This window comes from Halocynthiibacter styelae, assembly GCF_016123485.1.
Lineage (GTDB): Bacteria > Pseudomonadota > Alphaproteobacteria > Rhodobacterales > Rhodobacteraceae > Halocynthiibacter > Halocynthiibacter styelae.
The window spans coordinates 1-57424 of the sequence record NZ_JADCKQ010000013.1 but is presented as its reverse complement, the minus strand read 5'-3'; the positions used below and the strand labels follow the sequence as shown (position 1 = coordinate 57424).

Genomic DNA, 57424 nt, shown 5'->3' with positions numbered 1-57424 from the left:
GGTTCAGTAGGGGATAAATTTCGGCGATTTCTTCGGGCGTCACCAGTTTGCAGGGCACGCCCGCAGCCTCGGCAATCGAGATATAAGACTGGAATTCATCCCAGCGTTTTTCTGTGTTGGCGACGCGCAGCTGACCGACCTTGCGCAGACCAACGGATGCGCCCAGCTTTTCCTCAACCTCGCCGTAAATCCGGATGGTTTCCATCGTCATTTTGGAAATATTATGGGATCGCACGAACGTCACCAAAAGCCCCGCTGCGTGCCAGGTAGAACCGGATGTCAGCGTGGTGCGTTCCAGCATCACCGCATCCGAACAGCCGTTCTGCGTCAGCCCATACAGGATCGAAGCCCCAACACAGCCCCCGCCAACAACAACGGTTTTTGCATGTGATTTCATATTCCGGTTCCTTTTGCCTGGCCGCGCACAGCCTTAAAGTCAGATGAAGTTAATCCCGCGTCCCACAGGCGGGCGTGGTCTGACAATTGCAAAAAAAATCATCCAGAGTTAGAAAAACTAACCTGGACGGTGGTAACGGCTTCATTCAGGTTGGACCTAATCAAATCCGGGAACAGAACAACTTGCCCAAACGCCCTTATGATCTGCCACCCCTGAACGCGCTTGCCAGCTTTGAAGCGGCAGCACGTCATGTCAGTTTTAAAGCCGCCGCGCGGGAGCTGAACGTGACACCAGCGGCGGTCAGCCATCAGGTGAAAGCGCTTGAGGCAGAACTTAACTGTGTGTTGTTTTACCGGGCTCACAAAGGGGTGGAGCTGACAGAAACCGGGGCCTATCTGCTGGTGGCGCTTCAGAAAGGGTTTGAGGAAATCAGTGAAACAATTGGGCAATTGCGTGCGCGGCGTGCGCGATCTGCCGTAACGATCCGGTCATCCACCGCGGTCAGTTCCTTCTGGCTGACGCCGAAACTGGCGCAGTTCTGGCAGAAATACGGGCATATACAGGTGGCCCAGGTGGTGGATGATTTCGCGACGGCAGCGTCGGATGTGGATCTGAGCATTCATTACGGTGACCTCACGCAAGAACCCGGCCCCTGTCAGGCATTGTTTCATGACCGGATCACCGCCCTTGGCAGCCCGCATTTTGCAGAACGACATCAGATTACATCTGTTGAGGATCTGGCGCAGGTGCCGCTGATCCATCTGGATGCACCTGAAACCGGCTGGACGGACTGGACAGAATGGATGGCAGCGCTTGGGTGTTCTGCGGAACTGAACACAGCCCACCGTGTAAACAATTACGTCATCGCACTGCAGGCGGCGCAGGATGATATGGGTGCCGTTCTGGGTTGGGGTGGGCTGATCTCTGATCTGGTGGAACGTGGCAAACTGGTGGAATTGGTGTCTGATACCATGTCTTCACCCCAGGATTTCTATATCAAGCTACACAATCAATCCTCTGACCGGGCGCGACTGGTTTTCAACTGGCTTGCACGGGAAGGGGCAGATCGAGGTTGAGAAAGCCAGCCCCGAAAAATTGTATACAGCCTTGCGCACGATAATTCATACCGTATGATGCCGGGGAATTTCCGCAGCAACAAAGGGGAGGTTGCGATGCAGACTGAATATGGTGGCAAGACGGTTTACGGGGCAAATCTGGGCATTCTGATGCTGGAAACACAGTTTCCGCGTATTCCCGGCGATATTGGCAATGCCACGACCTGGCCCTTCCCGGTGCAATATCGTGTGGTTCGCGGCGCGAATCCTGAAAATGTGGTGCGCGGAGATGCGCGCCTGCTGGTGGATAAGTTCATTGAAGCTGCAAAAGATCTGGTTGCCAGCGGCTGTGACGGGATCACGACGAACTGCGGGTTTCTGGCGATTGTCCAGGATCAGCTGACCGAAGCCGTGCCCGTGCCGGTCGCCACATCTTCGCTGATGCAACAGCCCGTGGTGCAGGCCACTCTGCCACCGGGCAAACGTGCGGGCATTCTGACGATTTCGAAAGAAACCCTGACAGATCGCCATCTTGAGGCCGCTGGCGTGCCGCTTGATACGCCGGTCTGGGGCACCGAGGGTGGGAACGTCTTTACCCGCGATATCCTTGGTGATGCGCCGCAGATTGATTTCGCCGCCTGTCGCGAAGACATGATCAAAGCAGCCACAGATTTCGTGAAAGCCCACCCCGATCTGGGCGCGATCGTTCTGGAATGCACCAATATGACGCCATACGCGGCGGATGTACGACGGGTGACGGGCCTGCCGGTCTATTCCATCTACACCCTGCTGAAATGGTTCCACGAAAGCCTTGTGCCGGATCGGTTTGCACATGGTCTGGATGATCCAAAACCTGGTCTGGCCTGGAGATAAGTACATGAGTTTGCAAAAGGCGAATGAAGGCGGGCTGGTTCTGCTGGGTTGTGGTCGTATGGGGTCTGCCCTGTTGAAAGGCTGGCTTGAGGCCGGTGTTGACCCGAAAGCCGTGACCGTTCTGGATCCACATCCGGGCGACTGGCTGAAGATGCTGGAAGGCAAAGGGCTGCGCCTGAACACGCCCGTCGCAAAAGCTGCGGTTTGTGTGCTGGCGGTGAAGCCACAATTGATTGAAGCCGCTGGAGATCTGAAGGCGCTTGGTGGCGGTAATACGCTGTTTGTTTCCGTCGCGGCGGGCAGCACGCTGGCGGCGCTGGAAGCTATCCTTGGCGCGGGTACGCCTGTGGTGCGTTCCATGCCAAACACGCCCGCAGCGATTGGTCAGGGGATCACGGCGCTGGTGGGGAATGCCCATTGCGAGGCCTCTGATCTGGATCTTGCGGATCAGATGTTGCGGGCTGTCGGGCAGACAGTGCGGGTAGAATCCGAGGCACAGATGGACGCTGTTACAGGTGTGTCAGGGTCTGGTCCGGCCTATGTGTTTCACCTGATCGAAAGCCTTGCCGCAGCGGGCGAAGTCCAGGGATTGAAACCGGACGTGGCGATGAAACTGGCCGTAGCGACTGTTGCCGGAGCAGGGGCATTGGCACAGAGTTCCACGGAAAGCGCCGCGCAGTTGCGCCGCAATGTGACCTCACCCAATGGCACGACCGAAGCCGGGTTGCAGGTGTTGATGGATGACGACAAAGGACTGCCGGTTCTGATGCGCCAGACCGTGCGGGCAGCGACGGAACGCAGTAAGGAACTTGCGAAAGGCGCGGAAGGATAAGCTATTCGTCTGGTTCTGCGCGGGTATAACAAATGCGCCGTTCAGTCAGTGTAACTTCGCCGTTCGCACTTTGCATCTGAATGACGACCTCATGTTGCGGCGTCATAAAAACAACATCAATAGTATAGATGCGCGTTGCGCCCGATTGAAACGGAATGACCAACGTCTGAGGTTCGAACTCGTTGGTTTCAAGTTTCACCTGCCAGACGCGTTCCACCCAGGCTTCAAAGCCGCCGGTGAATGTTTCAAATTGGTTTTCGCAGGTGTCAGACAGGGCGTTTCCCGGGATCGCCAGGCAAAGAACGAAAAGAAGAGCGCGCATAGAGGAATAATCCTTCAAACAGCCGGCACGTACAGCTGGGAATAGGCGAGGCGGACCAGTTCAATCGTCTGTTCCCGGCGGCGCTCAATATGGGCGCGCAGGGCGGTGACGGCTTTGTCTGTGTCCCGGGCGCGTACGGCATCAGCCACCACGCGGTGTGCGGACAGATAGCTGTTCTCAGAGGCCTGTGCCCCGTTCTCACGCAGCTGGCGCAGGTTCACAAGGCGCACATAGCGGATACGTTCATTGACATTTTTAAGCGTCCGGCAGAGTTCACCATTGCCGCACAGCCCGGCCAGGCGCATGTGAAACTCTTCGTCCATGTTCAGAAGTTCGGACAGGTCTTCACAGGTGCCATAGGTTTTTTCTGTTTCGTCGAGATAGGCGCAGAAGGCGGCGATATCCTCATCACCAGCGGTGCTGATTCCGATGCGCAGGGCTTCCGTTTCAAGGGCACAGCGCAGCTGGTAAAGTTCAAGGATCTGTTCCGGGCTGAGGGCGCGACAGAAGAAACCCTGCCCCTTGGCGAGTGTCAGAAAACCTTCGGCCACCAGACGGTTCAGAGCTTCGCGCAGGGGGGTGCGGCTGACGTTCAGTTTTGAGGTCAGATGGGTTTCATTCAGGCGTTCACCCGGTTTGAAATCAAAGTTAATCGCCATATCCCGCAGGGTTTCATAGACGCGATCAACGCTGCTGCCCTTATCTGTCATATCATTCTGCCCCTTGGTTTTATGGCTTTTTACACGTCCTGACAGGGCGTGAAAAGGAAAATAAAAATATGTCTTCACAATTGACCACAGAATTGTATACAGTTTCGCACACGAAATAGATTTACCCCGGTTCCGCCGGGAAGAACGTTGGGGGATACGACCTTGAAGAACACGATGAATGGCGCAGAGGCGATGGTGCGTTCGCTTGAAGCACATGGGGTTGAACATATTTTTGGCCTTTGTGGTGACACGACCCTGCCGTTTTATGATGCGATGCATAATCTGGATCACAATATCACCCATATCCTGACCCGCGATGAACGCTCCGCCACCTATATGGCCGATGCTTATTCCCGCGTGACCGGTCGCCCTGGCGTGTGCGAAGGCCCGTCTGGTGGGGGTGCGACTTATATTCTGCCGGGTCTGATTGAGGCGAATGAAAGCTCTTACGCTGTGCTGGCGATCACCACGGATATTTCTGTCGGGTCTTACGGAAAATACCCGCTGACTGAGGTCAACCAGGAAGCGCTGATGGCGCCGTTGACCAAGTTCAACACAGTGATCAAACGCGCCGATCACATCCCACGTATGGTGCGTCAGGCGTTTCGTGCGATGACCACAGGCCGCTCTGGCTCCGCGCATCTGGGCCTGCCTTATGACATCCAATATGATGATGTGCCGACCAATGACATCTGGGGCGATGAAAAGCATAAATCTTACCCCGCGTATCGTGCAGCGCCTGAACCTGGTGCGGCTGAGGCCGCGGTTGAAGCGATTTTGACCGCGAAGAAGCCCCTGATTGTTTGTGGCGGCGGCGTTGTGATTGCAGGCGCAATGGATGAGTTGGCCAAGTTGGCAGAGCGTCTTGATATTGCCGTTGCGACTTCGATTTCTGGCAAAGGGTCTTTGGCGGATGCGCATCCACAGTCCCTGGGGGTTGTTGGATCAAACGGTGGCACGGATGAGACCTGGGAAATGATGGAAGCCGCTGATCTTGTGGTGTTTATGGGCGCGCGTGCGGGCTCTACCACCACATCGCGTTGGGAAGCCCCGAAGCCTGGCCAGCGGATCGTGCATTTCGACAATGACCCGATGGTGATTGGCGCAAACTACCCGACTGAGGTGGGTGTGGTTGCGGATTTGCAGCTGTCTCTGGCGGCGGTGAACGAATATCTGGACGCACGCGACGGCGCTGCACCGCAGTTTGGTGCAGCGGCGCAGATCGCGGATATCAAGGAACGTAAGTTCGCGAAATTCAACGCGCTTGCGGCGAGCGTTACCGATATGATCATTCCGGAACAGATCATCACGGCGCTGAACGCAAACCTGCCGGGTGACGGGATTGTGGTGTCTGACCCCGGCACAAGCTGCCCCTATTACAACGCCTATTCCCAGCAGAAATTCCCAGGCCGCCAATATATCACCAACCGGGCGCATGGTGCTTTGGGCTATTCCTTGTCTGCGGCAGCGGGTGCTTGGTTTGGCGCGCAGGACAAAAAAGTTGTCGCCATGATGGGGGACGGATCTTTTGCCTTTGCTTGTGGTGAATTGGAAACCATCGTGCGCCACAATGTGCCTGTGACCTACATCGTGTTCTCAAACGCAAGCTTTGGCTGGATCAAAGCCAGCCAACGTGATGATTGCGATAAGCGGTATTACAACGTGGATTTCAACCGCGCCAATCAGGCGGCTGTGGCCGAAGCCTTTGGGGTGAAATCCTGGCGTGTTGAGAAAGTGGAAGATCTGGACGGGGTGATGAAAGAAGCCTTCGCCCACGACGGACCAACCCTGATCGACGTGATCTGTCAGCCGCTGGAAGATGCCGCCGCCCCCGTGCGTCGCTGGATGGGTTGATTATATCCTGTATGCGGCCAATTCCGCCGACAGAATTTTACGAAACTCTTGCCCGATCGCGGAAAGCGGCCGGGCTTTTGATGTGATGATTGCCATTTCAATCGTCACAGCCGGGCGGAAGGGACGCGTGATAAAGCCACCTTCGCGGTCAAATTTCACGACAAACGGGTCAAGAATGGTGACGCCCATGCCTTCTTTCACAAAGCTCAGGTTGTTCTTAAACAGATGCGAATGCACCCGCGGGCGCCAGCGTTTGCCGGCATTGTGAAAGGCTTCGCGCGTGCGCCGATGGGTCATATGCTCCGGCCCCATCACGATGAAAGGTTCGTCTTCCAGAATCTCTGGCGTCAGCACGTCATATTGCGCAAGCGGGCTGTCTTCTGGCAGGGCACAAAGGGTTTCGAACTGAAACATCTCAGTTTCAAAGGAATCGTAAAGCAGGGGTAATTCGCAAATCCCAACCTCAAACAGGCCTGCCAGCACCCATTCCTGGACTTTGGTGGAATAGTTCGACTGGAAGGCAATCGACATATCGGGTTTGTCGGCGGAAAATTCGGCGATCAGTTTCGGCATCATCCCGAAGGACAGGGAATGCGGCGAGGCCACCTGCAACTGTCCGGCCTGTTTGTTCTGCAAATCGGTTACCGCCTGCGCCACGTGATCAAGACCGCGCACCACCGTATCAATTTCCTGATACAGCACGCCCGCTTCTGGTGTGGGAATCAGCCGGCCTTTGCTGCGTTCAAACAGCTTCAGGCGGGTATGACGTTCCAGCTGCGCCAGAAGATTTGAGATCCCAGGTTGCGAAATACCCAATTGGTTCGCTGCACCGGTGACGGTGCCGGTTTCAACAATGGCGTGAAAGGCCTGAAGTTGGCGGAAACGAAGTGACATAAGCAAATCATATAACATTAAGTGATGATGTTGCCAGAAATTAATATTTGAAATGATGATTGGGGATTGGCACCCTCAGGGTTCAGAAGATGAGATTTGCCAGCTTTTCAAGCGCAAAACGCAGGCTGACCGGGGGGATAGATAGAATGACGGAGCAACAATCAGTTGTTGTGATTGGCGCGGGCATTGTCGGCGTTTCTGCTGCGATCTGGCTGCGACGGGCCGGGGCGGATGTGACTGTGATTGATCGGGCAAAGCCAGGCGACCGCAGCGCAACTTCGTTTGGCAATGCCGGTGTGCTGGCTGCCTGTTCCGTGGCACCCGTGACCTATCCAGGCATGATCCCCAAAGCGCCGAAGCTGCTGCTTGACCGCGAATTCCCCCTGTTCTTGCGCTGGTCTTACCTGCCGAAACTGACGCCCTGGCTTTTGAAATATCTGTCACATGCCAATGACAAAGACACCCGTCGCATTGCCCAGGGGCTGACACGGATCACCCATGATACGGTCGATCAGCATGTGGCATTGACCAAAGGCACGGAGGCTGAAAGCTGGGTCAATAAATCGGACTACAGCTTTGTTTACAAAGACCGTGCGGCCTTTGAGGCGGACAGCTACACTTGGGAGCTGCGCAAAATCGCGGGGTTTGAACCCGAGATCATCGAAGGTGGTGCGGTGCATGAAATGGAACCGATGCTGGCGAAGAACCTGAACTGTCTCGCGCTGATGCGCGATCACGGGCACATGCGTGATCCGGGCGGTTATGTGGCGGCGCTGGCGAAGGTTGCCGAACAGGAAGGCGCGAAGTTTGTCCAGGGGGATGTAAAAGACGTTACCCTGACGGATGGCAAAGTGACTGCTGTGCAGGCAGGGCAGGGCGAGATTGCCTGCGACAAGGTTGTGCTGGCGACCGGTACCTGGTCCAAAGCGCTGACTGACAAGCTGGGCCTGAAGGTGCCGCTGGAAAGCGAACGCGGCTATCACATCATGTTCAAAGACCCCAGCCAGATGCCAAATATCCCGTTGATGATGACCATGGGGAAATTTGTAGCCACACCGATGGATGGTGGGTTACGCTGTGCGGGTACCGTCGAATTTGGCGGATTAAATGATGAGATTTCGCAAGGCCCTCTGAACTTCCTGCGTCGCAAGGTGAAGGAATATTTCCCGGACTTTGAATATAGTGAAGAAGTTCCCTGGCTGGGACATCGCCCGGCCACCAGCGACAGCCTGCCCGTGATTGGAGAAGTCGGAAACACCGGCGTCTTTGCGGGCTTTGGCCACCATCATATCGGTCTGACCGCAGGACCGAAAACCGGCAGAATAATCGCCGGTATGATCAGCGGGAAACGCGAGAATATCGATTTGTCGGTCTACGACCCGCAAAGATTCTGAAACGACCACGAAATGACCGGGAAACACCGGCACAGGACTGAAAACCTAAGGGAGGAAACCATGTCCAAAGTAACCAAAACCATCGCTGCAGGTCTTGCAGCAACAGCTCTGACGGCCATTGGCGCAACGGCTGAAACCTGGGATATGCCAATGGCCTATTCCGCAACCAACTTCCATTCCGCAACCGGCGCTGAATTTGCGGCCTGTGTGACTGCGGGCACCGGTGGTGCGCTGGAAATCCAGACACACCCGGGCGGATCGCTGTATGCGGGCGCTGAGATCAAACGTGCGATCCAGACCGGTCAGGTCAACATCGGTGAACGCCTGCTGTCTGGTCACCAGAATGAAAACGCCCTGTTTGGCTTTGATTCTGTGCCATTCCTTGCGACCTCTTTCGAGGCATCCGAGAAGCTGTTTGAAGCCGCAAAAGAGCCTCTGACAGCACTCCTCGAAGAGCAAAACCTGCACATGCTGTATTCCGTGCCATGGCCGGCGCAGGGTCTGTATTTTGACCGCGAAGTGAATTCACTTGCGGACATGGAAGGCCTGAAGTTCCGCGCTTATAACGCGGCATCTGCGCGTATGGCGGAACTGGCTGGCATGTTGCCGGTACAGATCGAAGCTGCTGAAATCTCACAGGCTTTTGCAACCGGCGTTGCGCAGGGTATGGTGTCATCCGGGTCCACTGGATATGATCGTAAAGTGTGGGAAAGCCTGTCACATTTCTATTCTGTCGATGCCTGGCTGCCGCGCAACTATGTGCTGGTGAACCTGGACGCGTGGAACGGCCTGGATGAAGCCACACAAAACGTGATCAATGGCTGTTCCATCGTTGCCGAATACGCAGGCGACTGGCGTTCCATTCAGTACACTGAATTCACTGTGGGTCAGCTGGCCGCAAACGGCATGACAACCGGTCCTGTGAATGACGAACTGGCAGGTGAATTGCGCGAAATCGGCGCGACCATGACCGCTGAATGGCTGGAAACAGCAGGCGATCAGGGCACGGCACTGGTTGATGCGTTCAAAGCTGAATAATCCGCTTTTGTAACAGAAACAGACCCGGCGGCTCTGGTCGCCGGGCATTCTATCGAAGGGGGGATTAGAATGACTTTGTTAAGATTTTTGCGCGTGCTTCTGGATGCGCTTTATCGTTATGCCGGCTATCTGGCTGCGGTGTTCCTGATCCTGATCCTGTGCTTTGTCTCTATGCAGATGATGGCGCGCTGGATCGGTGAAATTATGACGGGTGCGCCCGAATTTACAGGGTACTGCATGGCGGCAGCGTCATTCTTAGCCCTTCCTTATGCGTTGAACAGCGGCAGCCACATTCGGGTGAATCTGCTGTTGGGCGCACTTGGAAAGCTCCGCAAATTTGGCGAGATCTGGTGTTGGGCAATCGCCAGCTATTTCACCTATATCTTCGCGAAATACGCGGTGAAGTTGACCTATGAAAGCTACAAATTCAATGACATCAGCCAGGGCCAGGACGCATGGCCGATCTGGATACCGCAGGTGTCTATGGTGATCGGAACTGTGTTGTTGGCGATCTGCGCTTTTGACAACCTGTTTTGCACGCTCTTTACGGGCAAAGACAACATCCGGCACGACGTCGCCGACCTGCAGGGAGAGTAAATCATGGAAGAGTTTTATCTTGTTTCGATCTTCCTGTTCATCCTGTTCCTGTTTCTCGGAACCGGTGTCTGGGTAGGTCTGGCCCTGTTTGGCGTTGCCTATATCGGCCTTGAAATGTTCACCACGCGCCCGGCGGGCGATGCGATGCTGACGCGGATCTGGACGGGTTCTTCCAGCTGGACCTTAACCGCTTTGCCGCTGTTCATATGGATGGGCGAAATACTATTCCGAAGTCGATTATCACAAGACATGTTCCGCGGTCTTGCGCCCTGGATGCAGGGTTTGCCAGGCGGGCTTGTGCATGTGAATATCGTGGGCTGTACGATTTTTGCTGCTGTGTCCGGGTCATCTGCTGCGACGCTGACCACCGTTGGCAAAATGTCGATCCCTGAGCTGCGCAAACGCGGATATCCTGAATATATGATCATCGGCACGCTGACCGGGGCTGCGACCCTTGGCCTGATGATCCCGCCGTCCCTGACGTTGATTGTTTATGGTGTTGCGGTTGAACAAAGTATCTCAAAGCTGTTCATGGCAGGGATTATTCCGGGCATTGTTCTGGCAGGTCTGTTCATGATGTATGTCGCGGGCTGGTCTTTGTTCCGCCCGGCGGAAGTGCCCAAAATTGCGGATAAAATGAGCTTGGGCGCGAAGCTGTATGAAAGCCGCTTTCTGATCCCGATTATCCTGCTGATCCTGGTTGTGATCGGGTCAATGTATGGCGGTTGGGCGACGGCAACGGAAGCTGCATCCATTGGTGTGATCGGATCATTCCTGCTGGCGGTTGCACAGGGATCGATGAGCAAAGAAGCCTTCATTGAAAGCCTTTTGGGCGCAACCCGCACCTCTGCCATGATCGCGTTTATCCTGATGGGGGCGATTGCTTTGACCCTGGCGATGGGCTTCACCGGGCTGCCGCGCGCCCTGGCGGAATATATTGATGGCCTGCAATTGTCGAAATTCTCTCTGCTGATGGCGCTGATGTTCTTCTACATCCTACTGGGCATGTTCCTGGATGGTATTTCATCGGTGGTTTTGACCATGGCGATTGTGCAGCCGATGGTGATCAACGCCGGGATCGACCTGATCTGGTTCGGTATTTTCATCGTGATCGTGGTTGAAATGGCCCAGATCACACCGCCGATCGGGTTCAACCTGTTTGTGATGCAGGGCATTACCAAGCATGACATGGGTTACATTGCGAAAACGGCGATCCCACTGTTCCTGATCATGGTTGTGATGGTGTTCATCATGATCAGCTTCCCGGAACTGGCCACATGGTTACCGGAAAGCATGCGACCAGCGCGTTAGATATCAAAGCCCGCGCCTGATTGGTGCGGGCTTTTCTTTTACCTTCCTGTCAACAACCTCTGCGGAGCCTCGCCATGAGCGACCATAAAATCGAAACCATCCGGGTACACCGGATCCTTATTCCTGCCAAAGCGGTCCATTCCCACGGCAGCGGCGATGTTGCTGGCATCCATTCGGTGATTGTGGAAATCACAACGGATACCGGAATTACCGGTTGGGGGGAGGCATCGCCCTGGCCTGTGTTCACCGGCACCGCAGAAGGGGCGGCGGCGGCCCTGCATGTGCATCTGCGCCCGCATCTGATCGGGGAAGATCCGGTGCAGGTGGAAAAACATATGGCGATGGCCGACCGGATGCTGATTGCAAATTCAGAAGCCAAAGCTGCGCTTGAAATGGCATTGCTTGATATCACTGGCAAAATTTCCGGTCTTCAGGTCTGTGAACTTGTCGGCGGACGTCTGCGCGATGACATGGGCATGAGCTTTTCCGTCGCGAACCCTGATTTTGACGCGGATCTGGAAGACATCGCGAAGATGTGGGAAGACGGCGTGCGGATCTTTAAGTTCAAGACCGGCTTTGCAGATCACAGCTTTGACGTGATGCGGGCCGAAAAACTGCGTGAGATCTACGGCGATGAAATCGACATTCGCATTGATTACAACCAAGGTTTGCGGGCCTATGATGCGGTGCGGTGTATTCGCGATCTGGAACAATTCCGCCCGACGTTCATTGAGCAACCGGTGAAAATGCATGAACGTGAAGCGCTGGCGCATATCACCCATGTGATCGACACGCCGATTATGGCGGATGAAAGCGTGTTTGACCCCAAGGGCGCGCTTTATGGGGCCCAGATCCGCATTGCGGATATTTTCTCACTGAAGATCATGAAATCCGGAGGCATTCGCCGCGCACTGGAAGTCGCCGCCATTGCACGGGCCGCCGGCATTGAGGTATATGGCGGCTGCATGTTTGAAACTGGTCTGGCCCATGCCGCCGGTACCCATCTGATGGCAGCCGTGCCCGATCTGCACCTGCAGGCGGAATTCTACATGGCGACTTACTATGCCTCAGACGACATCCTGGTTGATCCATTCCCGGTGAAAAACGGCCGCATCCATGTGCCGACCGGCCCCGGCCTTGGCGTTGATGTGAACCCGGATAAGCTTGCGAAATACGCAGTGGCTGAGGTTCTGGAGTAATCTTCCAGACACAGAAACAACAAAAAAAAGGCGCCCCGGAAGGGCGCCTTTTCTTTTGGGGTTGTCCCGGATCACTTGCTGAGCAGCAGGTCTGGCAGGAAGAGTGCCAGTTCAGGGATGAATGTGGTCAACATCAGGGTTGGCAGCCATGCGAAGATGATGAAGACCAGAGTTGGCCAGAGCATCTTAGCAACGGACGTTTCACAAACCTGCGCACCAAGATAGAGCAGAGGTGCGGTTGGTGGTGTGATGTTTGCCATACCCAGGTTCACGCCGATAACAGCTGCGAAATGGATTGGGTCCATTCCGGTGCTTTGCGCGATAGGCAGCAAAATTGGCGTCGCCAGCAGCAGACCGGAAATGTCATCCATCAGCATACCGATCAGGATCATCACAACGTTGATCATCAGAAGAATGACGATCGGGTTGTCAGATACAGAATACACCATGTCTTTTGCCAGTTGCGGCGCGCCCTGGGCTGTCAGTTCTTTTGAAACGATCAGCACCATAAAGATCATGACCATCACCACACCAATTGTCACGCCGGAACGCTGAATTGTTTGGGCCAGGGTCTTCCACGTCAGACCTTTGTAGAAATAGATCGCAACAGGGATCGCATAGACCACAGCAATACCAGCGGCTTCGGTTGGCGTCATAACGCCACCATAGATGCCACCCAGAATGATCACAGGCATAAGCAGTGCAAGGCTTGCAAGCTTAGACTGTTGCCAGAGAACGGGCATAAACGGCGAAGGTTTGTCACTGACAATGATATCGTCATATTTACGCAGCATGAACCGGTTGGTGACGATCAGCAGGGTGATCAGGATCATCGCCGGGAAGACGGTCGACAGGAAGCATTTCAGCACGTGTTGCTGTGCAACCCAGCCATAAAGGATGTGCGACGAACTTGGCGGGATCAAAAGGCCAAGCGGACTGGCTGATACGATCAGTGCCGCGGATTGACCCGCAGGATAGTTCGCCTTTTTCAGATGCGGCATCATGATGCCACCGATACAGGTCAGGGTCGCGTTTGCAGAACCAGAGATGGATCCGAACACGCCACAAGCCAGAACAGCCGCCGCGGACAGACCACCTTTGATATGACCGATAAACATCTCGGCCATGGCCACAAGGGGGGCTGCGATCCGGCCTTTTTCCATGATGCCACCGGCAATCATAAACAGAGGAATCGCCAGCAGAACCAGCGAACGGATGCCCGTTTCACCAGTCCCGAGGTAACCGTCAATTGCGCGGTCCCCGACCATTGCGATGAACATCAGTACCGCACCAAAGGCGACATAGACGCTGACACCAAGCAGCAGCATCACACAGACGATAATCAGACTTCCGGTAATAATCATTCTGCGGCCTCCTCAAGGGTGTCAGCTTTCAGGGGCAAGCCAAGGCCCTTGCGGATATGAACGTAAAGATAGGCTGCGGAATAGGTCGCCATGAAGCAGAATGCTGCCATGATTGCGATCCGCCATGTGACGAACGGAATACGCAGAACCGGCGTGCCACGCAGGCGTGGGCGGCTCAGGTCATATTCAATTGCGAGGTAGGATGCGTAGATAATAAACAGGATCACAGCCAGTTCGATCACCAGGATGACCAGACTGCGCCACCAGATCAGGCGTGGATTGTGAATAATAATGCCCAGAATATCCGCATTGATGTGTAACTTGCGCTCGGACGCCAGAACGGCCCCTGCGAAAAAGCCCACGATGCTGATGCCCAAAAGCCATTCTTCATATGCAAAAAGATCGCCGCCAAATCCGTAGCGGATGATAACAACCGCCCCAAATGTGAAAGCCATCAGAAAGCCTGAAAATGTTGCGATGATCTTCATAACCACCAATGCCCAGTCCATGGGCTTGCCAATAAAGGCCGGCAGTTCATCTGTAATTTTATACGCCATGTCCCCCCCTCTTAACTTTGATTACGTGTCAGAACGTAGAAAAAGGGCCGGCGCTTTGGCCGGCCCTTCTGATCTATCTGATTAGTTAGCTGCTTTTGCAGCCAGCAGGCGGTCGATAACGTCCTGGCCAACGCTCTCAGCCATCAGGGGCCAGATGTTTTCCTGTACGTGTGCAGCCATTGCAGCCTGCTCTTCGTCGTTCAGGCTCAGGATGGTGTAACCAGCTTCAACCAGTTTCTCGCCGAAGACCGCATCGTTTTCACGGTTGTAAGCAAAGAAGTCGTCAGACGCTTTGGTCATAGCAGCCTGCAGAGCAGCTTTTTGCTCGTCGTTCAGCTTGTCCAGGGAACGCTGGGACGCGTAGAATGTTGTCAGCTCAGAGATTGAGTTATACTCAATGAAGTGAGATCCAACATCAGACTGTGCGAAGATAGAGTAAGTCGCAGTCTTGGTGCAGCAGATCGCGCCGTCAACGATACCAGACTGGATCGCTGGGAAGATGTCGCCCCAAGCCATTGTTGTCGCCTGGAAGCCCAGTGATTCAACCATGGATTTCACAACATTGGATGACCATACGCGGATGTTCATGCCTTTGTCGTCGAATGTGTTCCAGTTGGTTGGCTCTTGTGTTGCCACGATACCAACAAAACCTTCAGGGTTCTGTGCCAGAACCTGCACGCCGTAGTCGCCTACGATTTCCTGCAGAATGGTGTTATATTCGGAATCCAGGTTACGCATGATGTTATCCATGTCATCCCAGCCGCCAACGAGGAACGGCATAGACAGGAATTCAAGGCGTGAGTCGGTGTCAGCGTAGATGAACGCAGCTGCCAGATCGATGTTGCCACGGCCAACTTCTTCGAACAGTGCTTCGCCGGAACCCAGCTGGTTCGCAGGGAAAACTTCGATGGTCAGACCAACGCCAGCTGCAGCAACGTCAGCTGCAACCTGTTCCATCATCTTTGTGCCCTGGTGATCGATCGGGAACACGCCTGCGAAACGCAGTGAGATGTCTTCCGCGATTGCGGCTGTGGACATCAGTGCGCCAAGTGCGCCGGCGACAAGGCCTTTGGTCAGTTTAGTAAATGTCATAGTTATCTCCCTATAGACTGGTTTATTCGGTATGGGCGTGGCTTCTTTTGTGGCGACGTCCCGGTTGTTAGTCAGGCACATTATGCAAAAGTTTTAACATTCGCAATTTATTTTGTGCTTTTTTGTCATTTGAAACATTTTCCGGCATTCTGCCCAGACCCGCGGCACAATATCTGGCTGTTGCAGCAAGCATTTGGAAAGGTGTGCGCAAAGGGTCGCAGGTCACATGAAATGTGACAGACTGAATTGCAACTGATCCGGATTCTCTGATCATGCCCTCTTGATATACCGGAGTTGTGTGGGTGGCCAGAGTGCAGAGTTGAATAATATTAATCCGGACATTTTCCCGTATATTTCAGGTATTGTATCTCCTTTTCTGATCGCATTTCGTTTCATAACTGAAGTTCCAGAAGCGCATCACGCCAGTTCTGAGGAAAAGACACAGGTCGACGGCTGACTCTGTCCACATAAACATGTGTGAATCTGCCTTGAGCAGCGGCCGTTTCCCCTTGCCCGAACAAAGCGATCCGATAGGTGACAGAAGATTTCCCGATCTTTTCAACGGCGATCCCGGCGATGATTTCCTGTGGAAAGGCCAGTTCTGCGAAATAGCTGCACCCGGTTTCGACAACCAGCCCTACGATTTCACCCTGACGAAAATCCAGAAGACCTTGTTCCATCAGCCAGTGATTAATAACCGTGTCAAACAGCTGATAGTGCACAGTATTATTCATATGCCCATAGGCATCATTATCGGACCAGCGGGTCTGAAGCCTGCGGTGGACTGTGAAGTCACAGCGTGACATAGGTGTGGGGCGGGGCATCACCAGGCCTCCTGATAGATCGCCAGCGCATCTTTTTCCGCCAGCACCCGCGGATTGTTCACCAGCAGGCGGGTCTGGATCATGGCATCGCGCGCCATGCCGGGCAGGGCTTCTTCACCAATCCCCACATCTCGCAGGCGTTGCGGCAGGCCCAGCCTTGCAGAAAGCGCGCTGAGACGGTCAATGAAAGCCGTACAGATTTCCTGCGCACCGCAGTCCGTGCCGATGTCCGGAAACAGATGCGGCGCAAGGGCGGCATAGTGCCGGTAAGATCCGTTTTCCACCTCAGCCGCGTTAAAGCGCAGGACCTGAGACAGAATCAGCGCATTCGACAGCCCGTGCGGAATATGGAAGGTGCCACCAATCGGATAGGCCAGCGCATGCACAGCGGCGACGGGCGAATTGGCGAAGGCCATGCCCGCAAGACAGGATCCCAGCAACATTTTGCTGCGGGCTTTGGTGTTGGCCGGGTTTGTGACGGCGGTTTCAATGTTCGCGCCCAGCAGTTCCAGTGCCTGCACAGCCAGCATTCGCGACATGGGGTTGTTGTTGGCGTTGACCGATGTATAGGCCTCAATCGCGTGCACCATGGCGTCAATGCCGGTGGCGGCGGTGACAGGGCCGGGCAGGCTGAGGGTCAGGTTGGCATCCAAAACCGCGACATCCGGCAGAATGACCGGCGAAGACACGCCACGTTTTTCATTTTCGCCCACGGTGATGATCGACACCGGCGTAACCTCAGACCCGGTACCAGCGGTGGTCGGGATCAAAACCAGTGGCAGGCGCGGGCCTTTGGCGTTGCCGACGCCCCAGGCGCCGTCAATGTCTTCACCAGAGCCGGCCAGAAGCGCGACCAGTTTCGCCACATCCAACGAGGATCCCCCGCCAAGGGCAACCACAGCTGTTGCGTTGCAATCCTGCGCGGCGCGAGTCGCGGTCAGAACTGTATTCAGGCTGGGGTCAGCCTCAACCGCGTCAAACATGGTGACAGTCAGCCCGGCATTTTCCAGGCTTGTGACTGCTTCGCGTTCCAGGCCCAGATTGCGAATGCCTTTATCGGTGACAAAAAGGATCTTATCGCCGATCTTTCCACTAATCGTCGTCGCCAGATCCGCAGCAGCCCCCGGGCGACAGATAATCTGCGCGGTGGTGTTGAAGATAAAGCCAGTCATGTGCGCTTTAACCCAATGGGCCGCCCGATCTGTGGCGGGCGTTCAATTTCAGTATGGGCGGCTACCATGGCACTGATCCGGTCCTGAATGTCCTGCGGATAGGGGGCAGAGCGGCGACTTTCGTGATCTACGTTGATCAGAACCTGTTCCATCACACAGACAGGCGTATCATCGGATGCCCGATGCATAGACCCGGCGATATGCACACGTTTCGCATCTCCATCAAGCATCAGGAATTTGCAGTAAAACGCTTCGCCTTGCAAAAGTTCATCCAGATAGTGCACATGATTTTGCAGCGCAAATGGCCCTTGGTTGTGACTTTTGCTGAAGGATGGCCCAGCGCCGATTTCACGATCCAGAAGGTCATCCAGATCATGATCAAAGGCCATGACATAATAGGCCAGATTCATATGCCCGTTGTAATCAATCCAGTCCTCAGGAACGGATCGCACGGGTGATCTGACCCAGCCACTCATGCGCGCGCCTCTTCAAAGCCGGTCAGGAAGGAATGCAGGTTGTCGCCCAATTCATCACACAGATACCCACCTTCCTGCACAATCACCGTGGGCAAGCCCAGATCCGCCAACATCTTTGCCATCACAGCAAAACCAGGCGTTGAAACGGACAGACCGCCAAAAGGATCGTTCTCATAGGCATCAAGGCCAAGCGCGATGACAACCGCACCGGGGGCAAATGCTTTGATGTCCTCAAGACCACCCGCCAGACCTTTCATAAACCCGTCATCCGCAGTGCCACGGGGCAGGGGGATGTTCAGGTTATAGCCATGGCCCGCACCTTCACCGACTTCATGGGCGTGACCCCAGAAGAAGGGGTAAAACCGATCCGGATCGGCGTGGATGGACATCGTGTAAACGTCGGAACGTTCATAAAAGATGCCCTGGGTGCCGTTGCCGTGATGCAGATCGACGTCGATGATGGCCACACGGTCATGAGTTTTGCGCAGGTACTGCGCGGCGATGGCGCTGTTATTCAGGTAACAGAACCCGCCAGCCAGATCACTGAAACAATGGTGCCCCGGCGGACGGCACAGGGCGTAAGCCATCTGATCACCGGCCTCGACCGCCTGCGCGGCAGAGACGGCGCAATTGGCGGACCAGCGGGAGGATTCCCAGGTATGCTCCCCAATCGGGCAGGACATATCCGCAACGTGAAACCCGGTCTGCGCGATAGCGGAAGTCGGATAACTTGCAGTGCGGCGATCCGGGTGGATGTTGGGAAAAATCTCTGGCGCTGCAGCGGGGTTCCGCGACCAGCGTTTATGGATGGTGGACAGGAACTTGATATAGGCGGGCGAATGCACAGCGGCGTGCGGCGCCAGCCCGTGATCAGCGGGCGCGATCACCTCATGCCCACCGGCGGCAACACCCGCCAGAAGACGTTCCATCCGTTCCGGCTGTTCCGGGTTGGGCTGCATAACGCCATCTACCAGATATCCGCTGGGATCGTGCATGGCCTGATGTGCCTGATCTGCAAAAACTTTCATCGCTTAAAACCCCACCTTATCTGCGCCCTTCAACTGCAGCATCTCACGCGCCTCATCCGGCGTTGCAATTTCATAGCCAAGTTCTTCCAGCACGGTACGGATCTTGATCACCTGCTGGGCATTGCTGACAGCCAGTTCACCACGCCCGATCATCAGGCTGTCTTCCAGGCCAACACGCACATTGCCGCCCAGGATCACAGCCATTGTACCCAGGGTCATCTGTTGACGCCCCGCCGCAAGGACTGAAAACTTATACTGATCACCCAGCAGACGATCCGCAGTTTCCTTCATCATCATCAGGCTTTGCGGGCTGGCATCAATGCCTCCCAGAACACCCATGACAAACTGCAGGAACACAGGCGCTTTGATGCGATTTTGCTTCAGATAGAAGGCGACAGACTGAATGTGGCCAACGTCATAACATTCGAATTCAAACTTCGCGCCGCCGGCATCACCCAGCATGCTGAACACCGCTTCAATATCCCGAAACGTGTTCTTGAAAACCACGTCACGGGTGTTCTCAAGGAAGGGTTCTTCCCAGTCGTGTTTCCAGTCGGTGTAACGGTCTTTCATTGGGAACAGGCCAAAGTTGATCGAGCCCATGTTCAGTGAACACATTTCCGGCGCAAGTTCCGCAGGCGCGGACAGGCGTTGTTCTACGGTCATTTGGGATGACCCGCCAGTGGTCAAATTGATCACCGCATCGGTTTCGTCTTTGATGCGCGGCAGGAACTGACGGAAGACCTCGATATCAGAGCTTGGCTTGCCGTTTTCCGGATCGCGGGCGTGCAGGTGCAGAACGGATGCACCCGCCTCTGCGGCCTCAATCGCGGATGTGGCGATTTCATCGGGGGTGACGGGCAGATAGGGGCTCATGCTTGGGGTGTGGATGGAACCGGTCACCGCACAGGTCAGGATAATTTTACGTGGCATAATCAGGCCTCCAGCCCGCTTTCCCGGGCGAACACACCCAGGCTGTCATCAAGAATATTCAGAATGTCATTCACCTGGGTTTCCGTCACGATCATCGGCGGGCAGACAAGGAAATGATCGCCGTCGATGCCCCCATGGGTGCGGCGGGAATAGGTGATAAGCTTGCGTTCATAACAGATCTCAACAAAGCGATCATAAGCGTTCAGATCCTTTGGCAGCGGGGCCATGGTTTCGCAATCCGACACCATTTCAAACGCCGTCAGCAGACCTTTACCGCGCACGTCACCAATGAATGCATACCGATCTTTCAGATCGTTCAGGCCTGTCATCAATAGATCGCCCATCGCACGCGTGTTCGCCATCAGATCAAGACGGTCGATTTCGGCCAGAACCGCAAGCCCGGCAGAACAAGCCAGCGGGTTGCCCGCATAAGTGTGCCCATGGGCAAAGCCACCGGCGTCCAGCACGGTTTCGACCATGTTTTCGTCGGCAATCATCGCGCCAAGCGGCGCATAACCCGCAGCGAAACCTTTGGACACGGCCACAAGATCAGGACGCACATTCCAGTGTTCAGACGCCATGAATGTGCCGGTGCGGCCAACGCCGGACATGACTTCATCCATGATCAGCAGCACGCCGAATTCATCACAGATTTCGCGCACGCGGGTGTAATAGCTGTCTGGTGCCACAAGCGCCCCGGTAGATGCGCCGCCGACAGGTTCCATCGCAAAAGCCAGCACGGTTTCCGGCCCCTGCGCGATGATCTCATCACGCAGCATTTCCGCATATTTCAGCCCGCGCTGTTCATCACTCAGATTGTCCTGATCCTGATAACAGGTTGGTGCCGGGATCTTGGGCATGTCTTTGAACAGCGGCGCAAAAGCATCTTTCAGCGGGCCATAACCTGTCAGCGCCAGCGCGCCCAGGGTGGATCCGTGATAAGACGGGAAACGTGAAATCACCTTCCAGCGCTTGTCCTGCCCCGCAGCAACCGCCCATTGGCGCGCGAATTTCACACAGCTTTCAACCGCTTCAGATCCGCCAGAGACAAAGAACACTTTGTTCAGGCCCTCAGGCATCCGGTTGGCAATTTCCGTGGCCAGATTTTCCGCAGGGGCGTTTTCGAAATGCAGACGATAGGCGAATGTCGCGCTGTCCATCTGGGCTTTCATCGCCTTCAGCACATTCGGGTTGGAATGGCCAATGTTAGACACCATCGCGCCGGAAGAACCGTCAATATAACGTTCGCCGTTTTTCCCGTGGATATAGATGCCTTCCGCACGTTCCACTTCGGGGCGGCGGGCGCGGGACTGATAAAACAGGTTTGATTTCTTCACTGCCGTTCTCTCTGCAATGTCCGCCGGGGAGTGCCGGGGACTCATGTGATGTTTTCAGCAGGTTGCTTTTGTTTTCATCATAGCGCAAATAGATATGGTCAATGAATGACATAGGTGAAATCAATGTCTGAGCCGACTGACCCCGATAAACTGATCCGCGAACTCGACTGGAACCTTCTGCGCACCTTCATGTTTATTGTGCAGGAAGGCAGCATAACCCTGGCTGCACGACGCATGATGTTGCAGCAACCTTCTGTCAGCCAGGCACTGAAACGGCTTGAGGCGCGCCTTGAAACGCCTCTGATTGATCGCGGCCCCTCGCATTTCCGCGTCACCCCTGCAGGGCAGATGTTGTATCAGGAATGTCTGGATATTTTTGGATCTCTTTCCCGGACTATTCAGGCGACACAGGGAGCCGAAGATGTGGTGACAGGCAAGGTGCGGCTGGCGCTGCTCAGCCGGGTGGAAAGCCCGTTTTTCGATCAGCTGTTGTCTGGCTTTCACGCAGCGCACCCGGAAGTCAGCTTTGATCTGGAGGTCATGTCCAGCAAATCGGTGCAGCAGGCGGTGCTTGAAAAATCCGCAAGCCTTGGGGTCGGGCTTGTGCATGAACAGCATCCGTCACTGACATATCAGACCCTATACCGATCATATTTCGGGTTTTACTGCGGACCAAGCCACCCACTGTTCGGGTGCGAAGGCCTGCGCATGGAAGATCTGGCAGGCCATTCCTCGATCTCTTTCCGCACGGATCAGCTTTGGGATGCGTTGCGGCCCATTGCGCTTTTGCGTGCGCAACACCGGCTGGATGATCGCGTGATCGGCTATACCTCACATCTGGGTGAAGCCTTGCGGATGATCATCGCCGGCCTGGGATTTGGCCCGTTGCCAGTGCATGTGGCGCAGAGATTTGTGGAACGGGGCGAGCTTTGGCGTCTGCCGCCCTATGGCAATGCGCTGGAAATTGATGTGCATGTGCTGCGCCACAAATCCGCGCGCCTGAACCGGGCGGAACTGGCGTTTGCGGAAATGCTGGATGCGCGGCTTGCAACGGTGCCCCTGTCAGAACGTACCTATTCCGACGGATCCTGATCCTTCGCAGCCCAACTTTTGCGAAACGCACCGGGCGATTGCCCGTATCTTTTACGAAACCGCAGGGCCAGTTGTGTCGCGCTGTTAAACCCGGTGGCTGCGGCAATTTCCGTGACGGACAGGCTGGTTTCATTCAGCAAAGCATGGGCGCGGGCAACGCGCAGATCAATGTAATATTGCACCGGCGATGTGCCGACATAGGACTTAAACAGACGTTCCAGCTGTCGCCGCGAAATTCCCACATGATCGGCAATCCCGGCGATGTCTTCCGGTTCTTCCACGGTGGCCTGCATAAACTGCATGGCCTGGATCAGATGCGGGTTCCGGCTGCCAAGTGCCACGGCATAGGCCGATTTCTGAACACCCTGACGGCTGCCGGAACGGGAATGAATGCACATGTCAGACACAATCACCGCCAGATCCTGCCCATGGTCACGTTCGATCATTTCCAGCATCATATCAGTCGCTGCATGGCCCCCACCACAGGTCATCAGGCCCCGGTCAACTTCATAGAGGTTTGCTGTCGGCACAAGATCCGGGAAGATTTCGCAGAAAGCAGGCTGGTTTTCCCAATGCAGCGTGAATTTTTGTTTACGGATGATCCCCGCACGGGCCAGGGCAAAAGCGCCGGTGCAAACAGATCCGATTGTCACGCCAAACGCGTTGTGTTTGCGCAGCCATGCCAGGACTTTGTTGGAAAAGCTGTCCGCAGGTTCCGTGCCCGCACAGACAAAGGCCAGGGCGGAGGATGGCAATGCTTCAAGCCCGGAATCCGGCATCAGCATAATGCCGTTAGAACAGCGCACAGGTTCCCCGTCTTCTGTCATCAGAAACCAGCGGTACAATTCCCGCCCGGTGACCTGATTGGCAAGGCGCAAAGGTTCGACCGCTGCGCTGAACGCCAGCATGGTCATCTTTGGCAAAAGCAGAAAGTGGATATCCGTTACCGGCCCGTCGTAATCAATGCGAAAACTGGCGGCCCCTTTGGGTATGAAACTGTTTGAGGTCATAGGATTTCATATCATGGACGTCCCGGATTGACGATAGGGGCAGACGTGGGATCGGGATGGTTATAGCAAATGAGAAATTTCCCGGCGTTTATTGCACAAACGCTAATTTTTCGATAATCTGACTGACAAGTCTGGGGGGATGAAAGAACATGGGCGACTATCTGAAGGTGAATGAGCAACTCAGGGATATGTTCCCCGATCTGCCGCGCGCGCTTCGTGTGGTTGCGACCTATCTCATGGAGCATCCCGGCGATATTGCAACCCTTTCCATGCGTCAGGTTGCATCAAATGCCGGCGTTTCCCTGCCAAATTTTTCCCGACTGGCCAAATTGCTTGGCTATGAAACCTATGGCGAGCTGCGCGAAGTCTATCGTCGTCAGGTGCAACAGCATGACGTCAGCTATTATCAGTTGCGTGCAGAAAACCTGCAGAAATCCAATAAAGATAACGATAATACGCGGTTTTGGGGCGATCTTCAGAATGCAGTGACAGACAATGTCACAGCACTGTTTGAAACCATGGATGCGGATTATCTGGCTGATGTGGCGCGTGTGGTTGCCGATAGCGAACATGTCTATCTGATCGGGATGCAGGCGTCGCATAGTTTTGCGCAATATCTGAATTACCTGGGCGGCATGACCAGCGATAAATTTCGGCTGGTACGTTCTGAAGGTGGCATTTATGCGGATACCATCACCGATGTCAGCGAACGCGATGCGGTGATTGCTGTCAGCCAGCAACCCTGTGCAGGTGCAACTGTGCGTCTGGCAAAAGTCGCGCAGGACCGGAAGGCAAAGATCATCGCGATCAGTGACAGCCCGGCGTCGCCATTGGCGATGTGTGCGGACCACGTCTTGCTGACACCCAACCAAAGCCCGCTGTTTTTTGAATCTTATGTCTCTGCCACCATCATGATTGAGGCCCTGATCGGGTTCTATACATTGAACAACACCCCCGAAGTGATCAGCCGGATCGAAAAGATCGAATCCGACCGGATCCTTCTGGGCGAATACTGGAAAGATGAGGACTGAATATGTCATCCACTGATGCCCTGACGCTGCTGGCCTGCCAGATTGAAATTCCTGCCATGACCACAGCGTCCGAGCGCGATGCGCATCTGGCGACATCGGTTGCAAAAGTGCGCGCGCAACTGTCAGGCGCAAAGGCTGATCTGGTGGTTCTGCCGGAACTGTCCAGCATTGATTATTCCCGTGACGCCTTTGAATGCCTGGATGAAATCGCGGAAGATGTCGAAGGCGCGTCTTTCCAGGCCTGGCGCGTTCTGGCGCAGGAATTTAGTGTCTTTATTTCGTACAGTTTCGCGCGTCGTGACACGACGGGCACCTATATTTCAATCGCCGTTGCCGGGCCTGACGGGGAGTTGGTCGGGCATTATGATAAGCTGCATATGTGTCAGTATGGCGCGTCGATGGAGAAAGAATACTTTGATCGCGGTGATCACATTTTCACCTTTAAGGTCAAAGGTTTCACCCTGTCCCCAATCATCTGCTACGACATCCGCATTCCAGAGCTTTGCCGCACATTGACCCTGCAACATGGTGTGGATCTGATCCTGCATTGCGGCGCCTATTTCCGGGATGAATCCTTTGCCACCTGGCATCATTTTTCCACCACCCGGGCGCTGGAAAACCAGGTGTTTTTCCTGTCCCTGAACCGGGCCGGGGCCAATTGGGGCAATTCACGATTCTGCTGGCCCTGGATGGATGAAAACACCTATCCAATCCGCTTTAAAGGCACGGATGAAGACTTCCACTTTATCACAATCAGCCGGGATCAGCTGAGTAAAGTGCGCGAAGATTATACTTTCCTGAAGGATCGCCTGGAGGACTACAGCGGGCTTTAACGCCCGCGCACTGCTTATTTCTTCTTGTTCATCGCAGACAAAAGTGCGTCACCAAATCCACCGGTCTGTGGTTTGCCACCAGATTTACCGCGCGGGCTGCTCTGGTGCTTCTGACGTCCCTGATTGCGCGGCCCGCTGTTGCGTTCTTTCGGGCCGTCATTGCCACCGGGCTTTGCATCTTTGCGCATCGACAGGGCAATCCGTTTGCGGGGGACTTCGACCTCTGTCACCATCACACGCACCACATCGCCAGCTTTCACCACCTCATGCGGGTCTTTAACAAAGCGATCGGCCAGCTGGCTGATGTGCACAAGCCCATCCTGATGCACGCCGATATCCACAAAGGCCCCAAAGGCGGCCACATTGGTCACAGTCCCTTCCAGGCGCATCCCGGGCTTCAGGTCGGTGATGGTTTCGACCCCGTCGGTGAAAGTCGCTGTTTTAAACTCCGGGCGTGGATCGCGGCCGGGTTTTTCCAACTCGGTGAAGATATCGCGCACCGTGGGAAGGCCGAAATTATCGGTGACAAAGTTTTCCGGCTTCAGGGTTTTCAACGCGTGGCTCTGCCCCATGATATCCGCCATATTACGTCCGCTGGCAGTCACAATTTTCTGCGCAACATCATAGGCTTCCGGGTGAACGGACGATGCATCAAGCGGTTCTTCCCCGTCCCGGATACGCAGGAACCCTGCCGCCTGTTCAAAGGCTTTGGGGCCAAGACCGGATACTTTCAACAAGGATTTACGCGATGGGAAAGCCCCGTGCATGTCCCTGTGAAACACAATTGCGCCCGCCAGCGAACGACCAAGACCCGCGACCTGCGCAAGCAGTGGCGCAGATGCTGTGTTCAGATCCACACCAACCGCGTTCACCGCGTCTTCCACCACGGCCTCAAGCGCATTGCCAAGGCGGCGCTGATCGACGTCATGCTGATATTGCCCGACACCGATGCTTTCGGGGGTGATCTTTACCAGCTCGGCCAGGGGATCCTGTAGGCGCCGCGCAATCGACACGGCCCCGCGCAGGGATACATCCAGATCGGGGAATTCTTCAGACGCCAGTTCAGATGCAGAATAAACCGATGCGCCGGCTTCAGACACCACAACTTTCATCGGTGCTTTTACGGATTTTGGCAGCAGCTTCAGGGTTTCCGCTACCAGTTTTTCCGTCTCACGACTGCCAGTACCGTTGCCCACCGCGATCAGTTCGATCCCATGTTTTGTGATCAGTTCCAGCAGTTTCGCCTCGGACCCACGCACATCCATGCGGGGCTGAAACGGGTAGATCGTGGCTGTGTCCAGAACCTTACCCGTGTCATCAATCACCGCGACTTTCACCCCGGTGCGAATGCCCGGATCAAGCCCCAGTGTTGCGCGACGACCGGCAGGGGCCGCCAGAAGCAGGTCTTTGAGATTGCGGGAAAAAACCAGGATCGCTTCTTCATGGGCACGCTGGCGCAGATCGCTGAGCAGATCCACATAAAGCGACATGGAAAACTTGATACGCCAGGCCCAGCCCGCCACCGTGCGCAGCCATTTATCGCCCGGCGTGTCACCAGATGTATCCAGATGCGCTGCAACCATGCTGATCGCGCGCGGCACACCTTCTTCCGCATCCGGGGCGATTTCCATCACCACCACTTCTTCCTTGGCAGCCCGCAAAATGGCCAGGGCTCGGTGCGCGGCGATATCGGCCCATTTTTCACGATGTGCGAAGTAATCGGAAAACTTTGCACCGTCCTTTTCTTTACCCTCAATCACACGGGAGGAAATGAAGGCTTCACGCTGCATAAAATCGCGCAGGCGCCCCAGAAGGTCTGCGTTTTCAGACAGTTCCTCTGTCAGAATATCGCGTGCGCCGTTCAGGGCATCTTTCACCGTCGCAACGGTTTCCGTCACATATGACGCGGCCAGATCTTCCGGCTCCGCCGCACGGTTTTCCTGGATGGCACGCAGCAGTGGTTCCAACCCGTTTTCCCGCGCAATCATCGCCTTTGTGCGGCGCTTTGGCTTATAGGGCAGATAGATGTCTTCAAGAGTTGCCTTATTGTCTGCCCCGGCAATCGCGCGGGCCAGATCATCGGTCAGTTTACCCTGGTCTTTGATGGAATTCAGGATCGTATCGCGGCGTGCCTCCATATCGCGCAGATAGGTCAGGCGATCGGCAAGGGTCCGCAGCTGAATATCATCCAGCCCCCCGGTGACTTCCTTCCGGTAACGCGCAACAAAGGGTACAGTGGCGCCTTCGTCCAGCAACGCGACAGCAGATTTAACCTGTTGAGATGAGGCAGAAATATCCTCGGAAATTCTACGAAAGATCCGGTCTTCAACGGCTTGTGCGGCGGGTTTTGTCAAAGGAAGCTCCATCCTGAATGAACCGTCATTTCTAGCTATAATCTTCGGGCAGGCCAAGGCCGCTGTGATGGCATCCGGCGAAAAATCGCGGGCTTGCATTGATGCGGCGATCTATGTGTTATGTGCAGACATAATAATGCCCCGGAGGATATGATGATTGCCAGCCTGATGATGTATGCCCGCCCGCAACTTGATGCAGCCCACGTGCACTTCTGGCAGTTGATCCGGGAAAACCTGGCGCAGGCAGGCATTGATGCACCGGAAAACCTGTCCCAGAGCGCCGAGGAATTTTCTGTCTGGAAAGACCCTGATCTTGTGCTTAGCCAGACATGTGGCATGCCTTATCGCACCTGGTTGCATGCTCAGGTGAACCTTGTGGGCACCCCGGATTACGGCCTGGAAGGCTGTCCGCCAGGTTATTATCGCAGCGCGCTTGTCGTGCATAAAGACAACTACGCCTGGCGGAAGAAAATTGAGGAATATGATAAAACTGATGACGGTGGCGACATTATTTTCGCCTATAATCAGACGTTCTCACAGTCAGGGTTTGCGGCGCCTTACTGGCATCTGAAGCCCCGGAGTATCTGGTTTAATGAGATGTATAAATCCGAAGGCCACCTCAATTCGGCGCGTTCGGTTGCGGAAAGGCGCACTGACATTGCTTCGCTGGATGCGATGTCCTGGCGATTGATGCGGGAATATGAGGAATTTGCGCAGGACCTGCGTGTTCTGGACTGGACCGATTCCACGCCAGGTCTGCCGCTGATCACATCCGTAAAACATGACCCAGAGGTGGTGTTTGATGCTGTCAGCGCCGCAATCACGCAGCTGACCCCGGATGATCAGGCTGCACTTGGCATCAAAGGCCTTGTGCGTATTCCGAAGGAAGATTACCTCGCAATTCCCAATCCGCCCGGTTCTGTCTGAAAAATCGGGCTTGTGCCGGGGACGGTGAGAAATTATCTATAAATCATGAACGATACCCCCGGCGACACCATTTCAGAGATCATCCGCAAAAACCTGACGGATCAGATTATCCGGGGCGAATTGAAGCCGGATGAAAAGCTGCGTCAGGATCATATCGCGAAGGAATTCAACACAAGCCATGTGCCCGTGCGCGAAGCCCTGCTGCGGCTGGAAGCCCGGGGCCTGGCGATCAGTGAACCGCGCCGGGGCGTGCGGGTTGCGCCCTTTAGCCCGGAAGATATTTTCGAGATCCGCGCCATGCGGCTGGCCCTGGAACCGTTGGCCCTGCGTCAGGCTGTACCCAATGCCACACGGGCCGACCTGAAACGCATTCGGGAAGCTCAGGAAGCCTGCGACGCAGCCGAAGATCTGCTGACCTGGGAACAGGCAAACCGCGCCTTTCACCGTGAAATTCTGGCCCCTTCCGCCATGCCGCGCCTGCTGGCGACGATTGAAACGCTGGAAGTTCTCAGCGCCCGGCATTTCCTGCGCACCTGGCGGCTGCGTTTTGTGCAGCGCAAAGACCGCGATCACGCAGCGATCGTCACGGCCATGGTCCGGAAAGAGGCCGACACAGCGGTGCTGGTGCTACAACGCCACCTACAGCGCATGGGCTGATCACGCCTTCTGTGCAATCACATAAACAGGCGCCCAGGTCAGGGTTACATCGCCATTTTTCGTCCCGAATTGATGCTTATAATCCTGACTGAACCGCATCAGATCCCGGCGTGACCATTGTTGTTTCGCATTCCCGTTCACCCCGGTTTTACGCAGATGTTTTAGCAGATCCAACGGACGTTCAAACCAATCCGTTTGGTGATCCTGCGCGATGTGACAGACCTTCATGTCTTCGGGCAACATGGCGTGCCATTCTTCGGAGCCGAAATACGCCATATCGCAGGGCTGATCATGAAACGCCCTGAGTTCACGGAAATGATCAGGGCCAAAGCTGCTGATCGCCAGCCAGCCGCCGGGATTCAGATGATCACACAGACGCTGCAACAAAGCCGGCGTATCGCTGACCCACTGCAGGGCGGATGCTGAAGTGATCAGGTCGAATTGACCGGGCAAGGGGGTGGTCTCAACCGACCCTGGCAGAAAGTCCCAATACCCCAGATCTGGCAGACGATCCAGGTATTCCCGGCTTTCCGGGACAAGGTCATTCAGAACCCGATGATCGGCAGACAGGCGTTGCGCAAGTGCCCGTGTCAGAAAGCCGGTACCACAGCCAATTTCCAGCAGGCTTTCAACGGCAGTCACCCCGCTTTTTTGCAGAAAAAGTGCTGCTAGTTTTGACGCGATCTCTTTCTGGCAACTGGCGTGGCTGTCATAACTGGCAAAGCCACGACGGAAACTCTGTTCAATTCGGGAAGCGTGCAAAGGGATGGTCATGCCAGAACCTCCGCCCAGGTTTTCCAGGCGCTGAAAGCCACATGCGGTGCATCTGTTTCCACAACGTCTGTTGCATTGCCAACCCATGCGGCGCGCAGATTTTTCGCAGGAAAAATCTTGTCTGTGCGGCTGATCACGGCTTTGTCCCAGGTCAGTTCCACCCGGCTGTAATCCCGCGCCTGCACGGCCAGAAGTTCGTCTTTCAAAGCGGGAATATCCACAAGTTCAGGCGGAACAGCACGTCCGTAGCAGCGTTGCAGAAAGATCTGAAAACTGGTGACCGACAATGTGTCGATGGTTTTTTGCATGACAACGGGCGGAATTCCAAGATCACGATCCACAGGGATCACTCCGCCGCACAGTGCAACCTTGCGGTCAAACGGATCGACGCGGCTCTCTTGCCAGAGCGCGTAAGAAGCCACACCAAAAGACCAGGCAATAAGGTTGCGGGCTTCATATCCGGAAAGATCCGGCAGATCAGTGGTCAAATCGCGATAATTCGAGACGCAGAGAATATCGGCCTTTGTCTTCAGATGCACAAAAGCTTCTGGCCCGATGCCCCAGCCGGAGAAGATCACCAGGACCTCGCGCGCGCCCTCAGCTTTCTGAAGCCACTGCATCTGCATCTATAGAACCTCTGCCAGGTGACCCATGGCGGCACAAATCTGCGCGAGGTCTTCATCGGGGGTGACAAAAGGTGGCATGCAATAGATGTGACGGCCAAAGGGACGCAGCCAGACGCCAAGGTCTTTACAGATTGGATGGGCCTGATCGGCGCTGACGTTGTGATCCATCTCTACCACGCCAATCGCACCCAAAACCCGTACATCCGCGACACCGGGCAAATCCCTCAGGCGGGTGAGGTGGGACATCAGACCATCTTCGATCCGCGCAACATTTTCCTGCCATACCCCATCCGCCAGCAAATCAAGACTGGCGCAGGCCGCCGCACAGGCCAGCGGATTACCCATGAAAGTTGGCCCATGCATGAACAATCCGGGTGATCCATTGCCGATAACTTCCGCCACATGATCGGTCGTCATCGTCGCGGCAAAGGACAGGGTGCCGCCGGTTAAAGCTTTGCCCATACACAGAATATCCGGGGTGACATCGGTAAATTCCGTGGCAAACATTTTGCCTGTGCGGCCAAAGCCCGTGGCGATTTCGTCAAAGATCAGCAGAATGTTGAATTCATCACAAAGCGTGCGCAACTCGTTCAGATACTGCGGGTGATAGAAATACATCCCACCTGCGCCCTGAACGAGGGGTTCGATGATGAAAGCGGCAATGTCTTCATGGCTCTCCGCCAAAAGATCGCGCAACACACCCACACCATTTTCCTCAGGGTCCGGGTTCCAGGCTTCACCAAGGCGGATCGGCGGTTTCGGGGTGAAATACTGGGCGCTCAGCGCCTTGGCAAACAGATGATGCATACCTGTTACGGGGTCGCAGACACTCATCGCTTTCCAGGTGTCGCCGTGATAGCCGGACCGCACCGTGGCAAAGCCGGTTTTGCCAAGCCGACCGGCAGCATGTTGATATTGCACGGCCATTTTCAGGGCGACTTCGACGGAAACAGAGCCCGAGTCACAATAAAAAATCCGTTGCAGATCGGGCGGTGTAACAGCCAGCAGTTTTTTCCCAAGCTCAATCGCCGGGTCATGGGTCAGACCGCCGAACATCACATGCCCCATTTTGTCGGCCTGATCTTTGATGGCTTTTGTGATGTCAGGCTGGCAATAACCGTGGATCGTGCTCCACCAGGACGACATGGCATCAATCATCTCTGTGCCGTCGTCCAGTGTCAGACGTACGCCACTGGCAGAGGCGACTTTATGGGTCGGGCCGGGTTGCGTGACATTGGTGTAGGGGTGCCAGAGGTGGCGGGCGTCAAACACGTCAGACATGGAAGGCCTCCGCTGGGAAGGCGCGGGCAAAAGCAGCTTGCAGCGTATCAGGATTCAGCTCCGGCAGCATCGGAAGACGACCCAGACGGCGGGTCTGCCCGAAGTCGACAATCGTTTGCTCCACCTCGGGTTCTGGATCCCCAATGAAGGCGACGCCATGAACATCACAGCCAGCAGTACGCAAGGCCTGCAGCGACAACAGCGTGTGATTGATCGTGCCAAGTTGCGTGCGGGCGCAGAGGATCACGGGCTTTTGCCAGCGGGCGAAGATATCGATGTAAAGGGTCTGACGATTGACCGGTACCATCAATCCGCCCGCACCTTCCACCACCAGCGGGCCGGTAACATCGGGCAGGGTCAAGGCGTTGGGATCGATGATTGCGCCTTCGGCTTCTGCCGATAAGTGGGGCGAGGCAGGCATGCCCAGGCGATGGGCCTCTGGCAAAACTGTCTGGCCCGACAGCCGCCCGACAAATTCGCTGTCGGTTTCTTCCTCAAGCCCGGCCTGCACGGGTTTCCAATACGTCGCCTGCAACGCCTGTGTCAGCCCGGCGGAAAACACGGTTTTGCCGATGCCCGTGTCGGTGCCGGTCACGATGAATGTGGTCATGATGCGTGCCTTTCCAGTTCCTCGCTCAGGGCCGTGAACATGTCACGCAGGGCGGTGTCGGATGGGTTCAGGGTGATCGAGATCCGCAGGCGCGATGTGCCACGCGGCACGGTTGGCGGACGGATGCCGCGGATGTCAAATCCACAGGCCTGCAGATTGGCCGCGATCTGCATTGTGGCTTTGTCATCGCCAATGATCACCGGAATGATCTGGGACATAGGGCGGGGCAGGGCGCAGAGGGTTTCCACCAGATCTGCGACCTCTGCCATACGCTTCTGCAATCGTTCTGCCCGTGTCGGGAGTTCCTGCAAGGCCACCCGCAACAAAGCCGCATTCAGAGGCGTCGGTGCGGTGGAAAAGATGAACCCGCGCGCCTTATTGATCAGGGTTTCAATCAAAACCCGTGCCCCGCAGATCAGGGCACCAGATACGCCCATGGCCTTGCCACAGGTGTGCAAGGTAATGATATCAGCCTGGCCTTCGAAAGGCGCCATCAGCCCGCGCCCACCCGGGCCGAAAACGCCGCCGGAATGGGCTTCATCCGCAACCAAAACCAGGTCATGTGCCTGCGCCAGGGCCACGAAATCCGCAACCGGGGCCAGGTCCCCATCCATACTGTAAAGCGTTTCAAACGCCAGCCAGATCCGGCCTGCCCCGCCATTTGAACGCCAGTCGCGGATAATCTCTTCCGCATGGGTGACGTCGTTGTGACGAAAGGCCTGTGCTTGCGCCCGAGAAAGGCGCATTCCGTCGTGGACACTTGCATGAATCAATGTGTCGTACAGGATCAGATCGTCATGGCGGGGCAGGGTGCTGAAGAGCGCTGTATTCGCGGTAAATCCGCAATTGAGAAACAGCGCAGCTTCAGTCTTAAAAAATGCGACGGCCTCGGCCTCAAGCGCCTCATGTTCCGCATGGTTCCCCCGCAAAAGCCGCGATGCGCCCGCCCCCAGGGGCACCCCACGGTAAAGTGCATCACCGGCGGCATGGCGCAACACATCTGATGCGGCCAGGCCCAGGTAGTCATTGGACGCAAAATCATGGCCACTGACCGGGATCAGGCTACGATAGCGCCCCCGGGTTTTCAGCTGCGACAATGCCGCTTCATGGTGGAAAAAACCTGCCATTGCGGTGCTTATACGGCAGAGCGTATCAGGTTCGGAATCGGTGGGTTCTTCTGCGCTACGGCCTGGGACAGGTCACGCGCCGTATCCGAAACCAGTTTCTTTTCGCAGATAGATCCGTCTTCACCCACTGCCATCGCGATCAGACCAAGTTTGTTAAACAGGGCGCTGTCTTTGTCTTCTTCCGGATTGTCAGCGGTCAACAAAGTTTCCCCGACAAAGATCGAATTGGCCCCGGCAAAGAAACACATGGCCTGCAGTTCATCCGACATATCGGTGCGACCGGCGGACAGGCGCACATGGGATTTTGGCATCAGGATACGGGCAAGCGCTACGGTGCGGACAAATTCGATCGGGTCCAGCGGCTCCACATCCGCAAGCGGCGTGTCCGGGATCGGGATCAGCATGTTCACGGGCACGGAATCCGGGTGGCCTTCCAGCGTGGCCAGCGTCACCAGCATGTCAATCCGGTCCATCTGCTGTTCGCCCATACCGACGATGCCGCCGGCGCAGACTTTGATCCCGGACTCACGCACACGGTTCAACGTGTCGATGCGATCCGCAAAAGTACGGGTCGTGATGATTTCGGAATAGTACCGTTCGGACGTGTCGATGTTGTGGTTGTAATAATCCAGCCCTGCGTCACGCAGACGGATCACCTGATCATCTTCCAGCATACCAAGGGTCATGCAGGTTTCCATGCCAAGGTCTTTCACACCCTCAACCATCGCCGTCAACGCCGCCATGTCGCGTTCTTTCGGGCTGGTCCAGGCGGCACCCATGCAATAGCGGGTCGCACCGCCTTCTTTGGCTTTGCGGGCCTGGGCAATGACGCGCTGCACTTCGATCATCTTGCTGGCGGACAGTTTAGAACCGTTGCGCGCGGACTGGGAGCAATAGGCGCAATCCTCGGCACAGCCGCCGGTTTTAATCGACAAAAGCTTGCTGCGCTGCACCTGATTTGGATCAAAATAGGTGCGATGCATGGTCTGCGCCTGAAAGAGAAGATCCATGAAGGGCAGATTATAGATTTTTTCTGCTTCTTCCCGCGTCCAGTTCGTCCGGATGTTTGGATCTTTCGTCATGATCTGCGCCCTGCCTGCATTACTCTGGTGGTGGAAACTTTCAATATAGATAAAACGTCAACCAGGCAAACCACACGTCAAAAATTATCTATAATCAACAAATCATCAATAGACGCGAAACAAAAAGCCCCCCGCATCACTGCGAAGGGCCATGGAAAGAAACGGTTTTTCCGGATCAGACGCGAATGTCATCCTGATGCTCAAGGAACCAGTCATAGGTTTGCTGCAGGCCATCGGGCAGAGAAATCCTTGCGCGCCACCCCATACCCGCCAGACGACTGACATCCATCAGCTTACGCATCGTGCCGTCGGGTTTGCTGGGGTCGGTTGTGATTTTTCCTTTGAATCCGACAACATCCGCAACCATCTGCGCCAGCTCGTAAATCGACACGTCGGCCCCGGTGCCCACATTGATATGGCTGAGCATCAGTTCTGTGTTTGCCTCATATTCCGGTTTGGGCAAGTCCAGCACATAAAGCGAAGCTTCGGCCATATCATCTACATGCAGGAATTCCCGGCGCGGCCTTCCAGACCCCCAGATCTGCACCTCTTCCAGGCCATCTTTCGCAGCATTGTGAAAGCGACGGATCAGTGCAGGCAACACATGGCTGTTTTCCGGATGGAAGTTGTCACCCGGCCCGTAAAGGTTGGCAGGCATCACGCTGCGATAATCCACCCCGTGCTGGCGGTTGTAGCTTTCGCACAGTTTGATCCCGGCAATCTTCGCAATCGCATAGGGTTCATTTGTTGATTCCAGGATCCCGGTCAGCAGGGCGTTTTCTGCCATAGGCTGTGGAACATCGCGCGGATAAATGCAGGACGACCCCAATTGCAGAAGCTTCTGCACACCGGCGGCAAAGGCCTGATGGATCACGTTACATTCAATCATCAGATTGTCGTAGATGAAATCTGCCGGATAGGTGTTGTTGGCATGAATGCCACCCACGCGAGCCGCCGCCAGAACCACCACATCCGGGCGCTCTGCCTGCATGAAATCACGCACATCTGCCTGGCTGGTCAGATCCAGTTCCGCATGGTCGCGGGTGATAATTCCCACATCTCCGCGTACTTCAAGGCGACGCCTGATCGCGCCTCCGACCATGCCACGATGCCCGGCAACAAAAACCCTTTGCATCGGCTTACCCCTGATCTTCGACCGCAACAGGCAGTTCCAACCCATGCGCCTTCAACAACGCATGACGGCGTGCCGTCACGAGGTCGCCAGACACCATTTCAGCACACATCTGCTGGGCGGTAAATTCAGGCACCCAGCCCAATTTTTCTTTGGCCTTGGACGAGTCCCCCAACAGGGTTTCCACTTCGGCCGGACGGAAGTAACGCGGGTCAATGCGCATCACGACATCACCCACTTTCAGGGCAGGGGCGTTACCCCCGGTGATGGCCGCGACTTGTGCAATTTCATCCGTGCCGTCACCGTTGAATTCCAGCTCAATCCCAAGTTCCCGCGCGGACCAGGAGATAAAGTCACGCACACTGTATTGCTTGCCAGTCGCGATCACAAAGTCTTCTGGCTCATCCTGTTGCAGCATCATCCACTGCATGCGCACGTAATCTTTTGCATGGCCCCAGTCACGCAGCGCGTCGATGTTACCCATATAAAGACAATCTTCCAGTCCCTGCGCGATATTGGCCAGGCCACGTGTGATTTTACGGGTTACAAAGGTTTCACCGCGGCGCGGGCTTTCGTGGTTAAACAGGATGCCGTTACAGGCATACATGCCGTAAGCTTCACGATAGTTCACAGCGATCCAATAACTGTAAAGTTTCGCCACAGCATAGGGAGAACGCGGATGGAACGGTGTGGTTTCGCGCTGCGGTGTTTCCTGCACCAGACCATATAGTTCAGACGTGGACGCCTGGAAAAAACGCGTTTTCTTTTCAAATCCCAGGAAACGGATTGCCTCCAACAAGCGCAACGTGCCCATCGCATCCACATCCGCAGTATATTCCGGACTGTCAAAACTAACCGCGACATGGGATTGTGCACCGAGATTATAGATCTCGTCAGGCTCTACCTCAGCAATGATCCGTGTCAGATTGGAAGCGTCTGTCAGATCACCATAATGCAACTTGAAACGCGCACCATTAATGTGCGGATCTTCGTAGATATGGTCGATCCTCTGGGTGTTGAAAGAAGATGCACGACGCTTAACCCCATGCACCTCATAGCCCTTTTCAAGCAAAAATTCGGCAAGATATGACCCATCCTGCCCTGTAATTCCGGTAATGAGAGCTCGTTTTATTGTTTCAGGCATCTGCAACCGCTTCATATTTAAGTTTACAAACCAGTGTGCGCCCACCGGCTTCAGGTTTTATGCAATCATCTCTCGACGAAATAAATATATGTAGCCCGAGACAATTTCTTCTGACATGCGTTGCACGGAACCTTCCGAAAACGCAAGCTTACCCGCGCAGCCTGTTTGAGTCAGACTATAGCCCCTCACCGAAATTTCCGCTATGATCCCATGACACAAACAGAAAGATGTGTATATTTGACCGTACGTTTTACGAAATGGTAACAGCAAGCAACAAAACAGGCAAAGTATGATTACGCCAGTTCTGCTTTGTGGCGGGTCAGGAACAAGACTCTGGCCACTGTCGCGCAAAAGCTATCCCAAGCAATTTTCCCCGCTGATCGGGCAGGAAAGTCTGTTTCAGGCTTCAGCGAAACGCCTGCATGGCGACGCATACACGAACCCGCTGGTTGTCACTGCGAATGATTTCCGCTTCATCGTGACCGAACAACTTGCAGACACAGGAATTGATCCGGGTGCGATCCTGATTGAACCTTCGCCACGTGACACCGGCCCTGCGGTGCTTGCAGCGGCGGTTCACCTGGCACAAAAAGATGCTGATACACTGATGCTGGTGGCACCCTCGGATCACGTGGTTCCGGATACCGTTGCATTCCAGGCCGCTGTGGATACAGCCGTGCCTGCCGCCAGAGGTGGTCAGCTTGTGACATTTGGCATTACCCCTGATCGCCCCGAAACCGGTTATGGATACCTGGAACTTGCACAAGAGCCAGGGGACGGAAGCGGCCCCGTGGCTCTGTCCGGCTTTATCGAAAAACCCAATGTCGAACGCGCCACAGAAATGATGGCAAAAGGGCGCTTCCTCTGGAATGCTGGAATCTTCCTGTTTTCAGTTAAATCTATCCTCAGCGCATTTGCCGAATATCAACCCGAAATGCTTACAGCTGTGCAGGAAGCTGTCGCGGGCGCACACCCCGATCTGGGCTTCGTACGCCTCGCACAGGATGCGTGGGAACAATCCCCGAAAATTTCCATAGACTACGCTGTTATGGAAAAGGCAAAAAACCTGTCTGTTGTACCCTTTGGCGCAGGTTGGTCTGACCTGGGGGACTGGGCCTCTGTCTGGCGCGAAACTGCTGAAAACGGGCTTTCCCTGACCGGGGCCGCAACCGCGATCGACTGTGAAAACTCTATGCTGCGATCCGAAACGGAAGGCCTGGCTATTGTCGGCATTGGTCTGGAAGATATTATTGCCGTCGCCATGCCAGACGCTGTTTTGGTTGCCCATAAAGATCGCGCGCAAGACGTCAAAAAGGCCGTAGATGAACTTAAGGGCAAAGACGCACCCCAGGCTCGGGCCTTTCCGAAAGCCCACAGACCCTGGGGATGGTATGAAAGCCTGGCGATTGGTGATCGCTTCCAGGTAAAACGCATTGTCGTCCATCCGGGGGCCGCGCTGTCATTGCAAAGCCACCACCACAGGGCAGAGCACTGGATCGTTGTCGAAGGCACCGCGAAAGTCACGATTAATGATGAAGTACAGCTCGTTTCTGAGAACCAGTCGGTCTACATTCCTCTTGGCGCGGTTCATCGGATGGAAAACCCCGGCAAAGTCGCAATGGTTCTGATTGAAGTCCAGACAGGCTCTTACCTGGGCGAAGACGACATCATACGCTATGAAGATGTCTATGCGCGCGACCAGGTGACTTGAACAACGCCAAACCGATCACATGCAGAAAGCCGGTTGGAAAACTCAATACACAAAGGGTTCGACACGATCAGCGGACAGTGCATAACCGATCTCTGCCCCCTGCGCGCGCATTGATGATACGCCGAACATTCCGGTGACATTCACGGCCTCAAACAGGCCTTTGCTGGGGTAGGGGATGGAACTGGTCACAAAGACCAGCTGGTTCGCCGGGGGCGGGGGCACATGCACGCAGGCCCCGACAAACGGCACCAGCAGGAAGGCGGTCACGCCGTCAGCGCTTTGATCAATTGGCACGATATACCCGGGCAGGCGCACGACCATGCCATTCCAGTCGCTGCGCACACCGCTTGACGCGGGCTGCTCGCTGGAAAGCGGCACATCGTCATGATTGATGATCCCCTGAAAGGCAGCAACCACATCATCATCGCCAGGCAGAAGATCTTTCCAGTTCAGATCAATGAATTTCTCTTCCGCACGCAAGCCGGTGGAAAGGCCGAAAAAAGCAAGACCAGAAAGCATAAAACGACGCGTGAAAGTGTTCACCATACATAGACCTCCATTTCATCCACCTGGATGAAATAGCCGGTCTGGCCAAGTTCCGTATCCTGCAACTGCGTCTGCATCCTGCCCGTCACCCAGACAGGATTCCACAACTCGTCCGACGGCCAGGGTGTTGCCGCCGTCGCCATCACCAGCTGATTGGCGGGTGGGGGCGGCGTGTGAATACAGGCCCCGACATAGGGCACCAGCATAAATTCGGTAACGCCCTCGGCATCCATTTCAAAAGGAATAACAAAGCCCGGCATCCGGATATACGCGCCGCTGAGGGTTTCATTCAGCTTGATGCCATTTTCATCATAGATCGGGGCCCAGAAATCTGTTGCCTCATCCATTTCGCCTTCACCGATGATCTCTGAATAAGGTGTGCCCGGCGGGATCAGATCATCCCAGGTGATTTCCCGTGCGTCCTGCGCAAAGGCCGTGGAAGGCATAATCACACCAGATCCCATAAGGGTCAGCGCCTGCCTGCGGCTGAGAGTCAGTTTCGGATCTGCCATTATGTTTTCACCATCATTCCATCCGCAAGGGATATTCTATAGGCCCGCATGGCCGGGATCAGGCTGACAATCGCGCCTGCCAGAACCACTGCCAGTAAGACCAGCATATCACGCAGTCCCGGTGCCTCAATCGGCAGCCACAGGCCAAAAGCCGCATCGACCACCGGCTGTGCAACCACAAGCCCCAGGTAAAGCAAGCCAAGCCCAAGGACCGCGCCAACCGCTGCGGTCACCATAGCTTCCAGCACCAGAAGCGAAAGCACTGTCACGGGCGTCGCCCCCATGGCGCGGAAAATTGCCATTTCGCGGCGGCGTTCTGACAGGCTGGAAAACAGTGTTGCCATCATCCCGATCAGCGCTGTGACCACCACCATCGCTGACACCGCCAACAGGGCCGTTTCCGCGATACCAACAATACCCCAGAGTTCCTGCAAGGCCACGCCCGGCAGGATCGCCAGAAGCGGTTCCTGACGATATTCATTGATCGCACGTTGCAGGGCAAAAGTCTGCAATGGGCTTTTCACGCCGATCAGTGCTGCTGTAACCGCCCCGGGCTCCAGATCCATCTGCCGGATTTCATCAATTGGCGTGCTTTGTCCCTGGGTTTTCGCACCGTTACCCCAATCCACATGGATCGCCTCAATCGCTTCCAGACTAACGATCACGGTTCGGTCGACAGGCGTGCCCGTGCGTTCAAGGATCCCCGCGACGCGAAATGGCTGATCCTCATGTTCTGTGAAGGATGCCAGCCCATGGGCAACAACAATCGGATCATCCACGCTATAACCCAGGGTCGCCGCGACATCTGCACCAATCACCGCATCAAACAGGTCATCCATCACCACGCCCTGCGCCATTTCAAGTGAACGGCCCCGGCGGTATTTGTAGTGCTCAAAGAAGCCAACAATCGTGCCCATCACCCGGAACTGTCGGTGACTGTCGCCCAGTGAAATCGGCACGATCCAGTCCACCTCAGGTCGCGCAGCAATGTCCTGATAGCTTTCCCAGGTGACGTTATTCGTGGCATTCCCAATGCGGAAAACGGAATACAGCAACAGTTGCACAGAACCAGAGCGCGCCCCAACAATCAGGCTGGTGCCGGAAATTGTGTCTGCGAAACTGGCCTTTGCGCCGGTGCGTACTTTTTCAACGCCAAGAAACAGGGCGACCGACAGGGCAATCGCCAGCATGGTCATGCCCACAGTCAGGGCGCGGGCGCGCAACGACGCAAGTGCTAATCGAAAGATCATGCTGCCCCCCTTGTGATGCCTGCAACGTCTGACAGATCCACAACCCGATCAAAGCGTTCACCAAGGCGCGGATCATGACTGACCATCAGAAGGGCCGATTTCTGCGCCTCTGACTGCCGAAACAACAAATCCAGAAACGCCGCCTGGCTGTTGGCATCCAGTGCTGAGGTTGGCTCATCCGCGATAATCAGCGGCGGCTGACCGATCAGAGCGCGTGCCACCGCAACCCGTTGCTGCTGCCCGACACTCAGCATCCCTGCTTTCGCCTGAAACAACGCATCCGGCAAGCCAAGCGCCTGGCACAATGCCCGCGCCGTATCCTTCACCACACCTGCCCGTTTACGCCGGGCAGGGGCAAAGCGCAGGGGCAGCAGGATATTATCCGCCACACTGCCAAAAGGCAGCAGGTTAAACTGCTGAAAGATCACCCCGATCTGTTCGGCCCGGAAACGATCCCGCCCGCTGCCCGACAGCGCCGCCAGATCCTGCCCCACCACCTGAACCAGGCCGCGATCCGCTTTCACCGTGCCACAAATCAGGGACAAAAGCGTAGACTTACCCGATCCGCTTTCCCCAAGCAGTAAAACGCTTTCCCCGGCAACCACAGAAAAGCCCGGCACAGAAAGGGCGAAACCTTCCCGACCGGGCCAGCGATAGTGCAGGTCTGTCAGTTGCAGAACAGGTTGTGTCACCTTCAGAACAATCCTTCCAGGGCCAGCAGCGGCGCATCGCGCGTCACTTCAAAGGCATGTGCCCCGGAAGCTGTCACAACCTGAACCTCAAGTTCAAGAGCGTTTTCAAACTGCGCGAAGTAAGCAAACTCAATCCCGGTCAGCGCAGAAGGATTTTCGCAGGTCAGGCTGTATTCTGCGTGAAACTCTGAATGGCCAGCCTCAGCAGCGTGAACTTCGTGATCATCGTGATCTTCCTCATGATCGTGACTTTCATGACCCTCTTCGTGGTCATGTTCTTCTTCATGCGCCTCATGGTCCTCATGCGCGTCTTCGCCTTCCAGTTCCAGCGCAGCATAAGTTTCTGTCACGCGGCACCCAGCAGCCTCCGACAGAACGAACAGATCAAGTGGCGCTTCCAACGCCTCAACAGCCTCAGCAACCTTCGCCTGATCCGCGTCACTTTCCGGCGCATATTCGAACCCTACGATATCTGCGCCCGGCGCATGCAGTTCCATCGCAACTGTATTGCCTTCTGCGGCAATATTCAGGCGGCCCGTGCCATGTTCATGCGCATCCATCTGGCGGGCTTCTTGTGCGAAAGCTGGGGTAGCGGCCAGGGCGATGATAAGAGGAAAAGTCTGTCTCATGTCAGATCCATTCGGAGTTGTTTACTTTGCCGCCAAAATAATTGTTATCTTATAACACAACAAGAAAATACAAAAGCACCGAACATTCTGCGCGGTTTTCCCCGCTCATCACCTCTGCTTAAAAACCAACGCCTGTCCGATACACGAAGAACCAACATCGGCATTTGAGATAGCCCTTACAATCCATTCATCACAATCCCCCACTTACTGTGAAAGTAAGCACTGACCTGCTCAATATCCGGGGGGGAAAGAGGCGCTGAAAACGCCAGCACTTCACAGATCGGCCCATCCCAGGATTGGGAAAGCGATGAAACCTCTTTCCGTCCGAAACTTGAAACGCTGAAATCAGTCAACCCCTGGTTGGCCGCGGAAAAACGAAGTACAGACAGTGGCAATGGCAGCAGCGAGGCCGAGAACGAAGCCCCGTTTTTTGAAGCACGCTGCAATGTACTTGTCGCACGGATCCCGTTACTGCCCGGCTGTCCCTGGCAAATAGTATGATCCGCAGCATCAGCGATCAGCCTTGTGTAACCATCAAAATCTGCATCCACGCCTTCCTTGTAGGCACATACAATAAACATGTCGGCCACCGGTGTCTCCACCGCCTGATCCAGGACAGGGTGGTACAGTTCAAGCCCACACTCTTCACCCAAAGCCCAGAGCAATGCAGGATTTCCACCCGCAAGCGTATTCGCAGGGTCATAGACGGGTGCACTTGTCCCATGCGTCCCCAGAGATTTCAGTGGCAAACCGCCGGAAACACGATTGCTGATTTCGGTCACACGTCCATTGTCGATTGTCAGGCTATTATAGTCAGAAGCATCATACCAACCAATCAATCCGGATATTGCCAAAGGCGAAAACACTGACGATCCGCCAGAACGTTTCCGCATTGCTGATTTTGTAAGTCCTATTCCCAATCCAGGCATGGTCATACTCCACACGAATTGACGCTGACCGCCATGGCAGTCCGGGCACATGTCATCTGTTCAACAGCCCGAAACCGTACATCCACAATGCAGACGTCATCGGATGGAAAACTGTCCATATTCTTGTGTTGTGTATTGCCCGACATTTCCGCCGGGACCGTGTTGCTTGCCTGAAACAGCTGACATACCATTGATTGCTTCATTCCGGTTTTCCTTCTGACATTCGCTTACGGATGCCGCGCTGAGTTTCTGAACACCCAACAAGGAACACCCCCCACCCCATGGTGCAGCTGGCCGCCAGGTAATCAGTACTTCAGCTACAACATCGGGCGCTCACAGCTCTGCGCTGAAAAGCTCACCAATGAAAATCCTGAATAAAATTTGCAATATTCTTAATCGTGCGCACGCCAGTGAGACCAGCTCAACAACCTGCAACAGCAAGGCCAACACAACCCTGAAAACAGCAGCCATATCTGATTGCACAAGCGAACATATCCGTTGCCTGCGTGCGCAACGGATCAAGAATTTCAAAATTGGAAAACGTTCAGTGCTTCCCTTCTACAAGGCGCTCCAGGCGTTCAATAGAAGGTAGTGTCGCAGCTTCTGCATCCATCAACTTATTTTCCACATGATGACAGAAAGTGCGCAGATCTTTGCGACGTTGTTTCCAGGTGGCGACACGCAGGCGAAATTTTTTCAGGCGCGCAAGACGTTCATCCGCCGCCCGCTGCCAGGACATACCACCCTTTTGATACGTCACCAGGGGTTCAGGAACATGCAGAAAGCGCCCTGCCAGTTTTGCCCGGAAATAAAATACCGCGTCTTCATAGGTTCCGGGTTCTGTGATCGGGCCATACAGATCATACATCTCTTTGCTCCAGGCAGCCGAAGCGCCAATGACAGATCGCATCGTGTGAGCCGCCTTTTCGGTCGTATGTCCGGCAACCTCGGCGGCCCGACTATGAACGCCCCCCACAATGTTACCTTCCTGATCCATTTGAAAAATAGGCGTGTCCATCATAAATGGCCGGTCTTTCTCAAACGCCTCGTATAGGATTTTTGCCCGGTCAGGCATGGAAAGATCATCGCCGGCAGCGGGAATGATCAACGTCCCTTCAGCCAGTTCAAACAACAGGTTCACGTGGCCAATCAGCCCAAGGTTTTTTTCATTCCGGTTCAGACGGATCTTATGGGGCCCCTGATAGGCGGCAGCCATTTCTTCCATGATTTCAAACGTCCGGTCACCAGAACAATCATCTGACAAGATAATTTCCAGTGGGGAATGCGTTTGATCAAATGCAGCCTGAATCGCGCCCCTGACAGAGTCTTCCTGCATGTAAGCGATCACCGCAAATGACACGACTTCCGGATTACTTTCGGTATCTTTATCTGACATGCTATGTCCTGATTGTACTAGTTCTTATTAAACTACAGTCTTCATCTAATCTGCGGTTTGAGTTCCAGATGAAAATCATACATAAGATCCAAAGGGGCATGAAGTAAATCACCCGCACCAAGTGACAATATAAACGAGTGAAGCACAAAGGGTACAGTATGCGAAGATCGATTGAAGAATGCAGACTTATCGATCTGCCGAAATTCTCAGATCCTCGCGGAAGCCTGTCCTTTGTACAAAAAGGTGAACATCTGCCTTTTGACATTCAACGCGTCTATTATCTCTACGACGCGCCGGATGATGTCAGTCGCGGCCTCCATGCTCACAAAGAACTGGAACAACTGATCATTGCAATTTCCGGATCTTTCACCATCACCATTAATGACGGAAATGCGAAAAAGAAAATTCGCCTGACTCGTCCCGATCAGGGTCTGTATATGTGCCCCAGAATTTGGCGGGAACTGACTGAATTTTCGTCAGATGCCGTTTGCCTTGTACTGGCATCCCACCCCTATGATCCCGATGACTATATCTTTGATATCGAAGAACTCTGAGGTTTATTACTTATGATCCCTTTTTTGAATGTTGGCGCCGGAACGCTGGAACTGGAAGCTGAACTACAGGCGGCAATGACACGTGTCTTGCATTCAGGCCAGTATATTGGCGGCCCGGAAGTTACTGAATTCGAAAACCGGTTTGCGGAATATTGCGACGCGAAATTTGCCGTCGGGGTGGGAAACGGCCTTGAAGCTTTGCGCTTTGCCTTGCTCGCCATGGATGTCGGCCCCGGAGACGAAGTCATCGTCCCCTCACATACCTATATTGCCACATGGCTTGCCGTCTCTCAGACAGGTGCAACACCGGTTCCGGTAGAACCCGCACCAGGGCTGTTCAATATTGATCCGGCGCAAATCGAAGCTGCGATCACTGATAAAACCAAAGTCATCATTCCTGTACATCTGTACGGCCAGCCCGCAGATATGGGACCCATTACAGAAGTCGCCCGCAAACACGGGCTGAAAGTTCTGGAAGATGCTGCTCAGGCACAGGGTGCCCGCTATAAAGGGCAGCGGATCGGCGCACACGGAGATGTCGTCGCCTGGAGCTTTTATCCCGGGAAAAACCTGGGCGCCCTTGGCGATGGCGGCGGGATCACCACCAATGATGCAAAACTTGCAGAAAAGATCCGGATGCTGGGAAATTACGGATCGCGTGAAAAATACAATCACGAATTACCGGGCGGAAACTCCCGTCTCGATCCCCTTCAAGCTGCCGTGCTTTCAGTAAAACTGGGGGTATTGGACGAATGGAACGAGCGCCGCAAAACCATTGCGGTCGCTTACTCCGACGCCCTTTCTGACCTGCCTTTTTCCCTGCCAGCCGTTCCAAATTTCGCTGATCCTGTCTGGCACCTTTATGTCATTCGGACAGAACAACGCCAGGCACTTGCAGATCACCTGCTTGCCGCCGGAGTGCAGACCGTAACGCATTACCCCCGTGCCTGCTTTGAACAACCAGCATACCAGGAGTTTTCCGATCAGGCATCTCGCTTCCCTGAAGCCAGTAAAATCGCTGCAGAAGTACTCTCGCTGCCTATCAGCCCTCATCAGTCAGAAGAGGCTACGGATCATATCGTTAAATCCGTTCGCAGCTTCTTCGGAAAAGGGAGCAAATCATGAAGTTTATTATCACTGGCGGCGCTGGCTTCATTGGATCTGCCGTTATCCGGCACGCAATTTCTGTCGGACATGAAGTTCTGAACCTAGATGCCCTGACTTATGCAGCCTGCCTTGAAAACCTGGCACCTATTGCAGATTCCCCCAATTACAGTTTCCTGCAATGTGACATCCGCGACCGCGCCGCCCTGGATCAGGCCTTCGCAGATTTTCACCCGGATGTCGTCATGCACCTTGCAGCGGAATCCCATGTAGACCGCTCGATAGATGGCCCGTCGGCCTTTATCGAAACGAATATCTCCGGCACTTATAATATGCTGGAAGCTGCCCGCAGTTTCTGGACCAGCCGGGGACAGCCTGACAGCTTCAGATTTCATCATATCTCTACAGATGAGGTGTTCGGCAGCCTTGGCACCGAAGGGCTGTTTCATGAAGAAACCCCCTACGATCCAAGCAGCCCGTATTCCGCATCAAAAGCTGCCAGTGACCACCTGGTGAACGCATGGCAGCGCACTTATGGGCTACCAACGGTGCTTAGCAATTGCTCTAATAATTATGGGCCCTATCATTTCCCAGAAAAACTCATCCCGGTGGTTATCCTGAATGCGCTCGCCGGCAAAGAGATCCCCATCTATGGTAATGGCATTAATGTGCGGGACTGGCTGTACGTCGAAGATCACGCCGAGGCATTGATAAAGGTCGCAACTGAAGGGCGTATAGGGCAAAGTTATAATATTGGCGGTAACAACGAAGCTACCAATATTGATCTTGTCCGGATGATCTGCGCCATACTTGACGACATGCGTCCCGGGCCACATCCTTATGCCGATCTAATTACATTTGTTACAGATCGGCCGGGGCATGACATGCGCTATGCAATTGATGCGTCAAAGATCATGAATGAACTGAACTGGAAGCCATCCGTCACACTTGCAGAAGGCCTTACCAAAACCGTTACCTGGTATCTTGAAAACGAAACCTGGTGGAAAGCTTTGCAAGACCGGGACGGCGTTGGAAGCCGCCTCGGGACCGCCAGCCAGTAAAACAAAAAAAACAGCTTTGCACCGCCCCCCTAAAACCCCTTCACATACGTTGTGAGGGGGTAAGTTCTGGCCAGTATTCAGACCAAAGCTGTTCCTTAATATCATAGCGACACAAACTGCCGCCGTTCCTGGCAATTGAAAGCAGATCAACAGCCAGAACCAAACACAGGTCATGGCCTGCAGATTACGGGCGACTTTCTGCAGTTTAACCCAGCTACATCACGCTATCTGTGTACTTCAGGCATCACTTACAACAGACGCAAAAACGCCCTGATTTCGCCATTTGCCTTCACCAACGATCCTATAGTAAGGATAGCCAATCACGATTTTAGCAGAGAGCGAGTTACAATGGCTTCACTTCCGACAATCTCAGCGCTGTGGATGGAAGGCTCGCTAAGCTTTCTGGAACAGCTTTGCATGAAGTCCTTTGTAGATGCGGGGCATGAAGTAATTCTGTACCACTACGGCCCACTACAAAATGTACCGGCCGGCATTGAACTGGCAGACGCCAATACAATTTTGCCACAGAAAAATTTCCTGAAGCACGAACGCACAGGCAGCCCTGCGCTTCATTCAGACCTTTTCCGCTATAAAATGTTGGAGCAAAGCCAGAATACGATCTGGGCAGATACCGACGCCTACTGCATGAAACCCTTTGAAACACCCAACGGGCATTTCTATGGCTGGGAATCCAAAACCCACATCAACGGTGGTGTTCTGGGCCTGCCTGCAGACAGCGAAACTCTGCGCGAGCTTCTGGAATTCACCAGCGATGAATTTGCGATCCCAAGCTACTATGGGCCAGAATACGAACGCGAACTTCAGGAAAAGAAGGACGCGGGCAACCCTGTTCACGCAAGCGAACAGCCCTGGGGCGTCTGGGGCCCACATGCTGTAACGCATTTCCTTCACAAAACCGGCGAAGCAAAATTCGCTCTGCCTCAGGAGGGACTATATCCCTTCACGTTCAAAGATCGCCGCATGATGCTGAAGCGGAACTTTGATACGTCTCCTTATATAACAGAAGATACCTATTCAGTTCACCTTTATGGCCGCCGTATGCGTGCGCGCCTTGTTGAAAAAGAAGGCGGCGCACCACATCGCAAAAGCCTGTTGGGTCAACTTCTGGTGAAACATGACATTGATCCGGCTGCTGCCCCACTGCCAATGTCACGCGCACAGAAAGAAGCCGCTGTCCAGGAAACTGCTCCGGCTCAGGTATCTGCCCCGCTGACCGAACCAGTCCCCGCATCCGAGAAATACGGACGCGGTCAGGTAAACCTGACTGATCTCGCGGATCAGTACGGCTCTGACAAAGGGTCTAACAAGCACCGTTACACTGAGCTTTATCAGATGCTCTTCCTGCCTTACCGTAAAAGGAAAATTGATTTCCTTGAAATGGGCCTGCAGATCGGTGGTCCGGAACACGGAAACCACGCAGATCGTGAAACCACCGACCTGCCATCAATCCGTATCTGGCTTGAGTATTTTACCAAAGCTCATATCCACGGGCTGGATGTATCAGATTTCAGCTGGTTTAAAGATGACCGGTTTACCTTCCATCGTTGTGACATGGATACCCGCGAAAATATCCGCAATGCCACACAGGAAATGGAAGAATTTGACATCATCATTGATGATGCCAGCCATGCGTCACACCACCAGCAAAACGGCTTCCTGGAACTTTTCCCAAAGATCAAATCCGGTGGCTTGTATGTTATCGAAGATCTTCGCTGGCAGCCTGACGTGATGGAAAAGCCGGGTATCACCAAAACGGCAGACTTCTTCCAGACCTATCTGAAAACAGGCGTCTTCAGCCATTCAGATCCGGAAGTTGCTGCGGCTTTCAATGCCCATCGTCACGATATTTCCGGTTGTTTCGTCTATCAGGCGCAGTTTGATAAACGCCGGAAAGACCAGGTTCTGGTCGTGAATAAACGATAACTCTGTAACGCCGATGATTGGCCGGTTCCTAATGTGAACCGGTCAGAACTCCGTAAAAACAGAAGGTCAGACATGCACGCCACAACTCTTGTCACTATTGCCAAAGATGAAGGGCCATTTTTCTGGGAATGGGTTGCCCATCATCGCCTTGTTGGGTTCGATAATATTATTGTGTATCAGAACGATTCATCCGATCTGACACATGCTATCCTCAAGGTGCTGGAAAGCATTGGGGCAATCAGATATTTCTACAACGATGCAGACCCGAATATGCATCAGGTCCGCGCCTACAGACGTGTCACCCTCCTGGATGAATACCAGAATGCAGATTGGGTAATGGCACTGGATATGGATGAATTCCTGGTTGTTAACACCGGGGACCAGACCATTCAGGCCCTTATTGACGCCCTACCTGAAACCGACGAGGTTTTCATCAACTGGAAACGCTTTGGAAGCAGCTTTCAGACAAAGATGAGCCCATCTCTGGTCACCGAACGCTTTATTGGTGCAGAAGCACATGATCGGGTGTCAAAAGCCCCTTCCCCACATAAAGCTCTCTTTCGTCCGGATCGCTTTCGCAGACCAGGCGTGCATCGTCCTGTCCCGAAAGAAAACCATGAGGACACGACCTTTGTAAATGGTTCCGGAATGCCAAAAGGCACGTTCCGCTTTGAAGACTGGCGCAGCATGGATCCGGGAAATCGGGCGCTTGCGCAGGTAAATCACTACATCATTAAAGACGCCCAAAGCTTCACTCTGAAAGTTGCAAGAGGTCGCGCGCATCAGGTCGAGAACCAGGTGAACACCCGGTACTGGGACATACATAACTATAATTCAGAAAGTGATTCTGTGCTGTTTGACCGCAGCGCAAAGCTGAAGGAAGAAATGGCCAGAATGGATGCCATGGCGGGAAATCAGCTATCGGAACTTACAGAGCGGTCTTTCGGCAGACATCAGAAACGATTTAGTGCTGAACTAGAGAATCCGGCTATGCGGGATCTCTATATCCATTGCCTGGAAAACATTGTGGGTTACACCTGAAAAACACAGCCTGTCCGGAGGACAACCAGCTATGACGAAACGTAAAGGCATTATTCTCGCAGGCGGATCTGGCACCCGGCTTTATCCAATCACCGAAGCGGTATCAAAGCAACTTCTGCCGGTCTACAATAAGCCGATGATCTACTATCCGCTTTCGATTCTTATGTTGGCCGGAATCCGCGAGGTTGCTGTGGTCACCACACCGGAAGATGGCCCACAGTTTCGACGCCTGATGGGGGATGGCAGCCAATGGGGCATGTCGCTTACCTGGATTGAACAGCCAAGCCCTGATGGGCTTGCTCAGGCTTACATTCTTGCTGAAGATTTCCTGGATGGCGCACCTTCCGCCATGATCCTGGGGGATAACATCTTCTTCGGACAGGGCCTGACAGATATTCTGGCGGCCGCTGACCGGCGTACTGACTGTACTGTTTTCGGATACCAGGTCACAGATCCTGAACGCTACGGTGTTGTAGATTTCGATGAAACAGGCGCAGTCCGATCAATCATAGAGAAGCCGGAAAAGCCTGCGACGAACTTTGCTGTAACCGGTTTGTATTTCCTTGATGGAACCGCACCAGAAAAAGCACGCCAGGTAAAACCTTCCTCACGGAATGAGCTGGAAATCACATCCCTGCTGGATCAGTACCTTGCTGAAGGTCGGTTGAATATCGAACGCATGGGTCGCGGATTTGCATGGCTGGACACCGGAACTCATACCAGCCTTCTGGATGCTGGTGATTTTGTACGCACCCTTGAAAAACGTCAGGGCCTGCAAACCGGATCACCTGAAGAAATCGCATTTGGACGCGGGTGGATTGACCGGGAAACACTGCTGAAAAGTGCCAAAAAGTACCAAAAGAACGAATATGGCGCCTATCTTGAAAACCTTGCGCGTCTCTGACGTCGCAAGCTCCATATTACTTTTCCATTGAGAACAGGCCTCTATGTCCTGTTCCGCACCCAATCAGGTGGGATCGTCAGTGACTGACTCACGATCCCACCTGCTCAGAGTTTCTCGCAAATGTGCCCGGAAGACCGCATCAAGCTCCGGGTCAGATGAAAAAGGCTCTTCCCGGTTTACCATCTGACGCAACCTCCATTTACGTTTGTGACGAATAATTCCTTCCAGTTCCGCAGGCAGAATGCCGGACACGGATTGTGCAATAATCCAGGCTTCTTCCAAAGACGGCGGGGGGTTATCTTCACCAGCTTCACACCATACATGTTCAAACAATGTCATAATGTAATTCAGTGCGGGAATATGTGGATGGCGACGGTCTGGCTTATATGGCAACTGCAGAACGTCCGTTACGATTTCATATGAAGGCCAGTAATAAAGGTAGCCATCATCCTGAAACTTGCGCACGGTTTCATCAATCGCCACTCTCAGAACGGCCTTGGACACCGAATTTGATGTCAGACAAGAGTTATCCCGGAACGTCGCAATAAGCGGGATAGGGGACAGCGTCATGATCACTTTGGCATCCGGGCGGTGCTTGCGGATCAACTTATAGATTGCTTCCAGATTTTCACGGTTTTCACCCACAGTAGAAACCCGGAACTTATGCCGTTTCGGATCGTAGACATCTTTCGGAATGGTACGCCAGAAGACATTTCCTGTAGGTTCGTCATACCAGACCTCTGACAAGCCAAAGGTCAGGATAAACACATCTGTTTCGTCGAAAATGCGTTTGGTTTCTGCCTGAATCTCCGGATCATACCCGTAATCCTGGGCGTTATACCCATGCCATAGCGGCTGATCGAAACACTTGTCCTCCCAGGCCCATTCAAACTGTTGCCGGATCACAAAGGAATTTACCATGCCTTCACCACAGCTTACCACATAAGCGCGCTTGGCATCTTCTTCCTTATTCAACACCCGGAAATTTCGTCCGGATAACCAATTGGAAATATTGGCCGCAAAACAGGACCCAAAAGCTGTGATCTGTGTATCTGGCTTAATCAGGGGTTTTTCCGGCAACCAGCCTTTCAGCACATACTCAGGAACGCCGCCCACTGTCACCAGCTGCGCCCGGGTCGGATTGAAATGTGTGTGGTCACCACGAAACCATGTCCTGAATTCACGGGTTTTCTTCGTAGTCGTCTGAAAGTTATGATTGATTGCTTTCGCAGCGCACATGTTTTTTCCTTTCAACGCCCCACTGGTGAACCTGGAACAGAATTATTCTTTCCTGAAGCCCTGACGTCCCACAGGCTGCAACGCCGTAAATCCGGCGCGTTTGACATCTTTTTCATCATAGATATTGCGCAGATCCGCTAGGTGCGGCGTGTTCATTTTCTTCACGACCTTCTTCAGGTCAAGGCCGCGGAATTCATTCCATTCCGTCAATACCACCAGAAGATCACAGCCCTGTACCGCCTGATAAGGGTTCTCATGCCAGGTGGCCCCGGGCAAAAGCTCTTCACCTTCCTTTTGCCCCTGAGGATCGCAGATACGCACTTTTGCACCAGCCCCCACCAGAGCAGGAACAATCGTCAGCGAGGGCGCGTCGCGCATATCATCCGTGTCAGGCTTAAACGTCGCGCCAAAGATTGCGACCTTCTTGCCGTTAAAATTCTCGTCACAAAGATCCAACAGCTTGTCGACCATGCTGCGTTTCACCGCTTCATTCACCTGAATAACGGTTTCAACGATCTGCATGGGGCGCGCATGATCCTGGCCAATACGTGCCAGGGCTGAGGTGTCTTTCGGAAAGCATGACCCGCCATAACCTGGCCCTGCCTGAAGAAACTTCGGACCAATACGTGCATCCATCCCCATACCTTTGGAAACCTCTGCAACATCGGCGCCGGTACGTTCACAAAGCGCGGCAATTTCATTGATGAAGGTGATTTTGGTCGCAAGGAAGGCATTGGCGGCATATTTCACCATTTCCGCAGATTCCAATCCAGTGACCAGAACCGGGAAATCCCGTTGCGCAAGCGGGCGGTAGATTTCGTTCATCACCTCAATTGCGTCGTCACTTTCGGCACCGACAACCACACGATCCGGACGCATGAAGTCATCAATCGCGGCCCCCTCACGCAGGAATTCCGGGTTAGAAGCCACATCGAATTCCGCATCCGGGTTTGCTTTGCGGATAATCTGGCGCACCTTACGGTTTGTCCCAAGAGGCACGGTGGATTTCGTCACAACCACAGTATAGCCGGACAGATTTCCGGCAATCTCTTCCGCTGCCGCATAAACGTAAGACAGATCCGCGTGACCATCGCCACGGCGTGAAGGCGTTCCAACAGCAATAAAGACCGCATCCGCCTCTTTTACAGCGGTGGTCAGATCTTCGGTAAAGCTCAGACGGCCGGCAGCGGCATTCTTCGCCATAAGTTCATCCAGGCCCGGTTCATAGATCGGCACTTCACCGTTATTCAGGCTGGTAATCTTTTCCGGGTTCTTATCGACACAGATCACATCATGGCCGAAATCTGAGAAACAGACACCAGAGACAAGGCCCACATAACCGGTTCCAATCATTGCGATACGCATCAGGAGGATCCTTTACTCTTCATCCGTTCAAACTTTGTAATAGTCGCGATACCAGGCAATAAAGGCCCCGACCCCGACATTAATATCCGTAACCGGCGCCTGCCCGATCAGATCGTTCAGAAGGCCGGTATCCGCCCAGGTCGCATGCACATCCCCAGGCTGCATATCCATATAATTGCGAATGGCCTCTTTGCCGAGAGCTCTTTCAATCGCAGTGATGAAATCAAGCAGTTGCTGTGGCGCGCCGGTACCAATATTGACCACGCGATAAGGGGCAACAGGGCTGATACTGTCACGTTCGCTGACCGCTTCACCTGAAACAGGCACCCGATCCAGCAGGGATTTAATCCGTATTACCAGATCTTCGACATAGGTGAAATCACGCTGCATATCGCCGTGGTTATAGATATCAATCGCCTCACCCTTCAGGATATTGCGGGTGAACTTATAAAGCGCCATATCCGGCCGGCCCCAGGGGCCATAGACCGTGAAGAACCGGAACATCGTAACCGGAACATCGTACAGATGCGCATAAGAATGGGCCATGGATTCATTGGCCTTCTTCGTGGCCGCATAGAAAGACACCTGGTGATCAGCCTTCTGGGTCTCGTAATAGGGCATTTCCGTATTCGCCCCATAGGCAGATGAGGTTGAGGCCAGAAGCATATGTTGCGGGGGATGGGCGCGCGCCGCTTCCAGCAAACGGAACGTACCTATAAGGTTCGCTTCAACATAGCTTTCCGGGTTCTCGATTGAGTAACGCACACCTGCCTGCGCAGCAAGATGCACAACAACATCGGGCTTATAGGTCGCCATCAGATCCATAAGCGCGCCGTCCCGCTCCAGACGATCTTCAACCGCTACAAATTCCGGGTACTCCGCCAGCAGCGCATGGCGATCTGTTTTCATGGATACATCATAGTAATCCGTCATCGCATCAAAACCGATGACTTTATATCCTGATTTCAGCAGCAGTTCTGAAAGATGAAAACCAATGAACCCGGCAGATCCGGTGATGAGAGCAACAGGCATCAAAAAGCTCCGACAAAACGACCATTGTTAACACCCTATGCGTAGGTGATTTTTGGAATGACAACAAGTGTCGGTTTTTTTCATCCCTTCCTACCTTGGTCTGGCAATGCTGCAATCATCTAGTATAAAACGGCAGATAGTTTGTTTTTCTGAAATGATAAGGTACGAATGTATGTCTGAAAATCTCACGGCCTCTCGCGTACATACACGTATCACCACCCATTCATTTCGCGCAGGGACGCTGCTGGACATCCTGACTGATGACCAAAGTGCCAAAGCTTTCTTCAAAAATGACACCGACATTGAAGATATTGAGTTCAGCGAAAACCTGAACGAAGAAACGCGCTTTACCCTGGGCAATGCACCCGTTGTTTTCCTCAACGATCTGCAACCAGACGAACCATTGATGATCTCCGTCGCCGGAGAGAAGAAAGTTCTGAAACCCCGCCCAGTCCAGACCGAAGCTTTTCGGGGCATGAACGTGCTTTTCGCAGAGGTGAACGGCCAGGCCGCAAAATCTGTGATGATGTGGCTGCAATACTACGTAGAACATCATGGGCTGGAAGGCGTACTTCTTCTTTTCCGCGGCGATGCCGAAAAACTGATAAGCGAAGTTATTCGTCGCAGTAAGCGTATCAAAGCGTTGAAAAAGCTGATCTGCCTGGAGTTTGACGCACCACTCGGCGCACCAGATCTGCCCCCTGCAACACACCCGTTTAACTGCCCGACTGCCCCAGGCAAGGACCGGATGGATTTACCTGAAGCAGATCCCGAAACCAGTCCGCTGGCCGCCATGCAAATCTGGGAATACGCCCGCCACGCCTACCTGAATGAGGCTGCAGCAGTGGCCAACCTGGATGTCAGTGATTTTGTTCCCCCCATTCCTGACAGCACCCTGTTTGATGAGGCAAAGCAGAGCTCTGGAGAATTCCTGCCCCTGGCCGGAACATTGTGTTTTCCCTGGAGATCCCGCGACAAAGGCCTGCCGCGCTTCGGTGACCACATCTGTCGCCAGTTTGATCAAAGCAGTGTTTTACCGCGTTGGTGTGTTGTACCCTCACGTATCGCACCTCAGCTACGTTGGCGCGTACGCAACATTCCCAAAGCTCATCCAGGCACCTCTTTACCCCTGCAATTCTATCGCGCCATGGCGATCCGACATCCGGGGGTTGAAACCGGGAAGCTGGCCCCAAAATCAAGCCTGATTGTCGACGACGCCCTTAAATCCCTCTCTGAAAACCTTCTGGCCTATAAGCCGGTTCTGCCACCCAAGTTAACCGCACCCAAAAAGATCCGTGAGGGTTCTGTCACCCTTGTCACCTGCATGAAAAACGAAGGCCCGTTCCTGCTGGAATGGCTCGCCTATCACCGGGTGATCGGGGTGACTGATTTCTACGTCTACACCAATGACTGTAATGACGGCACGGATACGTTCTTTGATCTGTTGCAGGAAAAAGGCTATCTGCAGCACCGTCAGAATCCCTTCCGTGAAATGGGGCTGAAACCCCAGCACGCCGCCATGTTTGCCGCCATGGAAGAAGAAACCGTTCAGACCAGCGACTGGCTGACACATATTGACGTGGATGAATTCATCACGATCAAAACCGGGGATGGCACTCTGAAAAGTCTGTTTGAAGCGCTGCCAGACATGAATATGATTTCCATGACCTGGCGGCTGTTTGGCAATGGTGATCGGGAAGACTTCAAGGATGAACTGACCACCGAGGCCTATACACTGTGCGCCCCGGAATTCTGCCCCCGTCCGCATCAGGCCTGGGGGTTCAAAACCCTTTATCGCAATCTTGGTATCTTCAAGAAAATGGGCGTGCATCGGCCCAAAGGTCTGAATGCACAGCTTTACGATAAGATCAACTGGGTGAACGGGTCGGGCAAACCGATGCCCCAGAAAGATTATCGTAATGCCTGGCGTTCCACGACTTCTACCTGGGGCTATGATCTTGTGTCACTGAACCATTATGCCGTGCGCAATTCAGAAAGCTTCCTCGTGAAACGAGACCGCGGACGGGTGAACCATGTGGAACGGGATCAGGGTCTCGCCTATTGGTTTCGGATGAATAACAATGGCGATGAGGACCGCAGTATTCACCGTATGCTTCCGGCCCTGCGTGCAGAGCTGGAAAAGCTCATGTCTGATCCCGAGATTGCCGCCGCCCATGAATATTCTGTGCGCAAACACCGTGAGAAAATCAACGAGTTGCGTGCAACATCGGCAAATGCGGCCTTCTATGAAGAACTGAACAGCCCTCGCCTTCAGCGCTTGTCACGAATGCACAAATATTTCGGGATGAATGTCTTCCTCGCCGGTCCGGCCTCCGTACCCGATGAAGTGGTAGAGAAGGACTTAGCAGAAGACTTCTTCTTCACAGTGGAAAAAACGGAAACCCAACATTAGGTTTTCAGTTCAGGCTGCACACAGTCAGCTTTTGCAAACAAAAACAGCCGCCAGATGGCGGCTGTTTCTTTGGCTTTTTATGACTCTTAGTAGCGGTAGTGTTCTGGCTTGAAAGGGCCTTCTGGTGTGACGCCGATGTAGGACGCCTGTTCCTCAGACAGCG

The 57424-nt window shown here is 54.3% G+C and carries 56 protein-coding genes (1 of these 56 cut by a window edge); 22 read left to right on the top strand and 34 right to left on the bottom strand.

The features are described 5' to 3' along the window. Positions 1 to 397, bottom strand: partial view of a GcvT family protein gene (locus H1D41_RS15370; protein ID WP_228849745.1) — the 5' end (the start) only. It extends 2033 nt beyond the left edge of the window; the window shows 397 of its 2430 coding nt (coding positions 1-397); it begins with the start codon at positions 395 to 397; its stop codon lies off the left edge, out of view. Between the two features lie 182 nt (positions 398 to 579). Here H1D41_RS15370 and H1D41_RS15365 point away from each other — a divergent pair, with 182 nt between their 5' ends. The 3 genes from H1D41_RS15365 (at position 580) to proC (ending at position 3157) form a co-directional block, all read left to right on the top strand. Then, complete coding sequence (locus tag H1D41_RS15365) at positions 580 to 1473, top strand: LysR family transcriptional regulator (RefSeq protein WP_228849744.1); 894 nt, start codon at positions 580 to 582, stop codon at positions 1471 to 1473. A gap of 96 nt (positions 1474 to 1569) precedes the next feature. Further along, entirely contained in the window at positions 1570 to 2325 is a 756-nt protein-coding gene (locus H1D41_RS15360; protein WP_228849743.1) for an aspartate/glutamate racemase family protein, read from the top strand. 4 nt (positions 2326 to 2329) lie between these two features. Continuing rightward, the gene (gene proC, locus H1D41_RS15355; protein ID WP_228849742.1) at positions 2330 to 3157 is read left to right on the top strand and encodes a pyrroline-5-carboxylate reductase; all 828 of its coding nucleotides are present in this window, start codon (positions 2330 to 2332) and stop codon (positions 3155 to 3157) included. A gap of 1 nt (position 3158) precedes the next feature. Here proC and H1D41_RS15350 read toward each other — a convergent pair whose 3' ends face one another. Together H1D41_RS15350 and H1D41_RS15345 are read right to left on the bottom strand one after the other, a co-directional pair. Beyond that, the gene (locus H1D41_RS15350) at positions 3159 to 3479 is read right to left on the bottom strand and encodes a hypothetical protein (RefSeq protein ID WP_228849741.1); all 321 of its coding nucleotides are present in this window, start codon (positions 3477 to 3479) and stop codon (positions 3159 to 3161) included. A 14-nt stretch (positions 3480 to 3493) separates the two neighbouring features. Continuing rightward, complete coding sequence (locus H1D41_RS15345; RefSeq protein ID WP_228849740.1) at positions 3494 to 4189, bottom strand: GntR family transcriptional regulator; 696 nt, start codon at positions 4187 to 4189, stop codon at positions 3494 to 3496. Between the two features lie 162 nt (positions 4190 to 4351). Here H1D41_RS15345 and H1D41_RS15340 point away from each other — a divergent pair, with 162 nt between their 5' ends. Next, positions 4352 to 6043, top strand: a complete 1692-nt coding sequence (locus H1D41_RS15340; RefSeq protein WP_228849739.1) for a thiamine pyrophosphate-binding protein — start codon at positions 4352 to 4354, stop codon at positions 6041 to 6043. Here the strand turns inward: H1D41_RS15340 and H1D41_RS15335 are convergent, their stop codons facing one another. After that, the gene (locus H1D41_RS15335; protein WP_228849738.1) at positions 6044 to 6937 is read right to left on the bottom strand and encodes a LysR family transcriptional regulator; all 894 of its coding nucleotides are present in this window, start codon (positions 6935 to 6937) and stop codon (positions 6044 to 6046) included. Positions 6938 to 7026: 89 nt separating this feature from the next. On the opposite strand from H1D41_RS15335, the gene H1D41_RS15330 reads away from it, so the two are divergent. From H1D41_RS15330 to H1D41_RS15310, 5 genes are all read left to right on the top strand, one after another. Then, positions 7027 to 8331 carry an NAD(P)/FAD-dependent oxidoreductase gene (locus tag H1D41_RS15330; protein WP_267473718.1) on the top strand — a complete coding sequence of 435 codons (1305 nt, stop codon included), beginning with the start codon at positions 7027 to 7029 and terminating at the stop codon, positions 8329 to 8331. A 60-nt stretch (positions 8332 to 8391) separates the two neighbouring features. Beyond that, the gene (locus H1D41_RS15325) at positions 8392 to 9369 is read left to right on the top strand and encodes a TRAP transporter substrate-binding protein (protein ID WP_228849736.1); all 978 of its coding nucleotides are present in this window, start codon (positions 8392 to 8394) and stop codon (positions 9367 to 9369) included. Between the two features lie 69 nt (positions 9370 to 9438). Beyond that, positions 9439 to 9966, top strand: a complete 528-nt coding sequence (locus H1D41_RS15320) for a TRAP transporter small permease (RefSeq protein WP_228849735.1) — start codon at positions 9439 to 9441, stop codon at positions 9964 to 9966. A 3-nt stretch (positions 9967 to 9969) separates the two neighbouring features. Continuing rightward, positions 9970 to 11277 carry a TRAP transporter large permease gene (locus tag H1D41_RS15315; protein WP_228849734.1) on the top strand — a complete coding sequence of 436 codons (1308 nt, stop codon included), beginning with the start codon at positions 9970 to 9972 and terminating at the stop codon, positions 11275 to 11277. A 74-nt stretch (positions 11278 to 11351) separates the two neighbouring features. Next, positions 11352 to 12476: an enolase C-terminal domain-like protein gene (locus H1D41_RS15310; RefSeq protein ID WP_228849733.1), complete on the top strand. Its 1125-nt coding sequence runs from the start codon at positions 11352 to 11354 to the stop codon at positions 12474 to 12476. Between the two features lie 71 nt (positions 12477 to 12547). On the opposite strand, the gene H1D41_RS15305 is transcribed toward H1D41_RS15310, so the two are convergent. The 9 genes from H1D41_RS15305 to H1D41_RS15265 form a co-directional block, all read right to left on the bottom strand. Further along, a complete protein-coding gene (locus tag H1D41_RS15305) occupies positions 12548 to 13840 on the bottom strand; it encodes a TRAP transporter large permease (protein ID WP_107495592.1) in 1293 nt (430 codons plus the stop codon). Continuing rightward, a complete protein-coding gene (locus H1D41_RS15300) occupies positions 13837 to 14397 on the bottom strand; it encodes a TRAP transporter small permease (protein ID WP_228849732.1) in 561 nt (186 codons plus the stop codon). Before H1D41_RS15300 ends, H1D41_RS15305 begins: the two co-directional genes overlap by 4 nt. Positions 14398 to 14478: 81 nt before the next feature. Then, positions 14479 to 15489 carry a TRAP transporter substrate-binding protein DctP gene (gene dctP / locus H1D41_RS15295; protein WP_228849731.1) on the bottom strand — a complete coding sequence of 337 codons (1011 nt, stop codon included), beginning with the start codon at positions 15487 to 15489 and terminating at the stop codon, positions 14479 to 14481. 392 nt (positions 15490 to 15881) lie between these two features. Beyond that, positions 15882 to 16313, bottom strand: coding sequence for an acyl-CoA thioesterase (locus H1D41_RS15290; RefSeq protein ID WP_228849730.1), 432 nt, complete (start codon positions 16311 to 16313; stop codon positions 15882 to 15884). Further along, positions 16313 to 17485: an iron-containing alcohol dehydrogenase gene (locus H1D41_RS15285; RefSeq protein WP_228849729.1), complete on the bottom strand. Its 1173-nt coding sequence runs from the start codon at positions 17483 to 17485 to the stop codon at positions 16313 to 16315. The genes H1D41_RS15290 and H1D41_RS15285 overlap by 1 nt, the downstream gene beginning before the upstream one ends. After that, positions 17482 to 17961: a thioesterase family protein gene (locus H1D41_RS15280; protein ID WP_228849728.1), complete on the bottom strand. Its 480-nt coding sequence runs from the start codon at positions 17959 to 17961 to the stop codon at positions 17482 to 17484. The genes H1D41_RS15285 and H1D41_RS15280 overlap by 4 nt, the downstream gene beginning before the upstream one ends. After that, the gene (locus H1D41_RS15275; RefSeq protein WP_228849727.1) at positions 17958 to 18989 is read right to left on the bottom strand and encodes a histone deacetylase family protein; all 1032 of its coding nucleotides are present in this window, start codon (positions 18987 to 18989) and stop codon (positions 17958 to 17960) included. The genes H1D41_RS15280 and H1D41_RS15275 overlap by 4 nt, the downstream gene beginning before the upstream one ends. 3 nt (positions 18990 to 18992) lie before the next feature. Continuing rightward, positions 18993 to 19922, bottom strand: a complete 930-nt coding sequence (locus H1D41_RS15270; RefSeq protein ID WP_228849726.1) for a BKACE family enzyme — start codon at positions 19920 to 19922, stop codon at positions 18993 to 18995. A gap of 2 nt (positions 19923 to 19924) precedes the next feature. Continuing rightward, a complete protein-coding gene (locus tag H1D41_RS15265; protein ID WP_228849725.1) occupies positions 19925 to 21259 on the bottom strand; it encodes an aminotransferase family protein in 1335 nt (444 codons plus the stop codon). 123 nt (positions 21260 to 21382) lie between these two features. Here H1D41_RS15265 and H1D41_RS15260 point away from each other — a divergent pair, with 123 nt between their 5' ends. Beyond that, entirely contained in the window at positions 21383 to 22351 is a 969-nt protein-coding gene (locus H1D41_RS15260; RefSeq protein ID WP_228849724.1) for a LysR family transcriptional regulator, read from the top strand. Here the strand turns inward: H1D41_RS15260 and H1D41_RS15255 are convergent. Continuing rightward, the gene (locus tag H1D41_RS15255; RefSeq protein WP_228849723.1) at positions 22333 to 23361 is read right to left on the bottom strand and encodes a GlxA family transcriptional regulator; all 1029 of its coding nucleotides are present in this window, start codon (positions 23359 to 23361) and stop codon (positions 22333 to 22335) included. The two genes, H1D41_RS15260 and H1D41_RS15255, sit on opposite strands and share 19 nt — an antisense overlap. A 149-nt stretch (positions 23362 to 23510) precedes the next feature. Here H1D41_RS15255 and H1D41_RS15250 point away from each other — a divergent pair, with 149 nt between their 5' ends. Then, complete coding sequence (locus H1D41_RS15250; protein WP_228849722.1) at positions 23511 to 24392, top strand: MurR/RpiR family transcriptional regulator; 882 nt, start codon at positions 23511 to 23513, stop codon at positions 24390 to 24392. Between the two features lie 2 nt (positions 24393 to 24394). Continuing rightward, positions 24395 to 25225: a carbon-nitrogen hydrolase family protein gene (locus H1D41_RS15245; protein WP_228849721.1), complete on the top strand. Its 831-nt coding sequence runs from the start codon at positions 24395 to 24397 to the stop codon at positions 25223 to 25225. 14 nt (positions 25226 to 25239) lie between these two features. On the opposite strand, the gene H1D41_RS15240 is transcribed toward H1D41_RS15245, so the two are convergent. Then, a complete protein-coding gene (locus tag H1D41_RS15240) occupies positions 25240 to 27591 on the bottom strand; it encodes a Tex family protein (protein ID WP_228849720.1) in 2352 nt (783 codons plus the stop codon). Between the two features lie 138 nt (positions 27592 to 27729). On the opposite strand from H1D41_RS15240, the gene H1D41_RS15235 reads away from it, so the two are divergent. Continuing rightward, a complete protein-coding gene (locus tag H1D41_RS15235) occupies positions 27730 to 28506 on the top strand; it encodes a phosphate/phosphite/phosphonate ABC transporter substrate-binding protein (protein ID WP_324250291.1) in 777 nt (258 codons plus the stop codon). 45 nt (positions 28507 to 28551) lie between these two features. Continuing rightward, on the top strand, positions 28552 to 29163 hold the full coding sequence (locus H1D41_RS15230) for a GntR family transcriptional regulator (RefSeq protein ID WP_228849719.1): 612 nt from the start codon (positions 28552 to 28554) through the stop codon (positions 29161 to 29163). On the opposite strand, the gene bioC is transcribed toward H1D41_RS15230, so the two are convergent. From bioC to gmd, 8 genes are all read right to left on the bottom strand, one after another. Beyond that, the gene (gene bioC / locus H1D41_RS15225; protein ID WP_228849718.1) at positions 29164 to 29937 is read right to left on the bottom strand and encodes a malonyl-ACP O-methyltransferase BioC; all 774 of its coding nucleotides are present in this window, start codon (positions 29935 to 29937) and stop codon (positions 29164 to 29166) included. Further along, the gene (locus H1D41_RS15220) at positions 29934 to 30563 is read right to left on the bottom strand and encodes a pimeloyl-ACP methyl esterase BioG family protein (protein WP_228849717.1); all 630 of its coding nucleotides are present in this window, start codon (positions 30561 to 30563) and stop codon (positions 29934 to 29936) included. The genes bioC and H1D41_RS15220 overlap by 4 nt, the downstream gene beginning before the upstream one ends. Further along, on the bottom strand, positions 30564 to 31844 hold the full coding sequence (bioA, locus tag H1D41_RS15215) for an adenosylmethionine--8-amino-7-oxononanoate transaminase (protein WP_228849716.1): 1281 nt from the start codon (positions 31842 to 31844) through the stop codon (positions 30564 to 30566). It lies immediately after the preceding gene. Next, positions 31837 to 32454, bottom strand: coding sequence for a dethiobiotin synthase (gene bioD, locus H1D41_RS15210; protein ID WP_228849715.1), 618 nt, complete (start codon positions 32452 to 32454; stop codon positions 31837 to 31839). The genes bioA and bioD overlap by 8 nt, the downstream gene beginning before the upstream one ends. After that, entirely contained in the window at positions 32451 to 33581 is a 1131-nt protein-coding gene (locus H1D41_RS15205; protein WP_228849714.1) for an 8-amino-7-oxononanoate synthase, read from the bottom strand. Before H1D41_RS15205 ends, bioD begins: the two co-directional genes overlap by 4 nt. Positions 33582 to 33589: 8 nt before the next feature. After that, positions 33590 to 34663 carry a biotin synthase BioB gene (bioB, locus tag H1D41_RS15200; RefSeq protein ID WP_228849713.1) on the bottom strand — a complete coding sequence of 358 codons (1074 nt, stop codon included), beginning with the start codon at positions 34661 to 34663 and terminating at the stop codon, positions 33590 to 33592. A gap of 175 nt (positions 34664 to 34838) precedes the next feature. After that, positions 34839 to 35798, bottom strand: a complete 960-nt coding sequence (fcl, locus tag H1D41_RS15195; RefSeq protein ID WP_228849712.1) for a GDP-L-fucose synthase — start codon at positions 35796 to 35798, stop codon at positions 34839 to 34841. A gap of 4 nt (positions 35799 to 35802) precedes the next feature. Continuing rightward, positions 35803 to 36927 carry a GDP-mannose 4,6-dehydratase gene (gene gmd / locus H1D41_RS15190; RefSeq protein ID WP_228849776.1) on the bottom strand — a complete coding sequence of 375 codons (1125 nt, stop codon included), beginning with the start codon at positions 36925 to 36927 and terminating at the stop codon, positions 35803 to 35805. 301 nt (positions 36928 to 37228) lie between these two features. On the opposite strand from gmd, the gene H1D41_RS15185 reads away from it, so the two are divergent. After that, positions 37229 to 38650 carry a mannose-1-phosphate guanylyltransferase/mannose-6-phosphate isomerase gene (locus tag H1D41_RS15185; protein WP_228849711.1) on the top strand — a complete coding sequence of 474 codons (1422 nt, stop codon included), beginning with the start codon at positions 37229 to 37231 and terminating at the stop codon, positions 38648 to 38650. 42 nt (positions 38651 to 38692) lie between these two features. On the opposite strand, the gene H1D41_RS15180 is transcribed toward H1D41_RS15185, so the two are convergent. The 7 genes from H1D41_RS15180 to H1D41_RS15150 form a co-directional block, all read right to left on the bottom strand. Further along, a complete protein-coding gene (locus tag H1D41_RS15180; RefSeq protein ID WP_228849710.1) occupies positions 38693 to 39196 on the bottom strand; it encodes a DUF3299 domain-containing protein in 504 nt (167 codons plus the stop codon). Further along, the gene (locus H1D41_RS15175) at positions 39190 to 39708 is read right to left on the bottom strand and encodes a DUF3299 domain-containing protein (protein ID WP_228849709.1); all 519 of its coding nucleotides are present in this window, start codon (positions 39706 to 39708) and stop codon (positions 39190 to 39192) included. Before H1D41_RS15175 ends, H1D41_RS15180 begins: the two co-directional genes overlap by 7 nt. Beyond that, positions 39708 to 40958, bottom strand: a complete 1251-nt coding sequence (locus H1D41_RS15170; protein ID WP_228849708.1) for an ABC transporter permease — start codon at positions 40956 to 40958, stop codon at positions 39708 to 39710. Before H1D41_RS15170 ends, H1D41_RS15175 begins: the two co-directional genes overlap by 1 nt. Then, positions 40955 to 41650, bottom strand: a complete 696-nt coding sequence (locus H1D41_RS15165) for an ABC transporter ATP-binding protein (RefSeq protein WP_228849707.1) — start codon at positions 41648 to 41650, stop codon at positions 40955 to 40957. Before H1D41_RS15165 ends, H1D41_RS15170 begins: the two co-directional genes overlap by 4 nt. A gap of 2 nt (positions 41651 to 41652) precedes the next feature. Further along, a complete protein-coding gene (gene zrgA / locus H1D41_RS15160) occupies positions 41653 to 42279 on the bottom strand; it encodes a zinc uptake protein ZrgA (protein WP_228849706.1) in 627 nt (208 codons plus the stop codon). A 176-nt stretch (positions 42280 to 42455) separates the two neighbouring features. Continuing rightward, a complete protein-coding gene (locus H1D41_RS15155) occupies positions 42456 to 43172 on the bottom strand; it encodes a hypothetical protein (protein ID WP_228849705.1) in 717 nt (238 codons plus the stop codon). Positions 43173 to 43752: 580 nt separating this feature from the next. Then, positions 43753 to 44604: a glycosyltransferase family 2 protein gene (locus tag H1D41_RS15150; protein WP_228849704.1), complete on the bottom strand. Its 852-nt coding sequence runs from the start codon at positions 44602 to 44604 to the stop codon at positions 43753 to 43755. Between the two features lie 158 nt (positions 44605 to 44762). Between H1D41_RS15150 and H1D41_RS15145 the strand changes: the two genes are divergently transcribed. The 6 genes from H1D41_RS15145 to rfbA all read left to right on the top strand — a co-directional run bounded on the left by H1D41_RS15145 (position 44763) and on the right by rfbA (position 51212). Then, on the top strand, positions 44763 to 45158 hold the full coding sequence (locus H1D41_RS15145; protein WP_228849703.1) for a sugar 3,4-ketoisomerase: 396 nt from the start codon (positions 44763 to 44765) through the stop codon (positions 45156 to 45158). Between the two features lie 12 nt (positions 45159 to 45170). After that, on the top strand, positions 45171 to 46283 hold the full coding sequence (locus H1D41_RS15140; RefSeq protein ID WP_228849702.1) for a DegT/DnrJ/EryC1/StrS family aminotransferase: 1113 nt from the start codon (positions 45171 to 45173) through the stop codon (positions 46281 to 46283). Next, positions 46280 to 47323, top strand: coding sequence for a dTDP-glucose 4,6-dehydratase (rfbB, locus tag H1D41_RS15135; protein WP_228849701.1), 1044 nt, complete (start codon positions 46280 to 46282; stop codon positions 47321 to 47323). Before H1D41_RS15140 ends, rfbB begins: the two co-directional genes overlap by 4 nt. Positions 47324 to 47671: 348 nt before the next feature. Further along, positions 47672 to 49267 carry a class I SAM-dependent methyltransferase gene (locus tag H1D41_RS15130; RefSeq protein ID WP_228849700.1) on the top strand — a complete coding sequence of 532 codons (1596 nt, stop codon included), beginning with the start codon at positions 47672 to 47674 and terminating at the stop codon, positions 49265 to 49267. A 72-nt stretch (positions 49268 to 49339) separates the two neighbouring features. Further along, entirely contained in the window at positions 49340 to 50308 is a 969-nt protein-coding gene (locus tag H1D41_RS15125; protein ID WP_228849699.1) for a glycosyltransferase family 2 protein, read from the top strand. A 31-nt stretch (positions 50309 to 50339) separates the two neighbouring features. After that, positions 50340 to 51212 carry a glucose-1-phosphate thymidylyltransferase RfbA gene (gene rfbA / locus H1D41_RS15120; protein WP_228849698.1) on the top strand — a complete coding sequence of 291 codons (873 nt, stop codon included), beginning with the start codon at positions 50340 to 50342 and terminating at the stop codon, positions 51210 to 51212. 63 nt (positions 51213 to 51275) lie between these two features. On the opposite strand, the gene H1D41_RS15115 is transcribed toward rfbA, so the two are convergent. The 3 genes from H1D41_RS15115 to H1D41_RS15105 are packed head-to-tail and all read right to left on the bottom strand — an operon-like array spanning position 51276 to position 54848. Beyond that, complete coding sequence (locus H1D41_RS15115; protein WP_228849697.1) at positions 51276 to 52451, bottom strand: GSCFA domain-containing protein; 1176 nt, start codon at positions 52449 to 52451, stop codon at positions 51276 to 51278. A gap of 42 nt (positions 52452 to 52493) precedes the next feature. After that, positions 52494 to 53816, bottom strand: a complete 1323-nt coding sequence (locus H1D41_RS15110) for a UDP-glucose dehydrogenase family protein (RefSeq protein WP_228849696.1) — start codon at positions 53814 to 53816, stop codon at positions 52494 to 52496. A 27-nt stretch (positions 53817 to 53843) separates the two neighbouring features. Next, positions 53844 to 54848: an NAD-dependent epimerase/dehydratase family protein gene (locus tag H1D41_RS15105; RefSeq protein ID WP_228849695.1), complete on the bottom strand. Its 1005-nt coding sequence runs from the start codon at positions 54846 to 54848 to the stop codon at positions 53844 to 53846. 172 nt (positions 54849 to 55020) lie between these two features. Here H1D41_RS15105 and H1D41_RS15100 point away from each other — a divergent pair, with 172 nt between their 5' ends. Further along, positions 55021 to 57261 (top strand): glycosyltransferase family 2 protein, encoded by a 2241-nt coding sequence (locus H1D41_RS15100; protein ID WP_228849694.1) that lies wholly within the window; start codon positions 55021 to 55023, stop codon positions 57259 to 57261. Between the two features lie 86 nt (positions 57262 to 57347). Here the strand turns inward: H1D41_RS15100 and H1D41_RS15095 are convergent. Continuing rightward, the coding region (locus tag H1D41_RS15095; protein ID WP_228849775.1) for an adenosylhomocysteinase at positions 57348 to 57424 on the bottom strand (77 nt) is incomplete at its 5' end.

Excerpts from the sequence above, each read along its gene's own strand:
- H1D41_RS15360 (WP_228849743.1), top strand. The coding sequence starts at position 1,570 with ATGCAGACTGAATATGGTGGCAAGACGGTTTACGGGGCAAATCTGGGC.
- proC (WP_228849742.1), top strand. The coding sequence starts at position 2,330 with ATGAGTTTGCAAAAGGCGAATGAAGGCGGGCTGGTTCTGCTGGGTTGT.
- H1D41_RS15350 (WP_228849741.1), bottom strand. The coding sequence starts at position 3,479 with ATGCGCGCTCTTCTTTTCGTTCTTTGCCTGGCGATCCCGGGAAACGCC.
- H1D41_RS15345 (WP_228849740.1), bottom strand. The coding sequence starts at position 4,189 with ATGACAGATAAGGGCAGCAGCGTTGATCGCGTCTATGAAACCCTGCGG.
- H1D41_RS15335 (WP_228849738.1), bottom strand. The coding sequence starts at position 6,937 with ATGTCACTTCGTTTCCGCCAACTTCAGGCCTTTCACGCCATTGTTGAA.
- H1D41_RS15330 (WP_267473718.1), top strand. The coding sequence starts at position 7,027 with ATGAGATTTGCCAGCTTTTCAAGCGCAAAACGCAGGCTGACCGGGGGG.
- H1D41_RS15325 (WP_228849736.1), top strand. The coding sequence starts at position 8,392 with ATGTCCAAAGTAACCAAAACCATCGCTGCAGGTCTTGCAGCAACAGCT.
- H1D41_RS15320 (WP_228849735.1), top strand. The coding sequence starts at position 9,439 with ATGACTTTGTTAAGATTTTTGCGCGTGCTTCTGGATGCGCTTTATCGT.
- H1D41_RS15315 (WP_228849734.1), top strand. The coding sequence starts at position 9,970 with ATGGAAGAGTTTTATCTTGTTTCGATCTTCCTGTTCATCCTGTTCCTG.
- H1D41_RS15310 (WP_228849733.1), top strand. The coding sequence starts at position 11,352 with ATGAGCGACCATAAAATCGAAACCATCCGGGTACACCGGATCCTTATT.
- H1D41_RS15305 (WP_107495592.1), bottom strand. The coding sequence starts at position 13,840 with ATGATTATTACCGGAAGTCTGATTATCGTCTGTGTGATGCTGCTGCTT.
- H1D41_RS15300 (WP_228849732.1), bottom strand. The coding sequence starts at position 14,397 with ATGGCGTATAAAATTACAGATGAACTGCCGGCCTTTATTGGCAAGCCC.
- dctP (WP_228849731.1), bottom strand. The coding sequence starts at position 15,489 with ATGACATTTACTAAACTGACCAAAGGCCTTGTCGCCGGCGCACTTGGC.
- H1D41_RS15290 (WP_228849730.1), bottom strand. The coding sequence starts at position 16,313 with ATGCCCCGCCCCACACCTATGTCACGCTGTGACTTCACAGTCCACCGC.
- H1D41_RS15285 (WP_228849729.1), bottom strand. The coding sequence starts at position 17,485 with ATGACTGGCTTTATCTTCAACACCACCGCGCAGATTATCTGTCGCCCG.
- H1D41_RS15280 (WP_228849728.1), bottom strand. The coding sequence starts at position 17,961 with ATGAGTGGCTGGGTCAGATCACCCGTGCGATCCGTTCCTGAGGACTGG.
- H1D41_RS15275 (WP_228849727.1), bottom strand. The coding sequence starts at position 18,989 with ATGAAAGTTTTTGCAGATCAGGCACATCAGGCCATGCACGATCCCAGC.
- H1D41_RS15270 (WP_228849726.1), bottom strand. The coding sequence starts at position 19,922 with ATGCCACGTAAAATTATCCTGACCTGTGCGGTGACCGGTTCCATCCAC.
- H1D41_RS15260 (WP_228849724.1), top strand. The coding sequence starts at position 21,383 with ATGTCTGAGCCGACTGACCCCGATAAACTGATCCGCGAACTCGACTGG.
- H1D41_RS15255 (WP_228849723.1), bottom strand. The coding sequence starts at position 23,361 with ATGACCTCAAACAGTTTCATACCCAAAGGGGCCGCCAGTTTTCGCATT.
- H1D41_RS15250 (WP_228849722.1), top strand. The coding sequence starts at position 23,511 with ATGGGCGACTATCTGAAGGTGAATGAGCAACTCAGGGATATGTTCCCC.
- H1D41_RS15245 (WP_228849721.1), top strand. The coding sequence starts at position 24,395 with ATGTCATCCACTGATGCCCTGACGCTGCTGGCCTGCCAGATTGAAATT.
- H1D41_RS15240 (WP_228849720.1), bottom strand. The coding sequence starts at position 27,591 with ATGGAGCTTCCTTTGACAAAACCCGCCGCACAAGCCGTTGAAGACCGG.
- H1D41_RS15235 (WP_324250291.1), top strand. The coding sequence starts at position 27,730 with ATGATGATTGCCAGCCTGATGATGTATGCCCGCCCGCAACTTGATGCA.
- H1D41_RS15230 (WP_228849719.1), top strand. The coding sequence starts at position 28,552 with ATGAACGATACCCCCGGCGACACCATTTCAGAGATCATCCGCAAAAAC.
- bioC (WP_228849718.1), bottom strand. The coding sequence starts at position 29,937 with ATGACCATCCCTTTGCACGCTTCCCGAATTGAACAGAGTTTCCGTCGT.
- H1D41_RS15220 (WP_228849717.1), bottom strand. The coding sequence starts at position 30,563 with ATGCAGATGCAGTGGCTTCAGAAAGCTGAGGGCGCGCGCGAGGTCCTG.
- bioA (WP_228849716.1), bottom strand. The coding sequence starts at position 31,844 with ATGTCTGACGTGTTTGACGCCCGCCACCTCTGGCACCCCTACACCAAT.
- bioD (WP_228849715.1), bottom strand. The coding sequence starts at position 32,454 with ATGACCACATTCATCGTGACCGGCACCGACACGGGCATCGGCAAAACC.
- H1D41_RS15205 (WP_228849714.1), bottom strand. The coding sequence starts at position 33,581 with ATGGCAGGTTTTTTCCACCATGAAGCGGCATTGTCGCAGCTGAAAACC.
- bioB (WP_228849713.1), bottom strand. The coding sequence starts at position 34,663 with ATGACGAAAGATCCAAACATCCGGACGAACTGGACGCGGGAAGAAGCA.
- fcl (WP_228849712.1), bottom strand. The coding sequence starts at position 35,798 with ATGCAAAGGGTTTTTGTTGCCGGGCATCGTGGCATGGTCGGAGGCGCG.
- H1D41_RS15185 (WP_228849711.1), top strand. The coding sequence starts at position 37,229 with ATGATTACGCCAGTTCTGCTTTGTGGCGGGTCAGGAACAAGACTCTGG.
- H1D41_RS15180 (WP_228849710.1), bottom strand. The coding sequence starts at position 39,196 with ATGGTGAACACTTTCACGCGTCGTTTTATGCTTTCTGGTCTTGCTTTT.
- H1D41_RS15175 (WP_228849709.1), bottom strand. The coding sequence starts at position 39,708 with ATGGCAGATCCGAAACTGACTCTCAGCCGCAGGCAGGCGCTGACCCTT.
- H1D41_RS15170 (WP_228849708.1), bottom strand. The coding sequence starts at position 40,958 with ATGATCTTTCGATTAGCACTTGCGTCGTTGCGCGCCCGCGCCCTGACT.
- zrgA (WP_228849706.1), bottom strand. The coding sequence starts at position 42,279 with ATGAGACAGACTTTTCCTCTTATCATCGCCCTGGCCGCTACCCCAGCT.
- H1D41_RS15155 (WP_228849705.1), bottom strand. The coding sequence starts at position 43,172 with ATGCGGAAACGTTCTGGCGGATCGTCAGTGTTTTCGCCTTTGGCAATA.
- H1D41_RS15150 (WP_228849704.1), bottom strand. The coding sequence starts at position 44,604 with ATGTCAGATAAAGATACCGAAAGTAATCCGGAAGTCGTGTCATTTGCG.
- H1D41_RS15145 (WP_228849703.1), top strand. The coding sequence starts at position 44,763 with ATGCGAAGATCGATTGAAGAATGCAGACTTATCGATCTGCCGAAATTC.
- H1D41_RS15140 (WP_228849702.1), top strand. The coding sequence starts at position 45,171 with ATGATCCCTTTTTTGAATGTTGGCGCCGGAACGCTGGAACTGGAAGCT.
- rfbB (WP_228849701.1), top strand. The coding sequence starts at position 46,280 with ATGAAGTTTATTATCACTGGCGGCGCTGGCTTCATTGGATCTGCCGTT.
- H1D41_RS15130 (WP_228849700.1), top strand. The coding sequence starts at position 47,672 with ATGGCTTCACTTCCGACAATCTCAGCGCTGTGGATGGAAGGCTCGCTA.
- H1D41_RS15125 (WP_228849699.1), top strand. The coding sequence starts at position 49,340 with ATGCACGCCACAACTCTTGTCACTATTGCCAAAGATGAAGGGCCATTT.
- rfbA (WP_228849698.1), top strand. The coding sequence starts at position 50,340 with ATGACGAAACGTAAAGGCATTATTCTCGCAGGCGGATCTGGCACCCGG.
- H1D41_RS15115 (WP_228849697.1), bottom strand. The coding sequence starts at position 52,451 with ATGTGCGCTGCGAAAGCAATCAATCATAACTTTCAGACGACTACGAAG.
- H1D41_RS15110 (WP_228849696.1), bottom strand. The coding sequence starts at position 53,816 with ATGCGTATCGCAATGATTGGAACCGGTTATGTGGGCCTTGTCTCTGGT.
- H1D41_RS15105 (WP_228849695.1), bottom strand. The coding sequence starts at position 54,848 with ATGCCTGTTGCTCTCATCACCGGATCTGCCGGGTTCATTGGTTTTCAT.
- H1D41_RS15100 (WP_228849694.1), top strand. The coding sequence starts at position 55,021 with ATGTCTGAAAATCTCACGGCCTCTCGCGTACATACACGTATCACCACC.